Here is a 55,925-nt window from a genome sequence, read left to right as displayed (position 1 = left end):
CGATCTCCAGCAGGGCCATGCCGACGACGGTGGCGAGGATGACGATGTCGGTCCGGTTGAAGTAGCTGGGGCCGCTGCCGTCCTGCTTCTGGTCGACGAAGTAGGGGACGTCGGCACGGGCCGGCGGGTCGGCCAGCACGGCGCGCGAGGTCACCTGGAAGCCGTACCCGTTGAACTCCTTGACCTTCTGCCAGTCGATCGAGGCCCCGGCCGGGAGCTTGACCAGCCAGCGGGTGGTCTCGCCGGGGTCCTCGGTCGAGGCGTCGGAGCCGCCCGACGGCTTGGGGAGGCGGTCGAGCACGGTGCCGGGGCGGGCGGTGAGCTCGGTGGCCCGCAGTTCGCCGGGGTACTCGTAGACGCCGGTGATGGTGAAGGGGCTGTTCTCCAGGCCGCGGACGGCGGTCCTGTCGCCGATCCTGAGCCCGGAGCGCTTGAGGAAGTCCCGGGTGACGGCGGCCTCGGTGTCGGCGGTGGGGGCCCGGCCCTGGAGGAGGTCGATCCGGCCCCGCCAGACCGGGTCGGTCAGGTCGGCCTCGCTGACCCGGGTGCTGATCAGGCCCTCGGAGCTGCTCGCGGCGGTGAACGGGCCGGTGAGCTCGGGCACCAGGGTGGCGCCGGCCGGGAGCAGTTGGCGGGCCAGCTCGTCGGGCGCGGTGTCGAGGGAGCGCTGCTGCGCGGGGGTGTACGTGGGGGCTTCGCCGGCCTTGGCGTCGTCCTTGGGGCTCTGGATGGTGAGCCCCTTCTCGGGGTCGGGCGCCTGCTTGACGGAGGAGCCGCGTTCGACGATGTGCACTTCGCCGACCGCCTGGCCCATGACCCGCGTCGCGTGTTCGGCGGGGGTGAGCTCGGCGCTGCGGAAGACCACGTCGGCACCGGTGACGCCGAGGACGGGCAGGGCGACCATGGCGATGACGAGGGCGCTGCGGCCCTTGGCGCGCAGGGCGTCACGGCGGGCGATGCGCAGGGCCACCCGCCAGGCGCTGAGCTTCACTCGTCCACCTTCAGGCTGTTGGTGGCGGCGCTGACGAGCAGGCTGGCGGCGTCCTGGCTGACGGACTCGTCGACCATCCGGCCGTCGCGCAGGAAGACGACCCGGTCGGCCCAGGCGGCGTGCCGGGCCTCGTGGGTGACCATCATGGCGGCGGCGCCGGCGTCGCAGCGGGCGCGCAGGACGGCGAGGACGGCCTCGCCGGTGGTGGAGTCGAGGGCGCCGGTGGGTTCGTCGGCGAGGACCAGGCGGCGGTCGCCGATCAGGGCGCGGGCGATGGCGACGCGCTGTTGCTGACCGCCGGACATGTCGTCGGGGAAGCGGTCGGCGAGTTCGGGGATGCCGAGCTCCTCCAGGGCGGCGAGGGCCTCGCGGCGGGCGGCGCGGGTGGACAGCCCGTCGAGTTCGCGCGGCAGCGAGATGTTCTCGGCGGCGGTGAGCGCCGGTATCAGGTTGTAGTCCTGGAAGACGTAGCCGACGGAGCGGCGGCGGACCCGGGCGAGCTTCTTGCGGTCGAGCTCGCCCAGGGCGACGCCCTCGACCAGGACCCGGCCGCCGCTCGGGGTGTCCAGGCCGCCGGCCAGGGTGAGCAGGGTCGACTTGCCGGAGCCCGAGGGGCCCATGACGGCGACGAACTCGCCGGGGTGGACCTTGAGGTCGACGCCGCGCAGGGCCTGGACCTCGGCGGCGCCGTGGCCGTGGACGCGGGTGACGTTCTCCAGGTGGAGCACCGGCGTCTGCCGGGCCTCTTGGGTGTGGGACATGGATTCCCCCCTCGTACTGGGTGTGCGCTCGGCGTCGGGGCCGAGCATGGTGGTTCGGTTGCCGCGGGGGCTCAGGCGCGCAGGCGGCGCCCGCGCCTGGCGGGCGCGGCGCCGTCGCGGGCGGCCTCGGCGGTGCGGGTCTGCAGGAGTTCGGCCTGCTGGGCGAGCCGGGTCTCGCAGTGGTCGAGCCAGCGGATCTCGGCTTCGGTCTGGAAGATGAGCTGGTCGAGGACGAGCAGCCAGGCCAGGTCGTTGCTGGCGGAGGGCGTGGCGCCGGGGCGCTTCTCCCCCGCGAGGGCGCGGCCCTTGAGCCGGGTGTAGTCCTGGAGCGCCTTGATGCTGTGCCGGCGCTGGCCCTGGACGACGGCGGAGACGTCGACCCCGGGGACGGTCACCGCCATGGCGAGCTTGATCGCCAGTTCGTCGCGCGGGGGGTTGGTCCGGGGCACCGGGGTGTCGAACCAGGTCCGCAGCTCTTCCCGGCCGGCGTCGGTGGCGGCGTAGAACTGGTGGCCCTCACCGTCCTCCCCCGCGGGCTCGACCAGCCCGTCGCGCTCCAGTCGCGACAGCGTGGTGTAGACCTGCCCGACGTTGAGCGGCCAGGTGGCGCCGGTGCGCGCCTCGAACTCGGTGCGCAGCTGGTAGCCGTAGCGAGGGCCCTGGTCGAGCAGGGCGAGCAGACCGTGACGGATGGACATACCGAGTATGTATACCCGGTATGCCCTACCGTCTCAAGCCGCGCCCACCCGGTCGGGGGAGCGGGTACCGTCGTGCGGTGTGAGCCACTTGCGCATCGCCACCTTCAACCTCCTGCACGGCCAGCCGCTCGCCCCGGACGGCACCCCGCGGCCCTACCCGTCCGACGCCGGCGAGCCGTTGGCCGACGCGGTGGCCGCGCTGGACGCCGACGTGCTGGCGCTCCAGGAGGTCGACCGGTACCAGGCGCGCTCCGGCGGCACCGACCAGGCGGCGGTGGCCGCCGCGGCCATGGGCGCCAAGGACTGGCGCTTCGCCGCCGCCCTGCACGGCCGCCCGGCGCCGGTCGCGGGCTGGGTGCCGGAGCCGTCCGGGCCGGGAGGCCTGCGGGTGTACGGGCCCGGCGAGATGGGCGACGGCGCCCCGCCCTCGTACGGGACGGCACTGCTGACGCGGCTCCCGGTGCGGCACTGGCGCGCCCGGCGCTTCGCCCCGGCGCCGTTCGGGCTGCCGCTGCGGGTGGCCGGGCGGCGCGGACTGACCCAGGTGCCGGACGAGCCGCGGGCGGCGCTGGCGGCCGTCCTGGAGGGCGACCGCGGGCCGTTCACCGTGGTGGCGGCGCACCTGTCCTTCGTCCCCGGCTGGAACATGGCGCAACTGGCCGGCATCCGGCGCTGGATCGCCGACCTGCCGCAGCCGTACCTGGTCCTGGGCGACTTCAACCTGGTCGGGGCCGTGCCCCGCACGGTGCTCGGCGGGGCGACGGCGCTGGAGCGCACCGCGCCGCGGGTGCGGGTGCGCGAGCTGCGGGCGGCCCGGCGGGCCCGGCCGGCCCTGACCGAGGCGCGCCGGCGCCGGGTGCGCGAGCCGCGCCCCCGCCTGCAGGGCTGGTACGACCTGGCGCGCACGCCGACCTACCCCTCGCACCGGCCCGCGGTGCAGTTCGACCACGTGCTGGGGATCGGTGTGCCGCGCACGGCGGTCGGGCCGGCGGCGGCGCCGCGCGCGACGGTGTCGGACCACCGCCCGCTGCTGGTCGAGGTGTCGTTGTAAGGGCGGCCCCGGACGCCTACTGGCGCGCCAGGACCCCGGCCTGCTGCGGGAGGTGGACGGTGGTGGCGGCCCGGGGCTCCCCCGGCCCGAGCGCGTGCGGGGGGTCGAACTGGAGCAGCAGCATGGCCGCGTCGTCGCCGAGCTGGCGCCCGACGTGGCGCACCACGTCCTCGTGCAGCCGCTGCAGGACGTCGGCCGGGCGGCCGGCCGCGCAGTGCGGGAAGCGTTCGGCGAGCGGGTAGAAGACGCCCGCGCGGTCACGGGCCTCGATCACCCCGTCGGTGAACAGCAGCACCCGGTCGTCGCCCTGGAGCAGCAGCCGGTGCACCGGCGGGCGGACGTCGACCGGGTCGAGGACGCCCAGCGGCGGTACGGTCTCGGCGAGTTCGAGCGGCCGGACCTCCCCGCCGCGCAGCAGCAGCGGGGCGGGATGACCGCAGTTGACGATCTCCGCGGCGCCGTCGGGCCCGACGCCGATCAGCACCAGGGTGACGAACTCCTCCTCCACGCCCGGGTGGTCGTTCTCGTGCAGGGCGCGGTCGAGGCTGACGGCCAGCCAGCCGGCCACCCGGTCCAGGGCGGCCTCCTGGTGGGCGGCCTCGCGGAAGGCCCCGAGCACGGCGGCGGCCGTCTCCACCGCGCCGAGGCCCTTGCCGCGCACGTCCCCGACCACCGCCCGCACCCCGTGCCGGGTGTTGACCACCTCGTAGAGGTCGCCGCCGATCCGGGCGTGCGCGGCGGCGGCCTCGTAGTGGACGGCCGCCCGGACGGTGCCGACCCGCTCGGGGACGGGCCGCAGCAGCACCCGGCGGGCGATCGAGGCGACCAGCTGGGCGTCGGCCAGCGCCCGTTCCTGGCGCAGCCTCAGGGTGGCGCTGACCCAGCCGATCGCGGCGACGAGCAGGATCGCGAAGACGCTGGCGGCGTGCACGGACTCGCCGAGCGTGTCGCCGCGGAAGGCCATCAGGAAGGCCGCCGCCTCGGTGCCCAGACCGATGGCGAGCGGGTACCAGGTTCGGCGGCTGACCACGGCGGCCAGCGCGGGTACGGCGGTGAGGGCCGGTTCGACCGTCACCTCGGTGCCGCTGAGGTAGTCGAGGGCGACGATCAGCACCATGCCGAGGAACGGCAGCGCCAGCGCCGTCCTCGGCCAGGTGCCGGTCGCGCGCGGAGCGGGCCCCGGTGTCGGCCCGGTGAACCGCTCTCTGATCCATCCGGTCGCGCTCAACTTCGGTCTCTCCAGCAGAAGACGCCGATGCCCGAGGGCACCTGCGGTGATGACTGAGGGTCAGGGAATGCGGGCCTCGCTGGCGGCCGGAGTACGGGGGTTGACCGGTTACCGACCCCACAATAGGCGCGAAACGTGCATGACGCACAGGTTTCGGGCACTGGCATGACGACTTGGATGCTCTGCGTGACTCAATAGTCACTGTTCCCGATCAGGAGCCGTTCCAACTCTTTTCGGTCGGGAAGTCCTGCCGGACGGACGATCCGGCCACTGCGGACGTACAGGAACGACGCCGTGACCTGCTCGGGATCGACGCCCGCGTGCTCGGCCCAGGCCAGCCGGTAGACCGCGAGCTGCAACGGGTCGGCGGTCTCCTCCCGATGGGTTTTCCAGTCCACCACTTCGTAGCGTGACGCACCACCGGATTCCGACAACGCGTCATCCTCCCGGTAGACCGCGTCGATCCGTCCCCGCACCACCCGACCCGCCAGCACCAGCTGGAACGGCACCTCCACCCGGTGGGGCTTGCGCCGGGCGTACGGGGTGCGCAGGAACGCCTCCTTGAGCCGCTCCAGGTCCTGCTCGTCCTCGATGCCGTCGTCGTCGGCGCCGGGCAGCGCGCCGGGCTCGACCAGCAGCAGCGGCTCGATCCGGGACTGCACCCAGGCGTGGAAGCGGGTGCCGCGCCGGGCCGCCGGCTGCGGGGGGCGCGGCATCGGGCGGGCCAGCTCGTGCGCGAAGCCGTCCGGGTCCGCGGCCAGCCGCAGCAGCTGGGTGGCGGACAGCGCGGCGGGCAGCGGCACGTCCCGCGCGGTGCGCCGGGACCGCTCCAACTCGCCCAGCAGCGCCGTCAGATCGCGGTCCCAGGAGGCGACCTGACGCTGGTCCTCGGGGGCCGTCTCCTCGGCTTCGGGGGCGGGCGCCCCCGCCACCCGGGCGCGCACCACCCCGGCGACCCGGCGGCGGGCGTGCTGGGCGGCCGGGTCCAGCGGCAGCGGCCAGGGCCGCTCGACGGGGGCGGCCAGCGCCGGGTTCTCGGCGCCCTTCTCCGGCTGCTCGGCCCAGTGCTCGACCTCGCCCGCGCCGGGCCGCTCGCAGTGCTCGCGCAGCCGCTCCAGGAAGTCGGACGGGCCGCGGACGGTCTTCTGGCTCGGCCCCCACCAGTGCCCGGAGGCCAGCAGCAGCGACCTGGGCCGGGTGAACGCCACGTAGCCCAGGCGCAGTTCCTCGACGCCGGAGTGGTCGGCCAGCTCCTTCTTGAACGCCGCCATCGACTTCCCGTTCCACCCGCCGCGGACGTCGGGCAGAGTTTCGGCGTCGCCGCGCAGGGCGTGCGGGAGCACCCGCTTGGTGCTCGTCCAGCGTTCGCGCGGGCTCGACGAGGGGAACGCGCCCCGCACCAGACCGGGGACGGCCACCACGTCCCACTCCAGGCCCTTGGACTTGTGCGCGGTGAGCACCTTCACGGTGTCCTCGCCGCCGGGCAGGCTGCTGTCCAGGCCGCGGTCGTACTCCTGGGCGGCGCGCAGGAAGCCGAGGAAGGCGGCCAGGCCCGGGTCGCCGTCGAGGTCGGCGAAGGAGGCGGCGACGTCCAGGAAGGCGTACAGGGTCTCCCGCCGCCGGGCGGCCAGGGCCTGCGGGGAGGCGGCGAGTTCGACCTCCAGCCCGGTGACGGACAGCACCCGGTGCAGCACGTCCATCAGCGGGTCGGCGAGCGAGCGCCGCAGTTCGCGCAGCTCGACGGCGAGCCGGGCGAAACGCACCCGGGCCTCGGCGGAGAACGGCAGCTCGTCCGGCTTCCCCTCCTCACCGGCCGAGGGGTCCAGGAAGGTCTCCACCGCGTCGGCCAGCGAGACCACCTCGGTCGGATCGGCCTCGGCGACCGCCGCGGCCAGCGCCTCGACGCCCTCCGGCCGGTCGGTGCGCACCAGGTCGGCGGCCCGGCGGCCGAGCAGCGCGAGGTCGCGCGGGCCGATCCGCCAGCGCGGGCCGATCAGCAGGCGCACCAGCGCCGCGTTGGCGGTCGGGTCCTGCAGCACCTCGCAGACCGCCACCAGGTCGGCCACCTCGGGCAGCTGCAGCAGCCCGCCCAGGCCCACCACCTCGACCGGCACCTCCCGGGCGACCAGCGCGGCGTGGATGTCCGGGAAGGCCGCGCCGCCGCGGCACAGCACGGCGATCCGGCCGGGCGCGGTGCCGGTGCGCACCAGGTGCGCGATCGAGTCGGCCAGCCAGTCGACCTCCTCGGCGTGGGTGGGCAGCAGCGCCGCCCGCACGAAGCCGTCCCGCTCGGCGCCGGGGGCCGGGCGCAGCGCCTCCACGCCCTCGTGCATCTCCCGCAGCGGGGCGGCGAGTTCGTTGGCGAAGGCGAGCAGCCGGCCGCCGCTGCGGCGGTTCTCGCTGAGCGCGTAGCGGGCGGCGGGGCGGCCGTCGGCCTTCGGGAAGTGCCGGGGGAACTCGTCGAGGTTGGCCACGGAGGCGCCGCGCCAGCCGTAGATCGCCTGACAGGGGTCGCCGACGGCGGTCACCGGGTGGCCGCTGCCGGTGCGGGCGCCGTCGGAGGGGGCGCCGAACAGGCCCGCGAGCATCAGCCGCTGGGCGACCGAGGTGTCCTGGTACTCGTCCAGCAGCACCACCTTGAACTGGTCGCGCAGCAGCTCGCCGACCTCCGGGCGCTGCTGGGCCAGGCGGGCGGCGGCGGCGATCTGGTCGCCGAAGTCCATCAGCCCGGCGGAGCGCTTGCGGCGCCGGTAGTCCTCGACGAGGCGCAGCAGCTCCAGCCGGGCCCGGGCGGTGACCGGGACGGCCCGCAGGTCGTCGTTGGTCAACTTGACGGTGGCGAGGGTGTCCAGCAGCCGCTCGTCGAACTCGCGCAGGGTCTGCGGCTCGACCAGGTGCTCGGCGAGTTCGCCGTCCAGCGCGGCCAGGTCGGCGACCAGGTTGGAGAAGGTGCCGGTGAGGGCGGGGAACGGGCCGCGGGCGGTGCGCAGCACCTTGGCGGCGAGCTGGAAGCGGGTGGCGTCGGCGAGCAGCCGGACGTCCGGCTCGATGCCGATCCGCAGGCCGTGCTCCTTGAGCAGGCGCCCGGCGAAGGCGTGGTAGGTGGAGATCTCCGGGTCGCCGAGCGGCTCGGCGGCGGCCCGGTCGGCCGCCCTCCCCCAGTCCTCGTCCGGGGGCGCCCCCTGCCCGCCGAGACGCAGCGAGGCCCGCACGCGCTCGGAGAGCTCGCCGGCGGCCTTGTTGGTGAAGGTGAGGCCGAGCACCTCCTCGGGCCGTACGGCACCGGAGCCGACCAGCCAGACCACGCGGGCGGCCATCACCGTGGTCTTGCCGGAGCCGGCGCCGGCCACGATCACGGCCGGTTCCAGGGGGGCGCCGATGGCCGCCATCTGCTCCCGGTTGAACGGGATCCCCAGCAGCTCCTTGAGCTGGTCGGGATGGCTGAGCACGGCGGTCACCCCGCAACCGTAACCGGAGCGACGGACAAACCCCGCCCGGCCGTTCCCCGCCCGCCCCCTACTCGACGAGTTGGGTGCCGTCGCGCTGGGCGGAGCAGCTGCGGCGGAAGGCGCAGCGGTCGCAGCCCGCGCCGGTCCGCGGGACGAAGCGCTCGGCGAGGACCTTCCCGGCCGCCTCGGCGAGCAGGTTCTCGATCCAGGGCTCGCCCTCCGGCGGCTCCTGCCGCTGCACCTTGGGGGCGTCCGAGGCGGCCTTGGCGGCGGGCTCGCGCAGGTGGACCAGTTCGGCGCCGCCGGTGTCCGGCGGGTGCCCGGTGAAGCCGGGCAGCTCGTTCAGGGCGCCGGCCCGGACGGCGAGCTGGTAGACGGCGAGCTGCTTGTGCTCGGGCAGCGACTTGTCGGTGGGCATCTGCTTGCCGGTCTTGAAGTCGACCACGTAGGCGCGCCCGGCCGCGTCCTTCTCCACCCGGTCCATCGAGCCGCGGATGCGCACCGCGACGCCGCCGACGTCGAGGGTGACGTCGAAGCCGTGCTCGGTGGCGACGAGGTCCCGGCCGCGCTCCAGGACGTGCCAGTTGAGGAAGCGCTCCAGGGCGGCGCGGGCCTCGGTCTTCTCCTGCTGGGACTTCCAGGGCGCGTCGAAGGCCAGCGCGTCCCAGACGGTGTCCAGCCGCTCCATGAGCACGGCGAGGTCGGCGGGGGTGCGGCCGGAGCCGACCTCGTCGGCGAGGGCGTGCACCACGTTGCCGAAGCCCTGGGCGGCCGAGCCCGCGCCGCGCGCCTTGACCTCCTTGTCCAGGAACCACTGCAGGGAGCAGCTCTCCAGCTGTTCCAGCCCGCTGCCGGACAGCCGGACCGGCACGTCGGCGCTGCGCAGCGGTTCGGGGGCGGTGGTGGGGTCGTCCAGGCCCCACCACCGCTCGGGCTGGGCGGCGGGAACCAGCGGCAGCCCGTCCTCGTCGGTGGCGGCGGCCAGGGTGGCGAGCCGTTCGGCGGCGGCGCGGCGCAGTTCGGGCGAGCGGGCGGGGTCGACGGTGACGGCGCGCAGTTCGGCGACCAGTGCGGCGACGGACAGCGGGCGGCGCGGGCGGTGGGTGACGTCCTCGACGGTGACCGGCGGGGTGCGGCGGACCACCTTGCCGGTCCGCGGGTCGACGTCCTCGCGGTAGAGCTCGCGCAGGAAGCGGGACGGTTCGTCGCCGTCGTCGGCGGGAGCCTTGACGGCGGTGACGATCAGCCGCTCCTTGGCGCGGGTCGCGGCGACGTAGAAGAGCCGGCGCTCCTCGCCGAGCAGGGCGCCCGGGGAGAGCGGTTCGGCGAGGCCGTCGCGGCCGATCCGGTCGGCCTCCAGCAGGGAGCCGCGACGGCGCAGGTCGGGCCAGAGGCCGTCCTGGACGCCAGCCACCACGACCAGGCGCCACTCCAGGCCCTTGGAGCGGTGGGCCGTCATCAGGCGCACCGCCTCGGGGCGCACCGCCCGGACGGTGAGGGTGTCGGCGGCGATGTCCTGGGCTTCGAGTTCGGCGAGCAGGTCCAGGGCGCTGCGGTGGCCGGTGACCTGCTCCTCGGCCCGGGCGGCGGTCTCGAACAGGGCGCACAGCGCGTCCAGGTCGCGGTCGGCGTTGCGGCCGGCCGCGCCGCCGCGCAGGGCGGCCCGTTCCAGCCGCTCGCGCCAGCGCCGGCTGCCGTCCCACAGCTCCCAGAGCGCCTCCTCGGCGGTGCAGCCGCCGGCCAGCTGTTCGCGGACCTTGCGCAGCAGGGTGCCGAGGTCGCGGGCGCGGCGGGCGTGCGCGGGGTCGAGGGCGACGAGGCGCTCGGGTTCGGCGAGGGCCTCGCGGATCAGTTCGGCGGCCGGGCGCGGGACGGCGGCGGCGCGGGGGCCTGTCTTCAAACTCCCGTCGTCCGCCCCGCAGGCGGGAGTTTGAAGACGGGCCCCGGCGGCGGCGCGCAGCGCGGCGCGTTCCTCCTCGCGCAGGGCGCGGCCGAGCCGGCGCAGGTCGGAGCCGTCGAGGCCGCCGAGCGGGCCGGTGAGCAGGGCGTGCGCCACGTCGGTGGTGAGCGGGTCGGGGGCGTCCGGGTCGCCCTGCTTGTCCCGGGCGGCCTGCTCGGCGCAGGCCCGCAGGGCGAGCAGCAGCTGGGCGACGGCCGGCTCCTCGCGCAGCGGCAGGTCGTCGCCGTCGATCTCCAGCGGGACGCCGGCCGCGCCGAGCGCCCGCCGCACGCCGGGGATGGAGCGGGCGCCGGCCCGGACGAGCACGGCCATCTCGCCCCAGGGCACGCCGTCCTCCAGGTGGGCGCGGCGCAGCAGGTCGGCGATCGAGTCCAGCTCGGCGCCGGGGGTCGGGTAGGTGTAGACCTCGACCCTGCCGCCCTCGCGGGAGGGCAGCAGGGCGCGGTGCTGGGCGAGCTTGTCGGCGGGCAGCCGGCCCATCGGCATCCGGCGGGCGACTTCCCGGGAGGCGGCGAGCAGCACGGCGCCGGAGCGGCGGGACACCCGCAGCACCTTGACCTCGGCGGGGCTGCCGTCGGCCCGCCGGAAGGCCTGCGGGAAGTCGAGGATGCCGTTGATGTCGGCGCCGCGGAAGGCGTAGATCGACTGGTCCGGGTCGCCGACCGCGACGAGGTCGCGCCCGCCGCCGGCCAGCTGGCGCAGCAGCCGGACCTGGGAGGGGTCGGTGTCCTGGTACTCGTCGACGAAGACGACCTCGTAGCGCCGCCGCAGCTGCTCGCCGACCTCGGGGCGCTCGGCGAGCAGCACGGCGCGGTGGACGAGTTCGGCGTAGTCGAGGACGCCGCGCAGGTCGAGGACGTCGAGGTAGTCGGCCAGGAAGTGCGCGGCGGCGGCCCAGTCGGGGCGCTGGACGCCCTGCGCGAAGCGTTCCAGTTCGGCTTCGCCGAGGCCGAGTTCGCGGCTGCGGGCGAGGACGGCGCGGACCTCGTCGGCGAAGCCGCGGGTGGTCAGGCAGGCCCGCAGGTCCAGCGGCCACTCGATGCGGGTGCTGCCGTGCTTGGCGTCCTCGGCGCCGCCGGCCAGCAGCTCGCGGACCATGACGTCCTGCTCGGGGCCGGAGAGCAGCCGCAGCGGCTCGGCGTAGTCCGCCGGGTCCTGGTGGGCGCGCAGCAGGGCGTAGCAGAAGGAGTGGAAGGTGGTGGCCTGCGGGGCGGCGGCCGAGCCGCCGAGCCGGCCGGACATCCGGTCGCGCAGCTCGGTGGCGGCCTTGCGGCTGAAGGTGAGGACGAGGATCCGCTCGGGGTCGGTGCCGTCCTCGATCCGCCGGGCGACCGCCTCGACCAGGGTGGTGGTCTTGCCCGTGCCCGGTCCGGCCAGCACCAGCAGCGGCCCGCCGGTGTGCTCGACCACGGCGCGCTGGTAGGCGTCCAGCACGGGTGGGTCGGGCTGGACGAGCGGGCTGCGCACGAGCCGGTAGGGGGAGCTCACGAACTGGTCCTGGGGGTCGAACGGTGGGGCACGGCGGAGGCGGACCCGTCGGGCCCGCCCGTACCGAGCCTACGATCCTGCCCCGTCATTCCCGTCCGCGCGGCGGTTTCGGCACAATGCGACCCGGGCCGGGCCTACGCCTGCGCGCCGTCCCAGCGGGCCCGCTTCAGGTCGACCCGGGGCGGGTCGGCGAGTTCGCGCAGCGGGGTGCCCTCGTCGCCGTAGTGGGCGAGGGCGCGCTGCTCGTGCCCGGGCAGCAGGCGGCCGTCCGCGCGGATCACCCGCCACCAGGGCACCGAGCCGCCGTACAGTGCCATCACCCGGCCGACCTGCCGGGGGCCGCCCTGGCCGAGGTACTCGGCGACGTCGCCGTAGGTCATCACCCTGCCGGGTGGAATCCGCTCGGTCAGGTCGAGCACCAGTTCGGCGAACGGCGGCAGGGCGTCCGGAAGACCGTCGTGTGTTGCGTCCGTCACCTGCGGCATTCTTCCTTACAGGGGCGCGTCCGTGGCCCGGTGCGTACGATCCGCCGCGCCCGATCCGCCCCCTGTCCCGCACGGGACGCCGGGGCATGCCACCATCTTCCGGGGCGGTGAGTGGTGATACGAGGACAAGACCAGATGACCGGGACGGCTGACGTGGGCGTGGACAAGGACTCCGACGAGTCCGCCTCCGCCGTGCCGTCGACGCCCGGGAACGAGAGCGAAGGCCGGCCCGAACCGGGCCCGACGCCGGAAGTCTCCCTGATCAAGGACCGAACGATCAAGACCCCCGCGCCCGCGAAGGCCCCCGAACAGCCCGGCCCTCCCGCGGCCGAGACCACCTCGGCCCCGGAGCCGGCGCTCCCGACGACCCCTGCCGTCCCGTCCGAGGACCACGAGCCGCCGGACCACGAGCCGGCGGACCACGAGCCGCCGGACCACGAGCCGCTGGACGAGGCCCCGCACCTGGACGTCGACGAGCCGCTGCTCGCCGCCCGCGCGCACCGCCCGTCCGACCTGATCCGCTTCCTGGCCGGCGTCCTCGGGATAGTCGCCGTCTTCGTGCTGGCCGGCATCGCCACCGGGACCACCAGCGGCATCGAACAGGACATCGCCTCCAACGCGCCGCACTTCTCCGCGGTGTTCTCCACCATCACCGGCCTGCTCTCCAGCGTCGCGGTGCTCGCCGTGCCGCTGGCCTTCGCCGTCGAACGGCTGATCAAACGCGACGGCCTGCGGGTCGCCGACGGCGTGCTCGCCTCGGTGCTGGCGTACGGCGTCTCGCTCGGCATCGACTGGTGGGTGGCCGAGGGCGCCTCCGAGCACACCCGGGACGCGCTGACCAGGCTGCCCCTGGACAGCAACGGCACCCTCACCGACCCGGTGCACGGCTACCTCGCCCCGGTGATCGCCTACATGACCGCCGTCGGCATGTCGAGCAGACCCCGCTGGCGGGTCGCCCTGTGGGTGGTGGTGGTCTTCAGCGGGGTCACCGAGCTGCTCGGCGGCTACACCACCCCGCTGTCGCTGATGCTCACCGTGCTGATCGGCTGGTCCGTCGCCTACGGCACGCTGTACGCGATCGGCTCCCCCAACATCCGGCCCACCGGCCAGCACCTGATGATCGGCCTGCGCAAGGTCGGCTTCACCCCGGCCGGCGCCGTGCGCGCCCCCGACGCCCCCGGCGGCACCCGCCGCTACCACGTCACCCAGCAGGGCGGGCCCCCGCTGGACGTGCACATCATCGACCGCGAGCAGCAGGCCTCCGGCTTCTTCTACCGGGCCTGGCGACGGCTGCGGCTGCGCTCGGTCGCGGTGCGCCGCAGCCCCCAGTCGCTGCGCCAGGCGCTGGAGCAGGAGGCCCTGATCGCGTACGCGGCGGCCGCCTCGGGCGCCCGCGCGCCGCAGCTGGTCGCCACCTCCGAGCTCGGCCCGGACGCCGCGATCCTGGTGTACGAGAACGTCGAGGGCCGCACCCTGGACGAGCTGGCCGACGAGGAGGTCACCGACCCGGTGATGGCCTCGGTCTGGCAGTCGGTGGCCGCCCTGCACGAGCGCCGGATCGCCCACCGCCGGCTGACCGGCGAGTCGCTGCTGGTGGTGGACGAGCGCACCGGCTGCCTGGTCAACCTCTCCGGCGGCGACATCGCCGCCACCGACCTGACGCTGCGCATCGACGTCGCCCAGCTGCTCACCACCTTCGCGCTGCGGATCGGCCCGGAGCGCGCCGTCGCCACCGCCAACGCGGTGCTCGGCGCCGAGCGGGTCGCCCAGGCGCTGCCGCTGCTCCAGCCGGTCGGGATGAGCCGCTCCACCCGGGTCGACCTCGCCAAGCTCACCAAGGAGCGCAAGACCGCCGCCCGGGCCAGGGCGCTGGAGCAGGTCGCCGCCGGCGAGCGCACCCAGCAGCAGGCCGAGGAGGACATCGCGGTGGCCGGCGAGGACCTGCTGAGCCGCATCCGCGGCCAGATCCTCCAGATCGCCCCCGAGGCCCCGATGGCCCCGGTCAAGCTGGAACGGCTGAAGCCGAAGAGCCTGATCATGGTGATCGCGCTGACCTTCGCCGCGTACCTGGCCCTGACCACCATCAAGCCGGCCCAGCTGAAGCTCTCCCAGATGAACTGGGCCTGGGCCGCGGCCGCCCTGCTCGCCGCCGCCTTCAGCTACGTCGCCGCCGCGATGAGCCTGACCGGCTTCGTCCCCGAGCGGCTGCCGTTCCGGCGCACCGTCGCCGCCCAGCTGGCTGGCTCCTTCGTCAAGCTGGTCGCCCCCGCCGCGATCGGCGGCATCGCGCTCAACACCCGGTACCTGCAGCGGGCCGGCATCCGCTCCGGCCAGGCGGTGGCCTCGGTCGGCGCCTCCCAACTGGCGGGCCTGGCCGGGCACCTGCTGCTGCTGTTCAGCTTCGGCCTGATCACCGGCAGCCAGACCAACGGCGACCTCTCCGCCTCCCGCGCGGTGATCATCGGCGTGCTGAGCGCCGCCGTGCTCGCCCTGGTGGTGGCCGCCGTCGCGCCGCTGCGCCGGTTCGTGCTGGGCCGGCTGCGCTCGCTGTTCTTCGGCGTGGTGCCGCGGATGCTCGACCTGATGCAGACGCCCAGCAAGCTCGTCACCGGCTTCGGCGGCATCCTGCTGCTGACCCTCTCCTTCACCGCCTGCCTGGACTTCTCGGTGCAGGCCTTCGGCGGCGACGTCAGCTTCTCGGCCGTCGCGGTGGTCTTCCTGACCGCCAACGCGGCCGGCTCGGCGATCCCCACCCCCGGCGGCATCGGCCCGGTCGAGGTCGCCCTGATCGGCGCCCTGACCGTCGCCGACGTCTCCCCCACGATCGCCACCCCGGCGGTCTTCCTCTACCGGGCGCTCACCTTCTGGCTGCCGGTGCTGCCGGGCTGGATCGCCTACAACGTGCTCCAGCGCAAGAAGGCGCTCTGAGCCGCCCCGGGCGCCGCCGACCTCCCCGCGCGCACCGGAGCACGGAAAAGGGCCCGCCGGACGGCGGGCCCTTCCACGGTGGGGGCGTCGGTCAGTAGACCGGCTTGTGCGGCTCGATCTGGTTCACCCAGCCGAGCACGCCGCCGCCCAGGTGCACGGCGTTGCCGAAGCCGGCGGCCTTCACCACGGCCAGCACCTCGGCCGAGCGCACGCCCGACTTGCAGTGCAGCACGATCTTCCGGTCCTGCGGCAGCTTCTCCAGCGCGTCGCCCATCAGGAACTCGTTCTTCGGGATCAGCACCGCGCCGGGGATGTTGACGATCTCGTACTCGCCGGGCTCGCGGACGTCGATGAGGTAGATGTCCTCCTTGTCGTCCTGCCACTGCTTGAGCTGCTGCGAGGTGATGGTCGAACCGGCGGCGGCGGCCTGCGCCTCCTCCGACACGACGCCGCAGAAGGCCTCGTAGTCGATCAGCTCGGTGACCGTCGGGTTCTCGCCGCAGACGGCGCAGTTCGGGTCCTTGCGGACCTTCACCTGGCGGTAGTTCATCTCCAGGGCGTCGTAGATCACCAGCCGGCCGACCAGCGGGTCGCCGATGCCGGCGAGCAGCTTGATCGCCTCGTTGACCTGGATCGAGCCGATGGACGCGCACAGCACGCCCAGCACGCCGCCCTCGGCGCAGGAGGGGACCATGCCCGCCGGCGGGGCCTCCGGGTAGAGGCAGCGGTAGCAGGGGCCGTGCTCGGCCCAGAACACGCTGGCCTGGCCGTCGAAGCGGTAGATCGAGCCCCACACGTACGGCTTGCCGAGCAGCACCGCGGCGTCGTTCACCAGGTAGCGGGTGGCGAAGTTGTCGGTGCCGTCCACGATCAGGTCGTAGCCGGAGAAGATCTCCATGACGTTGGAGTTGTCGAGGCGCTCCTCGTGCAGCACCACGTCGACGTACGGGTTGATCTCCTTGACCGAGTCGCGGGCCGACTCCGCCTTGGACCGGCCGACGTCCGACTGGCCGTGGATCACCTGGCGCTGCAGGTTCGACTCGTCGACCACGTCGAACTCGACGATGCCCAGCGTGCCGACACCGGCGGCGGCCAGGTACAGCAGGGCCGGCGAGCCGAGGCCGCCGGCGCCGACGCACAGCACCTTGGCGTTCTTCAGCCGCTTCTGCCCCGCCATGCCCACGTCCGGGATGATCAGGTGGCGGGAGTACCGGCGGACCTCGTCAACGGTGAGCTCGGCGGCCGGCTCGACCAGGGGTGGCAACGACACGGGGACTCCGATGGGTCTTGTTCGGGTGGCCAGGGCCAACCGCGCTGCGGGTTGCTGCTCCGCCACTCGGGTGGCTGTCTAGGCCAACAGTGTCACGCCCCGTCGCTATTCCGAGACAGCCCGTCCGATGGGCGAGACGGGCGGCACCGGATCGTGGAACCGGCGGCGGGGCCCCGGAAAGGCGCCCCGAGCCCGTGGTTGACGGGCCCGGGGCACCGCTCGGCACGCTCACACCCGGCAGGCCGTCTCCAGCCACACGTCGCCCAGCGACTCCTCCAGCGGCACCTGCGTCCGCCATCCGAGACGGTCCCGGGCGGTGCGCACGTCCGCCTGCCGCCACGGCACCGGCTCGCCCGGCACCGCCCGGCCCTCCGGGCGGTGCCCCTCCGGCCGGTGACCCGGCAGGTGGTGGCCGGGCAGGTGGTCGCCGCCCGCCCCGGCGGCCTGCGCGGGCAGCAGGACCTGCCGGTTCTCCTCGACGATCTGCCCCTCGAAGCCCGAGGCCCGCACCAGCAGCTGGGCCGCGTCCCGGGCCCGCACGGCGTGCCCGCTGCCGATGTTGATCACCCCGGTGGCGGCCGACACCGCGGCCGCCCGGATGGCCCGCGCGACGTCCCGCACGTCCACGAAATCCCGGTATCCGGACAGGTCCGGCATCCGCACCTGGTGCTCGTCCCGCTCCAGTGCCCGCCGCAGGCCCTCGGCCAGCCGCCCGAACAGCGAGGCGGTCGGCGCCCCCGGGCCCACCACGTCGAACACCCGCAGCACCGCCGCGTCCAGGCCGGAGGCCAGCACCAGCTCCGTCCCGGCCAGCTTGGACACCCCGTACGGGCCGACCGGCCGCGGCTCGGCCTGCTCGGACACCGGCACCCCGCCGGGCACCGGCCCGTACTCGGCGGCCGAGCCGACGTGCACCAGCCGGGCCGGCTCCCGGCTGCGCCGGATGGCCTCGCAGACGGTCGCGACGGCCAACGTGTTCGACCGGATCAGGGTGCGCGAGCTGCCGTAGGTGGCGCCCGCGCAGTTGATCACCACCTGCGGCGCGACCGCGTCCAGGAACCGGGCCAGCGCGCCCGGGCTCCCCGTGGTCAGGTCGAAGCGGATGTCGGCCGAGTCGCGCCGGCCGAGCACCGTCACCTGCAACTCCTGGTCCATCAGCAGACGATCGGTGACCCGGCGGCCGATGAAGCCGTCGGCGCCCAGCAGCAGCACCCTCATCGGGGGTGTCCTTCCACGAAGCCAGTTCGGGACGACCTGGCGGACTGAGTTCAACGAACGGGACGAGAGCGGGGATCACGCGGCGGATCCCCGCGGTGGAGCGACGGAGCGGGTGGACGGTGTCGGCGGACGGCACTCAGCGGTGCGAGCCGGCCCGGCCGAGCACCGCCCCGGCGTACGCCAGCAGCGCCGCCGCGACGGTGCCGCCGCCGAGCAGCCAGGCCTCCGGGGCGGAGCGCCCCAGGGCGAGCGGCCCGAGCACCGCGGCGGCCCCGGCCGACGCCCCCGCCGCGGCGGCGGCCGTCCGGCCGCACCGCGCCAGCAGCACCGGCAGCACCAGCAGCAGGCCCAGCACGCCCTGCGCCGCCCACTGGGCGGGGCCGGCCCGCTCGACCGCCAGGTGCAGCGGCCCGCCGCCGTGGCCCGGCCCGGGGCGCGGCGCGACGACGGCCAGCACGGCCAGCGCGGCGAAGCTCAGCACCCCGAGCACCGCCAGGTGCAGGGCCAGCGCGACCGGGAGCACCGGCCGCATCCGGGCCCGGAACCCGGCCAGGGTGCCCGCCGTGCCCAGGTGGCCGCGGCCGACCTGCCGGTACCAGCGGGCCGTCCGCTCGGCCGCCCCGGCCGAGACCGCCGCCGCCAGTACCAGCGCGACGGCCTGCGGACGGTCCCCGCCCGGCACGGCCGAGGGGAGCAGCAGCAGCGCGGCCAGGCCCAGCCCGTGGCCCAGCGCCGCCGGGCGCAGCCGGGTGCCCGGGAGCGGCCGGGGCGCCGGTGCCCCGGCCGGCCCCGGCCCCAGGGCGTCCGGCGGGCGGACGGGTCCGGCGCACGGCGGGCCGGGATCGGCCGGGGACGGCGCGGTCAGCGCGGGCAGCAGCACCAGCGGGACGGCGGCGGACAGCAGCACCGGCCAGCGCGGCCCGAGCGCGGCCACCCCCGCGCAGGGCAGCGCGGCCAGCGCGGCGGCGGTCAGCGCGGCGGCGGTCAGCGCGGCCCGGGCGGCGGCTCCGCCCGACCGCCGCTCCACCGGCCGGGGCGCCGGCGGGCGGCGGGGCACCCGGGCGTACAGCTCCTCGGCCAGCGAGAAGAGGTCGGCGTGCCGGCAGCGGGCGGCGGTGTCCGGGCCGAGCCCGGCCTCCTCCAGCCCGGCGGCGATCTCCAGCGGGTCGACGGCGCGCTCGCACAGCCCGCGGTGCTCCGCCATCACCTCGCGCACCGGGTCCGCGCTGCCGCCGAGCAGGGTCCCGCCCGGCATCAGCGGGCCTCCGCGAGTTCGGCCCGCCGCCCGGCCGGCTCCCGCACCCCGTCCGGGTTCGCGTTCCCCTCCTCCGGGGTGCCGCCCCCGCGCGGGCCGTCGGCCAGCCAGCACTCGGCGGGACGGGCGAACGGGCGCGGCGCGGGCCCGCCTTCCCCGCCGCCCCCGCCGCCGGGGAAGGCCGGGTACTGCGAGACCAGTTCCAGGTAGATCTCCCGGAACGCGCCGATCACCGGCTCCACGGCGAAGCGTTCCTGCGCCCGCAGCCGCCCGGCCAGCCCGAGCCGGCCCCGCCGCTCCTCGTCGCGCAGCAGCGCCAGGCAGGCGCCGGCCAGGGCGCGCGGATCGCGGGCGGGCACCAGCAGCCCGGTCGGCCCGACCACCTCGCGGGCCACCCCGACATCGGTGGAGACCACCGCCCGGCCGCTGAGCATCGCGTCCGCGAGCAGCCGGGGGCTGCGCTGGGAGAGCCCCGAGAAGACCGTCACCGTGCCCGCCTCCCAGGCCCCGGCGAGGGAGCCGGGCCGCCCGGCGAAGTCCACCGCCGGGGCCACTCCCAGCCGTTCGGCCACCGCCGCGCAGTGCGCCCGGTAGCCGGGCGCCGCCTCCTCGCCGTACACCGCCAGCCGGGCGCCGGGCAGTTCGGCGCGGACCCGGGCGAGGGCGTGCAGCGCGAGTTCGAGGTCCCGGCCCGGCTCCAGCGCGCCCGCCCACACCAGGGTCGGCGCCGCGGGCTCCGGCCCGGCGGCCGGGCGGTCCACCGCCGGCGTGCCCTCGTACACCACCCGGGTGCGCGCCGGGTCGGCCCCGCAGCGGCGCTGCCACTGCTGGTCGTGGGCACTGCCGGGGGTGAGTATCGCGGCCTGCCGGTAGGTCTCCCCGGTGAGCGCCCGGAAGAAGGACAGCAGCAGGGCGCGGACCGGCCACCGGTACGGCGCCTCGCGGTGGCCGAGGTACTGCTCGCGCAGGTGCAGGCCGTGCTCGGTGACCACGAACGGCACCCCGTGCAGGTGCCGGGCCACCAGGGCGGGCAGCGCGGCCGGACCGCCGCCGACCACGTGGCACAGGTCGGCCGCGCCGAGGCCGCCGGGGCCGGTGCCGTACCAGGGCGCGGACAGCGGGCGCAGGCACTGCTCCAGCAGGTCCGCCGCGACCAGCACGTCGCACACCAGCGGCTGCCCGGCCGAGGTGTCCGCGCCGGGCAGCCGCCAGATCAGCTCCAGCAGCCGGCGGGCGTGCGCGGAGGCCAGGAAGGCGGGCAGCCCGCCGTCCTCCCGGGCGAGCGCCGCCAGCCGGTACAGCCCGGGCCCGAAGCCGGCTCTCTCCGCGGGCAGCACCAGGGCCCGCACCAGTTGTTCGTACGCCCCGGCGTACCGGCGTCTGCGCACCGCGCCCGGCGCCCGGCCGCCCGGCCGGCGCCCCCACAGCGCCAGCTCGTGCGGGCCGTGCAGGACGGCCGGCAGCCGCTCCGCGGTGTCCGGGGCCCGCCGGGCCGGCCCCGGCCGCGGGCCGGTCAGCAGGTACAGCTCGAACCCGTGCTCCGGCAGGCCCTCGGCCAGCCGCTCGCACCAGCCCCCGGCACCACGCCGGGAATGCGGACGGACACCCTCGGTGAGCAGGGCAACGCGCACGGGAGACCTCCAGGGCAGAGCTGATTCGCTGAGCGGGATCACGGACGGATCGACGGATTTCCGGGCGGCCCGGGCGGTCGCCCGGGGCGCCCCCGCACGACGGCGGGAACGGTCGGGGAAGGGAGGTCCGGTCGGCCCGGGTCGGCGCCGCGGTGCCTCCGTGCGGCCCGCCGGCGGCCCGGTCGCGGCCGCGCCGCGTTCCGTTCCCCCGGGCTCCCGCCCGCTTCGGCGGTCGGGCCCGGCCCGCCGGAACCCCTCGGCCGCGTCCGCCCTCCGGTTGCTCCGGCGGCCGCGGCTCCCCCACACCTGTTCGGTCCGACAGCAGAAAGGTAGGACCGGCCCCGGCCGATCCATCGGTCACATGCCTGCCTGCCACCTGATCGAGTGAACCGCCGTGACCTCGACCCGATCCGGGCCGTTACCGGGCGGTATGCGCGGCCGCCCGCGCGGCCCCGCCCGGGCGCGCGATCGGCCCGCCGCGGCTCGCGCCCCACCCGCGCCGTGCGCTCGGCCGGTGACGTCCGCTCGGCCGGTGGTGTGCGCTCAGCCGGTGGTGTGCGCGATCAGCTCCCGTACCGCCCGGGCGACCTCGTCGGGGTGCTCCATCATCGCCACGTGCCCGGATTCCGGCAGCACCAGCAGCCGGGCGTCCGCGAAGGCCGCGCAGGCGCGGCGGGCCGAGCGGTAGGAGACCAGCTTGTCGCGCAGCCCGTACACCAGCAGCACCGGCGCCCCGACCCGCTCGGCCTGCCGCCACAGCGCCTGGTCGCCGCGTTCGGTGTACGCCGAGACGATGCCGCGGGCCGAGCCGACCAGCGCCTGCATCGCGTGCGGCACCTCCAGCCGGCGCCGGTACTCGGCGACCGCCTGGGCCCGGGTCTCCGGGCTCAGGCTCTCCGGAGCGCCGTAGACCAGCCGCAGCAGGTCCTCGGTGGCCGCCTCCGCGTCGCGCCCGCCCGCGGACAGCCGGCGCAGCACCGCGGGCACGCCGGGCACCGCGAGCAGACCGGTCGGCCAGGCGGAGCGCTGCGGGGGCAGCTCGGGCAGCGCCGGGGAGACCAGGGTGAGGCTGCGCACCAGGTCCGGGCGCACGGCCGCCAGCCGGACGGCGACCGCGCCGCCCAGCGAGTTGCCGAACAGGTGGACCGGGCCGCGGCCGGAGGCCTCCAGGTAGCCGATCACCGCGCGGACGTGGCCGGAGACGGTGAGGTTGCCGTCGGTGGGCGGGTGGGAGCGGCCGAAGCCGGGCAGGTCCACGGCCTCGCCGTCGACGTGCCCGGAGAGCCGGCCCATCAGGGCCTCCCAGTTGGCGGCCGAGCCGCCGAGGCCGTGCACGAAGAGCCCGGGCTCGCGCCCGTCGGCGACGCCGTCGGCGGCGGGGCGGTGCACCGCGAGCACCGGGAACCTCGACCGTACGTACCTGCTGCTCAGCGCTGCTCATGGTGGACGATGGTAGTGAGCCCCGCCCCGGAAGCGCCGGGGTGGTCGGGCCGTGGGCCGCCTCCGTCCCACCACTGCCGAGGCCGAGGTCAGCGCCGTATTGTGGGCTCCTGACAACCAGGCCGATCGTCTTTTCTCGCCTTCGCCGAACGCGGGCGCGGTTACCGAAAAGTAGAATCGGCCATCCTGCAGCAGCGAACAGACCCCGAAGTGAGGAGCGCCGTGACGGCCATCCAGGAGGCGCAGGAGCGCCCGCGCGGTGCCCGCCTGCCGCGAAGCGCCCGCCGTGAACAACTGCTCGGTGCCGCCCAGGAGGTGTTCGTCGCGCAGGGCTACCACGCGGCCGCCATGGACGACATCGCCGACCGCGCCGGGGTGAGCAAGCCGGTGCTCTACCAGCACTTCCCCGGGAAGCTGGAGCTCTACCTGGCGCTGCTGGACAAGCACTGCGACGCCCTGGTCGAGTCGACCCGCGAGGCGCTGTCGGCGACCAACGACAACAAGCAGCGGGTGGCCAACACCATGGAGGCGTACTTCAACTACGTCTCCAGCGAGTCCGGCGCCTTCCGGCTGGTCTTCGAGTCGGACCTGACCAACGAGCCGGCCGTGCGCGAGCGCGTCGAGCGGGCCTCCGAGGCGAGCGCGACGCTGGTCAGCAAGGTGATCCAGGAGGACACCGACCTGCCCGAGGCGGAGTCCAAGCTGCTCGCCGCCGGGGTCTGCGGCCTGGCCCAGATCACCGCCCGGTACTGGCTCTCGCAGGGCCTGGAGATCCCCCGCGACGAGGCGGTGCGGCTGGTCGCCAGCCTGTCCTGGCGCGGCCTGAAGGGCTTCCCGATGCACCCGGGCGAGCAGTCCGGCGAGGGTGCCGCCCACCAGGGCTGATCCACCGACCTTCGTCGGGCCGGGGATCCGGTGCTCTATGGTGAAGCCGTACGGCACGGTCGCCGCGAACGCTTGTCCCAGGCGGTCCGGTGCCCGTGCGTGGAGGCTGCAACCCCGGAGGGACGGAAGCCGTGGAGGTCAAGATCGGCGTGCAGAACGCGCCTCGCGAGATCGTGATCGAGAGCTCGCAGACTGCCGATGAGGTCCAGAGCGCGGTCGCGAAGGCACTGGAGGGCTCGGAGAAGATCTTCGCGCTGTCCGACGAGCACGGCCGTCGCATCATCGTCCCGGCCGAGCGCCTGGCGTACGTGGAGATCGGCGAGTCGGCCTCCCGCAAGGTCGGCTTCGGCACCGCCTGAGGCGTCGCCGCACAGGATCGTCCGGTGCCCCGTTCCCGCGAGGGAGCGGGGCACCGTCGCGTGTACGACCGGGTGGGGCGGGGTACGGCGAGGGTGCGGCGCCGGTGCCGCACGCCCGTTCCCCCGGGAGGCAGCCTTGCTGGTCGAGTCGATCGCCTTCGCCCTCGTCGGCCTGGTCACGGGCGGCGCCGCCCTGCTGGCCCTGCCCGCGTACTTCCGCGCCGCCCGGGCCCTGACACTGGGCACCGCGCTGGCGGCGGCGCTGGTCGGCGGGGTGGTCGCGCACTTCGGCGTGGACGGGCGCCAGCCCGCGGTGTCCGTCGCGGCCGCGGCGGTGGCCGCGGGCGTGCTCACCTCGCTGCTGGCCCGGCCGGACCTCGCCGCCGGGCGCGCCCCGGCGCACCGGCACCACCCGCACCGGCCCGGCGCCCACCGCGCGTCGCGGCGGCACCGGGCGGCCTGAGGAACCCGCCGGCGGCCCGAGGCCCCCTGACGCCCGAGGACTCCTAGGACGCCAGGCCGAGGGCGGCCATCCGCTTGGTGTGCGCCTCGGTGATCCGGTTGAACATCTTGCCGACCTCGACCAGGTCGAAGCCCTGCACCTGCACGCCGCCGACCAGCAGGTTGGACAGCGCGTCGCGCTCGGCGACGACCCGCTGGGCCTGGCTGAGCGCCTCGCCCATCAGCCGCCGGCCCCACAGGGCGAGCCGGCCGCCGGCCCGCGGGTCGGCCTCGATGGCCTGGCGGACCTTGTCCACGGCGAACTGGGCGTGGCCGGTGTCGGACATCACGCTCAGCACCAGGTCACGGGTGTCGTCGTCCAGCCGGACGGCCACCTCGCGGTAGAAGTCGGTCGCGATGGCGTCGCCGACGTAGGCCTTGACCAGGCCCTCCAGCCAGTCCGAGGGCGCCGTCATCCGGTGGAACAGCTCCAGCGGCTCGACGAAGGGCCGCATCGCTTCCTGCGGGTCGGCGCCGACCTCGGCGAGCCGGTCGTGCAGCCGCTGGTAGTGCTGGAACTCGGCGGAGGCCATCCGGGCGAGCGCCGCCTTGTCGGCGAGGTCGGGCGCCAGCTTGGCGTCCTCGGCGAGCCGCTCGAAGGCGCTGAGCTCGCCGTACGCGAGCGCGCCGAGCAGGTCCAGCACCGCCGCCCGGTAGCCGGGGTCGGCCGAGCACGCGGCCCAGTCCCCGATCGAGCCGGCCGCCGCGTCCTGCGTCTCACCATGGGTCTCCATGACCCGCAACTTTAGTCCCGCCCCGCCGCCCCGTGCCCGGGCACGCCCGGTGACCGGCCGGACCGGCCGCTCCGGTGGCAGTTGCCGGGGGCAATGTCAGACGCGTCACGTGTTCGAGTCGTCGCCTGACTGTATGGTGGTACGGAGCCCGTCGTGTTCGCATGGTGTCACCGCCGTCTCGGTACCCCGCGCGAACCCTCCGTAGTGGCACCGTCCAGCCGGACGTGTCCGCACCGGAGGCACGGGTACTCACGTACGCGGATGCCCGGTCGGAGAGCCGATCGGCTCCGACCATGGCTTGGACTTCAAGCCTTGGCACCGCATCAGTGGCCGAGCGAGGGCCGCCGAGACCACGCCCCGAGGCGGAGGTCCCGCGCAGGTCCCTCACGGGAATCCTCCCCGACGCCGCCGGCGACGCGCCCCGCACCAGGGCAGCGCGCACCGGCCGGCCGCAGGGACCGGCGCGGTTGTGCGTCCGCGCAGCTGTATCAGGGCCGCCCAGGCCCGTAGGCAGCCGCGCGGCTGCCCGCCCGCCGCTCGCTCTCGGCCCTTTCGAAAACGGAAGAGGCAGCACCCTGTCCACCACCGCTGAACCCATCAAGACGACGTTCCGGGAACTGGGGATCCTCCCGGAGACCGCCGAGGCACTCGAGTCCGTCGGCATCGTCCACCCCTTCCCCATCCAGGAGATGACCCTGCCGGTCGCGCTGACCGGCCACGACGTCATCGGCCAGGCCAAGACCGGCACCGGCAAGACCCTCGGCTTCGGCCTCCCGCTGATCGAGCGGGCCATCGTGCGCGCCGACGTGGACGCCGGCCGGGCCACCGAGGACCAGCTCTCCGACTTCCCGCAGGCGCTGATCGTCGTCCCGACCCGCGAGCTGTGCACCCAGGTCACCAACGACCTGCAGACCGCCGGCAAGGTGCGCAACGTGCGCGTCCTCGCCGTCTACGGCGGCCGGGCGTACGAGCCGCAGGTGGAGGCGCTCACCAAGGGCGTCGACATCGTGGTCGGCACCCCGGGCCGCCTGCTGGACCTGGCCGGGCAGAAGAAGCTCAACCTGTCCAAGGTCCGCGCGCTGGTCCTGGACGAGGCCGACGAGATGCTCGACCTCGGCTTCCTGCCGGACGTCGAGAAGATCATCACCATGCTGCCGGCCAAGCGGCAGACCCTGCTGTTCTCGGCCACCATGCCGGGCCAGGTCATCAACCTCGCCCGCCGGTACATGAGCCAGCCGACCCACATCCGGGCCGCCGCGCCGGACGACACCGGCGCGACCGTCGCCAACATCGAGCAGCACATCTTCCGTGCGCACTCGCTGGACAAGGTCGAGATGGTCTCGCGCATCCTGCAGGCCGACGGCCGCGGGCTGGCGATGATCTTCTGCCGCACCAAGCGCACCGCCGCCGACGTCTCCGACCAGCTGACCCAGCGCGGCTTCGCGGCCGGCGCGGTCCACGGCGACCTCGGCCAGGGCGCCCGCGAGCAGGCCCTGCGGGCCTTCCGCAACGGCAAGGTCGACGTGCTGGTCTGCACCGACGTCGCGGCCCGCGGCATCGACGTCGAGGGCGTCACCCACGTCGTCAACTACCAGTGCCCCGAGGACGAGAAGACCTACCTGCACCGGATCGGCCGCACCGGCCGGGCCGGCGCCTCCGGCACCGCCGTCACCCTGGTCGACTGGGACGACATCCCGCGCTGGCAGCTGATCAACAAGGCGCTGGACCTGCCGTTCAACGACCCGGAGGAGACCTACTCCACCTCCGCGCACCTGTACGAGCTGCTGAAGATCGCGCCGGGCACCAAGGGTGTCCTGCCGCGATCGGAGCGGACCCGCGCCGGGCTCAACGCGGAGGAGGTCGAGGACCTCGGCGAGACCGGTGGACGCGGCGCCCGCTCGGGCCGCGGCGGTCGCGGTGAGCGCGGTGACCGCAGTGAGCGCGGTGACCGTGGTGGACGCGGCGGCCAGGGCGGCTCCGGCCGTCCGGGCGCCGGCCCCGCCACGGCCGAGACCGAGGAGCAGCAGCCGCGCCGCACCCGCGAGCGCCGCCGCACCCGCCGGGGCACGGCGGTCGGCGCCGAGGGCGAGGCCGCTGCCGTCGTGACCGGTGCCGCCGTGGCGGCCCCGGCCGTCGAGGGCGCCGAGGGCGAGGCCGCTCCGCGCCGTCGCCGTCGCCGCTCGCGCGGCGGTGCCGCCTCGGCCGAGGCCGCGGTGGCGGTCGAGTCGACCCCGGTCGCCGAGGCCGTCGTGGCCGTCGTCGCCGAGGCCGCCGCAGTGGTCGAGGCCGCCGCCGAGGCGGTCGCCGAGGCCCCGGCCCCGGCGAAGAAGGCCACCCGCACCCGGACCCGCAAGCCGAAGGCGGAGACCACCGAGACGGCTCCGGCCGCCGAGGCCGTCGTCGCCGAGGCCACCGCGGTCGTCGAGGCCCCCGCTCCGGTGAAGAAGGCGACCCGGGCCCGCAAGCCGAAGGCGGAGGCCGTCGAGACGGCTCCGGCCGCCGAGGCCGACGCCACCGAGGCCCCGGCCCCGGCCAAGAAGGCCACCCGGGCCCGCAAGCCGAAGGCCGTCGCCGAGACCGCCCCGGAGGCTCCGGCCGCCGAGGCCGACGCCACCGAGGTCCCGGCCCCGCGCAAGCGCACCCGCGCCCGCAAGGTCGCCGCCCCGGTGGAGGCCACCCCGGAGAGCTGACACTCCGTGTGTCCCCCCGAGGGGGCGGGCCAGGCCACCCGGCCGGGCCCGCCCCCTCGGGCGTTCCACGCCGCGGTCCCGTCCCGCCGATCGTTCCCGGGGCCCCGCCCCGCCTCCGCCTCAGGTCACTAGGCTCGGGGCGCCGGGGAGTCCCCGGCGGACCGGCGGGTCGCCGGCAGGACAGCAGGGAGAGCAGCCCATGAGCACGCCGCCGTTTCTGACGCTGCCCCGGTGCGCGCGGGCCGAGCGGGTGGTGACCGGGCGCGGGGAGTTCGCGGCGCTGCGGGCGGAGCCGGCCGGGCCGGTGCGCGGCTCGGCACTGCTGGTGCCGGGGTTCACCGGCAGCAAGGAGGACTTCATCGCGCTGCTGGAGCCGCTGGCGGCGGCCGGGTACCGGGTGACGGCCGTGGACCAGCGCGGGCAGTACGAGACCGGCGGCCCGGACGACCCGGCGGCGTACGGCGTCGGGGCGCTCGGCGCGGACGTACGGGCGCTGACCGGGGCGCTGACCGCCGACGGCACCCCCTTGCACCTGCTGGGGCACTCCTTCGGCGGCCAGGTGGTGCGCGAGGCGGTGCTCGCCGCGGCCGCCGAGGGCCCGCTGCCCTGGCGGTCGCTGACCCTGGTGTCCACCGGCCCGGGCGCGATCGATCCGGCCGAGGCGGCCCGCACCGAGCTGCTGCTGGACGCCCTGCGGGGCATGGACCTGGAGCAGATCTGGCAGGTCATGCGGCAGCTGGAGGCGGAGAGCGGGCAGCCGCGGCCGAACCTGGAGCCGGCCGTCGCGGAGTTCCTGCACCGGCGCTGGCTGGCCAACGTGCCGCGGGCACTGTCCGTCACCGGCGGCCATCTGGTGACCGCGCCGGACCGGGTGGCGGAGCTGGCCGCCGCCACCGCCGGGCTGCCGCTGCTGGTGCTGTCCGGCGTGCGGGACCACGCCTGGCCGGTCCCGGAGCAGACCGCGATGGCCGAGCGGCTGGGTGCCCGCCGGGTGGTGGTCGCGGACGCCGGCCACTCCCCCAACGCCGAGCGGCCGGCCGCCACGGCCGAGGCGCTGGCGGCTTTCTGGGGCTGACGCGGCCGGCGCCGACGCCCGCCGGACCGGTCCGGTTCCCCCGGTTCACCGAAAGTGGTCTGTACCACTTCTGCAACTTCGACCGGCTTCAACACAGGACAAAATTCGTTAGTTACGGTAATCTTTGATTCTGTCCGGGAATCATCGCCGGCCTCCGCTCGGCGCCAATCTCCCGAAACCTGGACTTTACGGACGGGCAACGGCCCGGTAGTACCGCCACGTCACCGTGGTTCACGAGGCACTGGACGCACCAGGCAAGCAAGGGGGCCCTTGCCGCAGCAGACCGCCGCACCCGCGACTACGACCCGCCCGGTCCGGTCTCACCGCCGGATCCGCAGGACCCCGAAAGGGCTGATACCGACTCAGCCGCGACCGCCCCGCCCCGCGGGGTCAGGAAAGGAGACGCCCATGACGAAGACCATGCGCTTCGAGATCGTCCGGCTCGACGACACCAACGGCTCCGCCGCCGACCGCCTGATCGCCGACGCCGCCACCGTGCGCGAGGTCGTCGACGCCGCCGCCCGCACCGGCGAGCGCCTGCTCATCCGCCCGTGCCCGACCGTCTGACCCGGCGCGGCGCCTCCGACCCGGAGCCCACACCCGCCGCCGACGACCCGGGAGCGTCCGATCCGGACGTTCCGATACCCGACTGACGCCCCGTCACCGCATTCGCCGATGACGGGGCGTCAGTGCGTTCGGGGTCGGAGCCGGAACGTTTGCCGCCGCCCGGGACGGGACATCCCCCAACGGGAACCGCCCGCGCCGCGCCCACCCGGTGCCGGTCCGGGCGTCCGCCACCGACAGGTGCCGCCGAGCCCTCCGTACGGGTGATCGTCCTTGACGCGGCGGTCCGGAGGGAGGAGCGTTGACGGCTATGAGGGGCGAGCCAAGCTGCCCGAGGTGCGCCGGTCGGGTCCGCGCCCCCGGTCTGTTCTCAGACACCTGGCAGTGCGACCGGCACGGAGCCGTGCACCCGATGCAGCCCGTGCTGCCCCCGAGTGTGGAGGCCCTCGGCGTCGCCGTCGCCCGCTCCCAGGTCCCGGTCTGGCTGCCCTGGCCGCTCCCGGTCGGCTGGCTCTACACCGGCATCGCCCACGTCGGTGACGACGTTTCGGGAGCCCGGGCCACCGCCGTCGCCTGCTCCGGACCGGCCCCGCTCGGCGGCTTCGGCGAGCTGGTGCTGATCGCCGAGGAGCTGGGCGTCGGCCTCGGTGCCCGCTACGCGGGCCTGCCCGGGCCGGACCCGGGCGACTCCGTCGGCCTCTACAAGCCCGCCGACGCCAAGCTGATGGCCGCCGGGCGGCCCACTCCGATGTTCCACGTCCCGGACGCCCCGGCCGACCGCGCGGTGTTCGCCGGCGAGGCCCGCGGACTCTGGCTCTGGGCGGTCGCCTGGCCCGAGCAGTCCGCGCTGGTGATGTACGACGAGCTGGTGCTGACCGACCTTCGCGAGGCGGGCGCCGAACTGGACCTGCTGCCCTGCGGGGCTCTCTCCCCCCGGCTGCTCGGCTGACCGCTGGCCTATCCTGGGCGGCACCCACGAGCCCCCAGGAGCCCGACCCGTGCGCATCGACCTGCACGCCCACAGCAACGCCTCCGACGGCACCGACAGCCCGGCCGAGCTGGTCGCCGCGGCCGTCGCCGCGGACCTCGACGTGGTGGCGCTGACCGACCACGACACCGTGGCCGGCCACGCCGAGGCCGCCGGGGCGGTGCGCGCACTGCCCGCCGGCAGCCGGCTGACCGTCGTCCCGGGCGCCGAGCTGTCCTGTGCCGTGGACGGCATCAGCATGCACCTGCTGGCGTACCTGTTCGACCCCGAGGAGCCGGAGTTCGCGCGCGAGCGGGACCTGGTGCGCACCGACCGGTTCCGGCGCGGGCGGGCGATCGTGGAGCGCTGCCGGGAGCTCGGCGCGGACATCAGCTGGGAGCAGGTGCGGCGGATCGCCGGGGCCGGCTCGGTCGGGCGGCCGCACATCGCCAGCGCGCTGGTCGAGGCGGGCGTGGTGGCCACCGTCTCGGACGCCTTCACCGCCGACTGGCTGGCCAACGGCGGGCGGGCGGACGTGCGCAAGCACGAGACCGACCCGGTCGCGGCGGTCCGGCTGGTCCGGGCGGCCGGCGGGGTGCCGGTGTTCGCCCACCCGGGCGCGGTCAAGCGCGGCCGGACGGTCTCCGACCAGGTGATCGCCGACCTCGCGGCGGCCGGGCTGGCCGGGCTGGAGGTCGACCACACCGACCACGACGAGGACACCAGGATCCGGCTGCGCGGCCTGGCCGGCGAGCTCGGCCTGCTGGTCACCGGCTCCAGCGACTACCACGGCACCCGCAAGACCGTCCGGCTCGGCGAACACACCACCGACCCCGAGGTGTACGGGGCGCTGCTGGCGCAGGCCACCGGCGCCAAGCCGATCGAGCGCTGAGCGGGGGCGGACGCGGACGCGGGGGCAGGGGACCCGTAATCCCTTGCCCCGGGGTTCGACGCCGCCGCACCCCGTCCGATCGCGCGGCGGTCAGTCCAGCCGGACGCCGCGGCGGTTCGGGTCGCGCAGGTCGGCGCCCTGGTCGAGCCAGCGCTCCTGCAGCGCGGCCGCGCCGTGCACCCGCTTCCAGCCCGCCTCGTTGGGCGTCATCGGCAGCAGCGGCAGGAAGCGGACCGGATCGGCCGGATCGGCCAGTTCCAGGTCCTCGACCAGGCCGCCCGGTTCGGCCGCGAGCACCGAGGTGAAGGGCGCGCCGTCCCAGAGCGGGGAGCCGAGGTCCAGCGAGCCGCCCGGCGCCACCACCAGGCCCTCGACCTGCGGGGTGGCGGCGAAGGTGGCCAGGGTGCGCAGCACGCTGTCGCGCCCGCCCCGGACGGTCAGCACCAGTTCGGCGCGCGGGCCGCGCACCTGGTCGGCGACCGGCGCGGTCGGGTCGGCCATCGGCGCGGCGGACATGCCGAGCGTGGCGTACCGCACGAGGTCCTCGGCGTCCGGGCCGAAGCGCAGCACCTCGATCCGGTCGGCACCGAGGAAGGTGACCGCGGCGCGGCCGCCCGGCTCGCCGAAGGTGGAGATCAGCCGGGCCTCGACGGCGGCCAGCACCGCCTCCCGGGAGAGCTCCGGGGAGGTGCCGCCGTGGGGGTCGCCGAAGAGCGGGAAGTCGTGCGCCATGCCGGTGAGCGTAACCCCCGGGGGTTCGCGGGCCGCGTGCGGGCGGGTGTGCGGGCGCTCGCGGCGGGGCCGCACAAGGATCCCGTAAAGCCTTCGGAAACCTCCGGGAAACCGCACGGCTTCGACGCCCGGTCAGATGTTAGGGTGAGCGACTGGCCACCGGGATCGTTTCGTCCCGGGGCGGCGGCGCGAAGGAGGTGGTTGCGGTGGATACCGGCCGACCATGCAGTACCGGCAGCTCTACCCGGCCCCGACTCCCCCGTACCCCGCGCCCCGCAGGCCCAACCGGCTGAATCAGCCGCGGTAGCCCCGGGCACAGGCCCCACGGCGGACGGACCGGCCGGGAGAGCACTTTCATCCCCCGTTCCACCGGTGTTCTCCGCCGTCGTACCGCGGCCGAACGTTTTTCCTTCCGCGCCGCCGCGCGACGGTTCCTGCCTCTGGGAGCCTGCCATGTCGATGATCAACAGCCTGCGCGCCGCCGTCCGCACCAACCGCCGCCGCGGTGCGTCCGGCGTCTACGACGTCCTGCCCGAGGACGCCGGTTCGGCGGTCGTGGACTGCGCGGTCTACCAGCACGGCAAGCGCAGGGGCGAGACGTGCAGCCCCCGCGAGGCCGCCCGCCGGGTCAAGGCCGCCCACCAACTCCCCGAGGGCGAGGGCTCGTTCAGCTGGATCGGGCTGCACGAGCCGACCGAGGCCGAGTTCGAGGGGATCGCCCAGCGCTTCGGCCTGCACCCGCTCGCGGTCGAGGACGCGGTGCACGCGCACCAGCGCCCCAAGGTCGAGCGCTACGACAGCGTGCTGTTCGCCGTCTTCAAGACCATCCGCTACGTGGAGCACGACCAGCTCACGCCCACCAGCGAGGTGGTGGAGACCGGCGAGCTGATGGTCTTCGCCGGCCGGGACTTCGTCATCACCGTCCGGCACGGCGGCCACGGCTCGCTGCAGGAGCTGCGCCACCGGCTGGAGGCCGACGCGGACGAGAGCGGGCTGCTCTCCAAGGGCCCGGCGGCGGTGCTGCACGCGATCGCCGACCACGTGGTGGACAACTACCTGCTGGTCGCCGAGCGGCTCCAGAACGACGTGGACGAGATCGAGTACGGCGTCTTCTCGGCCAAGGGCGGGCGCAGCGCCGATGTCGGCCGGGTCTACCAACTCAAGCGCGAGGTACTGGAGTTCAAGCGTGCCGTGGTTCCGCTGCTGCGCCCGATGCAGCAGCTGTCCGAGCCGCTCCAGCGGCTGGTCGACCCGGACATCCAGAAGTACTTCCGGGACGTCGCCGACCACCTGGCCCGGGTCGCCGAGCAGGTGCACGGCTTCGACGAGCTGCTGAACTCGCTGCTGCAGGCGAACCTGGCGCAGGTCTCGGTGGCGCAGAACGAGGACATGCGCAAGATCACCGCCTGGGCGGCGATCTTCGCGGTGCCCACCATGATCACCGGCGTGTACGGCATGAACTTCGATTACATGCCCGAGCTGCACCACGAGTACGGCTACCCGATGGTGCTCGGCGCGATCGTGCTGATCTGCGTCGGGATGTACCGGGGCTTCCGCCGCAACGGCTGGCTCTGACCGCCGCGGCCGGCTCCGGTCCGACGGTCAGCGCCGCCCGCCGCGGGCGACCAGGACCAGGCCGAGCAGGATCAGCACCACCGCCGGGTAGGCGGCCGCCGGGGGCCACTGGCCCAGCCAGAGAGCGGCGATCAGCGCCGCGCCCGGGGTCTCCAGCAGGATCGCGGTGGAGGTGATCGACGGCCCGAGGTTGCGCACCACGCGGTTGCTCAGCGAGTGGCCGAGCAGTTGGGCGGCGACCATCAGCAGCACGATCTGCCACCACACCCCGGCCGGCCATCCGGCCAGCGGCGTGCCGGCCACCAGGCAGATCCCCAGCAGCACGGCCGCCGTGGTGGCGTAGCAGACCAGGGTGTAGGCGGTGGTGCTGACGGTCCTGCGGACCTCGGCGCCCAGCAGCATGTACCCGGCCGCGGCCAGGCCCGCGCCGAGCGCGAGGGCGTCGCCGAGCAGCGCGCGCGGGGAGAGCGAGAGGTCCACGCCGGTCAGCACCAGCACGCCGGCGAAGGCGACGATCGTGCCGGTCCAGACCGCTCGCGGCGCCCGGACGCCCATCAGCCGCATCAGCACGATGGTCCACAGCGGGGTGGTGGTGACCAGGGCGGTGGCCGAGGCCACCGAGGTCATCCGCAGGCTGGGCATCCAGAGCGCGAAGTGCACGCCGAGCAGCACTCCCGCGGCCACCGCGAGCAGCAGTGCCCGCCGGCCGATCCCGCGCAGTTCGGCGCGGTGGCGCAGCAGCGCGTACGGGCCGAGGACGCCGACCGACATGACGTTGCGCCAGAAGGCGATCGCCAGCGCGGGCGCGGCGGTGGCGCTGATCAGCGGACCGGACAGCGAGATGCCGCCGATCGAGACGGCGAGCAGCAGCAGGTCGAGGGTGGGGAGCGGGTGCGCCGGCCCCGGGCCGGCGGTCGCGGTCGCGGGGGCGGTCGGGGCGGCGGAGGGGGCGGTCGCGGGCCGGGCGGCGGACACGGCGCTCCTTGCTGGTCGCGGGGGTGGGGCGGTCATACGGTAAGGCCCGTGGCGGCGCAATGGAACTGTCGCCCGGAGGCTGAGACGTCCGACCGGCTCCGGACCGCTCCGCCGGAGGGCCCCCGGTGGCCGTACGCTGTCCGCCATGGACCGTACGCCCGCCGCCGCGACCGCCGACGACTTCCTCGACCAGGCCCTGCTGGAGGAGGCCGCGAAGAAGTCCGGCCTGCTCTGGGTGCGCGCGGACGGGCAGGAGCACGCCCGGCCGCTGTGGCACGCCTGGCACGACGGCGCCGTCGTGGTGGTCGGCGGGGGCGGCGAGCAGCCGCTGCACGGCCTGGAACCCGGCGCCGGGGCCGTGGTCACCGTCCGCAGCAAGGACAAGGGCGGCCGACTGACCGGCTGGAACGCCCGGGTGGTCGAACCGGCCCCGAACAGCGAGGCCTGGCTGGGCGCCGTCGAGGAGCTCAAGGGCAAGCGGCTGAACGCGCCCGACACCGACGCCATCACCACCCGCTGGGCCCGCGAGTGCCGGGTGCTGCGGCTGGAGCCGACCGGCCCGCTCACCGAGCACCCCGGGGCGATGCCGGACGGCTCGCACGCCGCGCAGCCGGTGCCCACCCCGGCCACCACCCGCCGCCCGATCCCGGCCGGCCTGCCCAAACTGCTGTTCAAGCGCCGTTAAAGGTTCACGCCCGGGACTCGTCCGACGGCTACCGTGCCTCCCGGCCGGGCCCGGAACACGCGGGTAGCCTTGGCCGCGGACGCGCCCCCGGCGCGTCCGGTACGGCATCGAGCGAGTCGAGGGAGTCCATGGCAGGGCCAGGCACCCGGGTCTTCATCTCCCATCTGTCCGCCATCGCGGTCTTCGACCCGAACGGCGACCAGGTCGGGCGGGTCCGGGACGTGGTCGTGTCGCTGCGGCTCGGCGGCCGCCCGCCGCGCGTGCTCGGCCTGGTGGTCGAGGTGGTCGGCCGGCGCCGGATCTTCCTGCCGATGACCCGGGTGACCAGCCTGGAGTCCGGCCAGGTGCTCACCACCGGCGTGATCAACATGCGCCGCTTCGAGCAGCGCCCGTCCGAGACCCTGGTGCTCGCCGAACTGCTGGACCGCACCGTCACCTGGTCCAAGACCGGTGAGCAGGTCACCGTGCTGGACGTCGGCATGGTGCAGAGCCGGCTGCGCGAGTGGGAGATCAGCAAGGTCTTCGTCCAGCTCGGCCGGGCCGGCCGACTGCGCAAGGGCAAGGGCGAACGGCTCACCCTGGACTGGCAGGACGTCACCGGCTTCTCGCTGACCGAACAGGACCAGGGCGCGGCCAACCTGCTCGCCACCTTCGAGCAGCTGCGCCCCGCCGACCTCGCCAGCGTGCTGCACCACCTGTCCGCCAAGCGCCGGGCCGAGGTCGCCGCCGCCCTCGACGACGAGCGGCTGGCCGACGTCCTGGAGGAGCTGCCCGAGGACGACCAGGTCGAGATCATCGGCAAGCTCCAGGAGGAGCGCGCCGCCGACGTCCTGGAGGCGATGGACCCGGACGACGCCGCCGACCTGCTCTCCGAGCTGCCCGGCGACGAGGCCGAGCGGCTGCTCCAGCTGATGGAGCCGGACGAGGCCGCGCCGGTGCGCCGCCTGCTGACCTACGAGGAGGACACCGCCGGCGGTCTGATGACCACCGAGCCGGTCGTGCTGGAGCCGGACGCGACCGTCGCCGAGGCGCTGGCCCGGGTCCGGGTCAGCGACCACAAGCCCGCGCTGGCCGCGCAGGTCTTCGTCTGCCGCCCGCCGAACGAGACCCCGACCGGCCGCTACCTGGGCACCGTGCACTTCCAGCGGCTGCTGCGCGAACCCCCGTACGTCCTGGTCGGCTCGCTGGTGGACGACGACCTGGACCCGCTGCCGCCGGACACCCCGCTGTCGCTGATCACCAGCTACCTGGCGACCTACAACCTGGTCGCCGCACCGGTCGTGGACGACGCGGACCACCTGCTCGGCGCGGTGACCGTCGACGACGTGCTCGACCACCTGCTGCCGGACGACTGGCGCGACGCCGCGCTGCACGCCCACGACGAGGACCGCGACGACGAGAGCGAAGGGGTGACCGGTGGACGGTGACCGCAGCGGACGGCCGGACGACTCCGCGCGCCGACGCCTCCAGGGAGAACTGCGCCAGCTGCGTCAGCTGCGCGAGCTGCGCACCCGCGAGGGCGGCCGGGACCGGCGCTCGGACACCGCGCCGATCACCGGCACCGGCCGCGCCCGGCTCGACCAGCCGCGCACCGCGCGGCCCGGCCTGCTCTCGCTGCCCTCCTACGACCCGGAGGCCTTCGGCGTCCTGTCCGAGCGGATCGCCCGCTTCCTCGGCACCGGTCGGTTCATCGTCTGGATGACGGTGGTGGTCGTCGTCTGGATAGCGTGGAACACCCTGCTGCCGGCGAACGTGCGCTTCGACGAGTACCCGTTCATCTTCCTGACCCTGGCGCTGTCCCTGCAGGCCTCGTACGCGGCCCCGCTGATCCTGCTGGCGCAGAACCGCCAGGACAACCGGGACCGGGTCAACATGGAGCAGGACCGCGCCCGCAGCGACCGCAACATCGCCGACACCGAGTACCTGACCCGCGAGGTCGCGGCCCTGCGGCACGGGCTCGGCGAGGTGGCCACGCGGGACTTCATCCGGTCCGAACTCCAGTCCCTGCTCAAGGAGATCGACGAGCGCCGGGAGTCCTCCGACGCCCTGTGACCCTCGGCACGCTACCGGCGAGTCAAGGGAATCCGTCGGCGCCGTACCATCAAGGCATGGCCAACGAGACAGAGGTCGCGGCCGGCGTCACGGAGGAGTCCGTACGCCAGGCGCTGGCGACCGTCAACGACCCGGAGATCAACCGCCCGATCACCGAGATCGGCATGGTGAAATCGGTCGGGATCGCCGAGGGCGGCGCGGTGCGCGTCGCGGTCTACCTGACGGTCTCCGGCTGCCCGATGCGCGACACCATCGTCACCCGGGTGCGCGAGGCGGTCGGGAAGGTCCCCGGCGTGACCGGCGTCGAGGTCGAGCTCGACGTGATGAGCGACGAGCAGCGCAAGGAACTGTCCCAGCTGCTGCGCGGCGGCGCCCCCGAGCGGGAGATCCCGTTCGCCAAGCCGGGCACGCTGACCAGGGTCTACGCCGTCGCCTCCGGCAAGGGCGGCGTCGGCAAGTCCTCGGTGACCGTCAACCTGGCGGCCGCGATGGCCGCCGACGGTCTGAAGGTCGCCGTGGTGGACGCCGACATCTACGGCCACAGCGTGCCGCGCATGCTGGGCGTCGAGGGCCGGCCGACCCAGGTCCAGGACATGATCATGCCGCCGCAGGCGAACGGCGTGAAGGTCATCTCGATCGGCATGTTCACCCCGGGCAACGCGCCGGTGGTCTGGCGCGGCCCGATGCTGCACCGCGCGCTCCAGCAGTTCCTCGCCGACGTGTACTGGGGCGACCTGGACGTGCTGCTGCTGGACCTGCCGCCCGGCACCGGCGACATCGCGATCTCGGTGGCCCAGCTGGTCCCCAACGCGGAGATCCTGATCGTCACCACCCCGCAGATGGCCGCCGCCGAGGTGGCCGAGCGGGCCGGCACCATCGCGGTGCAGACCCACCAGAAGATCGTCGGCGTGATCGAGAACATGTCCGGCATGCCGTGCCCGCACTGCGACGAGATGATCGACGTCTTCGGGACCGGCGGCGGCCGGACCGTCGCGGACGCGCTCACCCGCACCGTCGGCGCGACCGTCCCGGTGCTCGGCTCGATCCCGATCGACGTGCGGCTGCGCGAGGGCGGCGACGACGGCCGCCCGGTCGTGCTCGCCGCGCCCGACTCCCCGGCCGGCGCCGCCCTGCGCGCCGTGGCCGGCAAGCTCGGCGGCCGCCAGCGCGGGCTGTCCGGCATGTCGCTGGGCCTGACGCCCAGGAACAAGTTCTGAGACCGTGACCGACGAAGGGCCGGGTGGCCGGACCACCCGGCCCTTCGTCGTACCGTCGCGCCCCCCGGGGCGCTACGGCCGGGTGTAGGCGGCCAGCTCCGGAACGGTGGAGAAGCCGATGCCGTAGGCGCTGACGCCGCGGCCGTAGGCGCCGAGCAGAACGCCGGGGGCCTCGCCGGCCAGCACCCAGCCGTACTCGGACTCGCGGTAGCGGAAGGGCTGCGGCAGCCCGTTGACGGGCAGGCTGAGGGTGGACCAGCCGGGGCCCGCCAGGTCGTCGGCGAGGTCCCAGGCGAGGCTGCTCTGCTGGTCCAGCCAGTCCTGGCGCAGCGCCCGGTCCAGCTGCCCGGGCCAGGTCCCGGCGAGCAGGCCGGAGCCGGCCAGCCAGGCCGCGGAGGAGGCGGAGGTCGCCTCCAGGGTGCCGGTGTTGTCGGCACTGCGGCGGCTGTCCCGGCGGGCCACCGTGACCACGACGGCGAACTTCCGCACGTCTCGCGGCTCGTACCGCTGGGCCGGCTCCTCGCCGTGGCCGAGCGAGCCGTAGTCGACGCTGCCCGCGGTGCGGGGGCCGGCGCCGGCCTGCACCAGGAAGCGCCGGCCGGTCCAGCCCTCGTCCAGCCCGTACCAGGGGAAGTCTGCGGACAGGTAGGGCACCAGCGGGTCCACCGGGCCGGCCTGTCCGCCGACCACCGGGCCGCCGGCCGTGGCCGTCGCCCCTCCCGCCTGACTCGTCGCGTCCATCCCCGGGCCTCCTCAAACACACGTTTGCCTGCCGTGGCGCGCTCCCATGGTGGCGCACCGCGGCGCTCCCCGGGGCCGTTCCTGGTACGCGACGGGGCGCGTTGTGACGGACGGCTCAGCGGGAACAATCAGCACAATAGCGGCGCACGCGCCACCGCCCCGCTCAGCCGGTGGCCGGGCGGGGCGGTGGCGCGGAGCCGGAGGCGCCGTACGCGGTGCGGATCGACCGGCGTACGCGGCGTGATCAGGTGGCGTCGGGGTCGAACGGGGGGCGCTCGCCGGGCGCCAGCGGGGCGCCGGTGGAGGCGGCGGCCGGCTCGGACTTCTCGAAGCTGACGCTGCCGCTGCGGCCGTTGACCGGCGCCGCGGGCTTGTCGTCCAGGACCGAGCGGATGTCCAGCGAGTCCTTCATCTCCTTGAGGCCCAGCGGGTCGTCCTGGCCGCCCATGAGCTGCTTGCGGACGAAGGTCTTCGGGTTCAGGTCCTCGAACTCGAAGTCCTGGAACTCGGGGCCGAGCTCGCTGCGGATGTCCTCCTTCGCGTTGTCGGCGAAGGAACGGATCTTCCGGATGAAGCCCATGGTGTCCTGGATCAATTTCGGCAGTTTGTCCGGGCCGAAGATGATGATCGCCATCACGGCAAGCGTCAGGAGCTCCAGCCCACCCACGTCGCTGAACACCTTTGCTCCCTAGCTCGTCGGACGACGGTTCCTACAGGGTAATGGCCACCGGCGAGTCCCTGGTCCACGCTGGGATGAAGCCGTGGTAAAGACCTGCCGGTGGCCGAGGCCGTCCGGACCGGAACACCGGTGTCCGTCGAGGGCCGCTCTAGCGGGTCTGCTGGCGCAGTGCGGCGGGGCCCCCGGGGTAGCGCTCCGGGTAGCCCGGCGGGGTCGCCTCGCGGGTCGCGGCGACCGGGCGGCCCGGGAAGTCCACCGGGACCTGCGCGTTCATCGGGACGAGTCCGCCGCCCCGGCCGGTGCCGGCACCGGGCGGGCTGACGGTGGTGCCGTGGCGCTCCTCGCCCTGGGTGCTGAGCCCGCCGACGCCGCCGAGCGTCACCGCGGCGACGGAGAAGGCGCCCGCGGCCGCGAACACCAGCCGGCGTCCGCGCGCGGGAGGGCGCACGACGGCCGCGGAGGGCTGCGGACGGGCCGGGGCGGCGGTGGGCTCGGGACGGGCCGCGCGCCGGCCCATGAGCGGCCGCAGCACCGCGCCGCGCCCGAAGGCGCGCGGGTCCACCCCGGGCAGCGGGGCGCCGGCGCCGAGCGCGCCCGCGCCGAAGGAGGCCCCGGCACCGCGGCCGAAGGAGCCGCCGTCGAGCCGGCTGCCGCCGAGCGTGCCGGTGGCCGCGACCCCGCCACCGGGCAGGTCGTCGTCGTCATCGCGGCGGCCGCGTCCGGTCGGCCGGTCGCGGTCCGCCGGGGCGTCCTCGGGGAGGTTTCCGACGGCCATCAGGCGGGCCATCAGCGCGGAGGACGGGCCGGGGGTGCCGGTGCGGGTCAGCATGTGCTTGACGGCGCGGCCCTCGTCGGCCTCGGCGAGGCACTGGGGGCAGGTCGCCAGGTGGGCCTGGACGCGGTCGCGCGAGTCGTGGCCGAGTTCGCCGTCCAGGAAGGCGGAGAGGCGCTCGCCCAGGTGGTGCTCCTCGGCGGCGGGCGCGGTGGGGCGGACGGGAAGCGCGTGCAGCGCCGTGTCCGCGGGCAGTGCCACCGCGGGCAGCACGGGCTCACCGGGTTCGTCGGCTCCGCGACGGCCCGGCAGGGCCCAGCCCCGTCGGGTCAGGGACCGGTCGGACGCATCCGAACGATCCGAACCGGACCGGCTGGTTCCGCTCACGATCGCCTCCGTCCGCGCCCACCGGGCGCGACCGCGGCCTCGACCACACCGACGCCGACCGGCACCGGCTCCTCCGAGCCGCCGCGGCGCTCACGGCCGGGGGCCGAGCCGGGGGCGCGGTGCTTGAGCGCGGCGCGCAGGTGCGAGCGGCCGCGGTGGATGCGGCTGCGGACGGTGCCGAGCTTGACGCCCAGCGTGGCGGCGATCTCCTCGTAGGACAGGCCCTCGATGTCGCAGAGCACCACGGCGGCCCGGAACTCCGGCGCGAGGGTGTCCAGCGCCTGCTGGACGTCGGCGTCGAAGTGGGTGTCGCTGAAGTGCTGGGCCGGGCTGGGCTCGCGGGAGGCGAGCCGCTCGGCCGCGTCCTCGCCGAGCGCGTCGAAGCGGATGCGCTGGCGGCGGCGGACCATGTCCAGGAAGAGGTTGGTGGTGATCCGGTGCAGCCAGCCCTCGAACGTGCCGGGGGTGTAGGTCGACAGCGAACGGAACACCCGGACGAAGACCTCCTGGGTGAGGTCCTCGGCGTCGTGCTGGTTGCCCGTCAGACGGTAGGCGAGCCGGTAGACGCGGGCGCTGTGCGCCTCGACGATCTCCTCCCAGGTGGGCGGAGTCCAGGTCTGCGCGTCGGGACCTTCGGTGAAGGTCGCGAGGGCGGGGGCCTCGGTGGCACCGTCGGTCGGCGTGGCGGCCGCGGGCTGGTCCAGGTCGGAGTGCGCAGGCTGGTTCATCACGGGCTTCGGCGTACGGGCCGACGCGGTGCCGCGGGAGTGCCGCCGCACAGGGACGTCGCCCTCGGCCACACCTCCTCGGTCGGCTCTTCTGCCCAGCAGGGCCACCACCATATCCACCTCACCCGTCAAGCCCGGATAAAAGTGCCCGGGAGGCCTTCCGCACCCGGTCCGTCCTGACAACGGCCCGCCGCCGTACGCGGTTCCCGGTCGGCCAGTAATCTGTGCCAGGAAATATCGACATCCCTCGGCACCGGGCTGCCGCCCGGCGCTCCGAAAGAGGCAGCCATCAGCGAATTCGGGCCCGCACGTGCGGCCCTCGCCGACACCTTCGTGAGCGAGGACGCGGTGCTGACCTACGCCCGGGCCCAGTCCGCGCGGACCGGGATAAAGGCGATCGGGCCGAGCGGCGGGGCGTGCCTGCGGCTGCTGGCCGCCGCGCTGGACGCCAAGGCGGTCGCCGAGATCGGCACCGGCACCGGGGTATCAGGGGTCTACCTGCTGCGCGGGATGCGGCCGGACGGCGTGCTCACCACGGTGGACTCCGAACCGGTGCGCCAGCAGCTGGCCCGCGAGGCGTACCAGGCGGCCGGGTTCGCGGCCAACCGCTCCCGGTTCATACCGGGCCGGGCCCTGGAGGTGCTGCCCCGGCTCGCCGACGGCCAGTACGACCTGGTGTTCTGCGACGGCGACCCGGTCGAGTCCTGCGAGTACCTGCTGGAGGCGCTGCGGCTGCTGCGGCCGGGCGGGATGGTCTGCTTCGAGGGGGTCTTCCAGGAGGGCAGGCTGGCCGAACCGGAGCTCCAGGACCCGCAGACCGGCGCCGTCCGGGACCTGGTCCGGGACGTGCGGGAGAGCGAGGCCCTGCTGCCGGCCCTGCTGCCGGTGTCGGACGGGCTGCTCTGCGCCATCAAGCGCTGAGCCCGGCGCCATCGAGCGCCGAGCCCGGCGCCCCGCGGGGACCGGGCCCGGAAAACGTGCGGACCCGGGCCGACATGACGTCGTACCCGGGCCCGGCAGCACATCTCCAGGAGATGGCGAGCACCTGCTGCGGTCAGCCGCAGGCCTTCTTCAGGGCCTCGCCGAGGGCGTCGGCCTCGTCAGGCGTGAGCTCCACCACAAGGCGTCCGCCGCCTTCGAGCGGAACGCGCATGATGATGCCCCGCCCCTCTTTGGTGACTTCGAGCGGGCCGTCACCCGTCCGCGGCTTCATGGCCGCCATGCTCGTTCCCCTTCCTGCAACCGCTCAGCTACGCACCGGCAGTCCGTCCACCGCCGGTATCGAACGCATTGATCGGAAGCCATTATCCCGCATGCCACGGGCTGATGACCAACATCACTCTCGGTGCAACCACGGCCGGACCGCCCCCAACCGCCGCAAACCGCGTCATAAGCCCCGGCGTGGCGGCGGCACGGACAGCACCGGAAGGTGCGATACCTCACACTCCCCAGGCCCCCGTGTGCTCCGGCATCCTGACACACACGACCGACACCGCCTCGACCCCGGGAGCCCTCACCCATGTCCGATTCCGTGCTGTACGAGCTGGACGGCGGCCTGGCCGTCCTCACCATCAACCGCCCGGAGGCGATGAACGCGCTCGACGTCGCCACCAAGATCGCGCTGCGCGACGCCGTGACCGCCGCGGCCGCGGACCCGGCGGTGCGGGCCGTCCTGCTGACCGGGGCGGGCGAGCGGGCCTTCTGCGTCGGCCAGGACCTGAACGAGCACCTGACCCTGCTGAAGCGGGCCGAGGAGACCGGCGAGGGCGCGCTGCGGACCGTCGCCGAGCACTACAACCCGCTGGTGCGGGCGCTGGCCGGGATGCGCAAGCCGACCGTCGCCGCGGTCGGCGGGGTGGCGGCCGGAGCCGGCGCCTCGCTCGCCTTCGCCTGCGACTTCCGCTTCCTGTCCGACCGGGCCGGCTTCAACACCGCCTTCGCCGGGATCGGGCTGACCGCCGACTCGGGCGCCTCCTGGACGCTGCCCCGGCTGGTCGGGCACGCCAGGGCCACCGAGCTGCTGATGCTTCCCCGGACGGTCAAGGCCGCCGAGGCGATGGAGCTGGGCCTGGCCACCAAGGTGGTGCCGGCCGAGGAACTCGCCGCCACCGCCCGGGCCTTCGCCCGCGAGCTGGCCGAGGGCCCGACCGTCGCCTACGGCGCCATCAAGGAGTCGCTGGCGTACGGCGCCTCCCACTCGCTGGACGAACTCCTCGACAAGGAGGACGAGTTGCAGACGCTGGCGGGCGAGAGCGAGGACCACCGGATCGCGGTGCGCGCCTTCATCGCCAAGGAGAAGCCGAAGTACCTGGGCCGCTGAGGCGCGCGGGGGCCGACCACCCGGCCCCGCGCCGGCGGTCAGCCCTTGGCGCCGGTGCGGACGTGGCAGTCCGCCAGGTGGTCGTCGACCAGCCCGCAGGCCTGCATCAGGGCGTAGGCGGTGGTCGGGCCGACGAAGCGGAAGCCCTCCTTCTTCAGCGCCTTCGCCAGCGCCGTCGACTCCGGCGTGACGGCCGGCACCTCGCTCAGCGTGCGGGGGGCCGGCCGGTCCGGCTCGGCGGCGAACCGCCAGATCAGCGCGTCCAGGCCGCCCTCCAGATCGCGGGCGACCCGCGCGTTGGCGATCGCCGCCTCGATCTTGGCCCGGTTGCGGATGATGCCGGCGTCGGCGAGCAGGCGCTCCTTGTCCGCCTCGCCGAACTCGGCGACCTCGGCGATCTCGAAGCCCGCGAACGCGGCCCGGAAGCCCTCGCGGCGGCGCAGGATGGTCAGCCAGGACAGGCCGGACTGGAAGGCCTCCAGGCAGACCCGCTCGAACAGCGCGTCGTCGCCGTGCACCGGACGGCCCCACTCGGTGTCGTGGTAGACCCGGTAGTCGTCGGTGGAATCGCCCCAGGCGCAGCGGCGCAGCCCGTCCGCACCGAGCACCGCGCCCTCGACCTCACCACTCATGCGCACCCGTTCACTTGTCGGCCCCCGGCTTCGCGTCCTCGGGGGTCTGCTCCCCGGCCGGCTGCTTGGCGAGCACCACGGCCGGCTCGACCACCTGGGCGAACTCCTCCAGGCCGGGCAGCGGCTCGGCCGCCGGGTCGGGGGCGGTGGTCGCCTCGACCGCGCCGCGCAGGTGGGCGGCGGCCTCCAGCTCGGCGATCCGCGCGTCGCGGTAGGCGAGTTCGGCGCCGAGGCGGTCCAGGACGTCGTCCACCTCGTCCATCCGGTAGCCGCGCAGCGCCATCGGCAGGCGCAGCTCGTCCACGTCCGCCTTGCCCAGCGGGCGGTCCTGCGGCAGTCGCGCGGAGATGCGGTCCGGTACCGCCTCCGGCATCGACCCACCCCCACCCAGCGCCACCAGGGCGGCACCACCGACCACCACGGCCATGGCGACCACGATCACCCAGAACACGAGCTGTCCTCCCGAACTCCCGGCCGGTCCGCTATGTGGTGGCAGGTAACCACACTGATCATGACAGCATGGTCCCTTAGTGAGGCCGGGGGCCATCATCGCACCCGCAGGAGCTGTGGAGGAGACATCGGTGGCACTGCGCCTGGGACCGCGGGAATTCGGTGACGACGAGCTGGTGATCATGGCGATCGTCAACCGGACGCCGGACTCGTTCTTCGACAAGGGCGCGACCTTCGCCGACCAGGCCGCCTTCGCCGCCGCGGACCGGGCGATGGCCGAGGGCGCGGCGATCCTGGACATCGGCGGGGTGAAGGCCGGGCCGGGAGACGAGGTCACGGTCGAGGAGGAACTGCGGCGCACCGTGCCCTTCGTGGCCGAGCTGCGCAAGCGCCACCCCGAGGCGGTCATCAGCGTGGACACCTGGCGGCACGAGGTCGGCGAGGCGGTCTGCGAGGTGGGCGCGGACCTGCTGAACGACGCCTGGGGCGGGGTGGACCCGGAGCTCGCCGAGGTGGCCGCCCGGTACGACGCCGGGCTGGTCTGCACCCACGCCGGCGGCGCCGAACCCCGCACCCGGCCGCACCGGGTCGGGTACGAGGACGTGATGGCGGACATCCTGCGGGTGACCGTGGGACTGGCCGAGCGCGCGGTGGAGCTCGGCGTGCGGCGGGACGCGGTGGTCATCGACCCGGGGCACGACTTCGGCAAGAACACCCGGCACTCGCTGGAGGCCACCCGGCGGCTGCCGGAGATGACCGCGACCGGCTTCCCGGTGCTGGTCTCGCTCTCCAACAAGGACTTCGTCGGCGAGACCCTGGACAAGCCGGTGAACGAGCGGCTGCTCGGCACCCTGGCCACCACCGCGGTCTCGGCCTGGCTGGGCGCGCGGATCTACCGGGTGCACCAGGTCGCGGAGACCCGCCAGGTGCTGGACATGGTCGCCTCGATCCGGGGCACCCGCGCCCCGGCGGTCGCCCGCCGGGGGCTGGCCTAGACCCCGGCCGGGCCGGGGCCTGCCCGCTGGTCCGGCCGACGGGGCGGCCGGGCGGCGGGGCTAGATCTCGCCGGCGGGCCGGCGGGCGTCGGCGAGGATCTTCATGACCTCGTCGATCTCGTCGGTGATGTGGAACAGCTCCAGGTCGTGCGGGGCCGCCTTGCCCTGCGCGACCAGGGTGTTCTTCAGCCACTCGTAGAGGCCGCCCCAGTAGGCGCTGCCGTAGAGGATCACCGGGAAGCGGGTGACCTTCTTCGTCTGCACCAGGGTGAGCGCCTCGAACAGTTCGTCCAGCGTGCCGAGGCCGCCGGGCAGGACCACGAAGCCCTGGGCGTACTTCACGAACATCGTCTTGCGGACGAAGAAGTAGCGGAAGTTCAGACCGAGGTCGACGAACTCGTTGAGGCCCTGCTCGAAGGGCAGCTCGATGCCGAGCCCGACGCTGAGGCCGCCGGCCCCGGAGGCGCCGCGGTTGGCGGCCTCCATCGCGCCCGGGCCGCCGCCGGTGATCACCGCGTAGCCGGCCTCGACGAGGGCCCGTCCGATCTCCACGCCCGCCTGGTACTCGGGCGAGTCGACCGGGGTCCGGGCGGAGCCGAAGACGCTGATCGCGGGCGGGAGTTCGGCGAGGGCGCCGAAGCCCTCGACGAACTCGGAGGTGATCCGCAGGACCCGCCACGGGTCGGTGTGCAGCCAGTCGGTGGGGCCGGTGGTGTCCAGCAGGCGCTGGTCCGTGGTGCTCGTGCCGACCTGGTCCCGGCGCACCAGCACCGGGCCCTTCTGCTTCTCGGGCCAGGCCTTCTTCTTCCGCGGCACCCCGACCTGCTCGGGACCGTGACCGTAGTGCTTCTCGTCTCCTGTGCCTGTCATGACGAAACCCTACGCCGATCTTCCCCCGTTTTCAGGCAACGGGGGAAGGTCGGTTGAGCAACCGGAAGGTGGCGTTCGGCCGCTGATCGTACGAGCTGAGCCGCGCGCGGCTCAGCTGGTCAGCCAGGCGCGCAGCCGCTCCTCGACCTCGGCGATGGCGCTCAGCGAGCAGTGCTCCTCGCGCTTGTGCGCCAGGTTCGGGTCCCCGGGGCCGTAGTTGACGGCCGGGACGCCGAGCGCGCTGAAGCGGGCGACGTCGGTCCAGCCGAACTTGGCCCGGGCCTGGCCGCCGGTGGCCGCCAGGAAGGCCTGGGCGGCCGGCTGGGCGAGTCCGGGCAGGGCGCCAGCGGCGAAGTCGGTGACGGTGAGCTCGAAGCCGTCGAAGACCTCGCGCACGTGCTTCTCCGCGTCGGCCTCGCTGCGGTCCGGCGCGTAGCGGAAGTTGACCGTGACGACGCACTCGTCCGGGATCACGTTGCCGGCCACGCCGCCGTCGATCCGGACCGCGTTCAGGCCCTCGCGGTACTCCAGGCCGTCGATCTCCACCCGGCGCGGCCGGTAGTCCGCGAGCCGGGTGAGCACCTCGGCGGCGTGGTGGATGGCGTTGTCGCCGAGCCAGCTGCGGGCCGCGTGGGCGCGCACGCCGGTGAGCCGCACCTGCGCCCGCAGGGTGCCCTGGCAGCCGCCCTCGACCATGCCGCCGCTGGGCTCCATCAGCACCGCGAAGTCGCCGGCCAGCCACTGCGGGTGGTCCTCGGCGAGGTGGCCCAGGCCGTTGCGGTGGGCCTCCACCTCCTCGCAGTCGTAGAAGACGAAGGTGAGGTCGCGGTTGGGCTCGGCGAGCGTGGCGGCCAGGCGCAGCTGGACGGCCACGCCGGACTTCATGTCCGAGGTGCCGCAGCCGTAGAGCAGGTCGCCCTCGACGTACGAGGGGAGGTTGTCGGCGATCGGCACGGTGTCCAGGTGGCCGGCCAGGACGACGCGCTCGGCCCGGCCCAGGTTCGTCCGGGCGACCACGTTGTTGCCGTGGCGGTCCACGGTGAGGTGCGGGTAGCCGCGCAGCGCGGCCTCCACGGCGTCGGCGAGCGCCTGCTCGTCGCCGCTCACCGAGGGGAAGTCGACGAGGCGGGCGGTCAGCGCGCCGCCGTCGAGAGTGAGGTCCAGGGGCGTCGGGTTCGGGCTGCTCATGGGCGCCAGCCTAGTCCGCGGCCCGGTGCGGGCCGGTGCGGCCGCCCGGTGACACGGAGCGGCCCCCGCCGTCCCCGGGGGCGGCGCCCTGACGGCGAGTGGGCGGCGAGTGGGCGGGCAACGGCAACCGGGAGGCGCCGCACATCCGTCCGAGTGGGTACGGTGTCGGATCAAGGAGCAGGCGCGAGAGGGGCGACGGTGGCCAGGAGAAGGAGCAGCGAGGAGCTGGGCGACGAAGGGGAGCCCACTCGCCGCCGCGGGCCGCTGCGCGCCCTGCTGATGGTGATCGTCGGGCTGCTCGGCCTGGCCCTGGTCGCCGGTCTGGCCGTGGTCGGGATCTGGTGGTTCGGCTTCAAGCCGGGCGCGTCCGAGGAGTGCACGGTGAAGACCGCGGCGGGCAGCGGCACGCTGGAGCTGCCGCAGGCCGCCAACGCCGCGACGATCGCCGCGGTGGCGCGCTCGCGCGGGCTGCCGGACCGGGCCACCACGATCTCGTTGGCGACCGCCATGCAGGAGTCCAAGCTGCGCAACCTGGCGGGCGGCGACCGGGACTCGATCGGCCTCTTCCAGCAGCGGCCGTCGATGGGCTGGGGCACCCCGGCGCAGATCTCGGACCCGGTGTACGCGACCAACAAGTTCCTGGACGGCCTGGTCAAGGTCCCCGGCTACACCCGGATGCCGCTGACCGACGCCGCGCAGACGGTGCAGAAGAGCGGCTACCCGCAGGCCTACGCCAAGCACGAGACCAAGGCGACCCTGCTCACCTCGGCGCTGGCCGGCCGGGAGCCCGCCTCGTTCTCCTGCGTGGTGCACGACTACGCCAAGCCGGATCCGGCGGACTCCGCCTCCGCCTCCCCGGGCGCGACCCCGGGCGCCACCGCGACCCCGGCCGCGGCGCCGGACCGGGCCCAGGTGCTGTCCGACCGGGTGCGCCGGGAGTTCGGCCGCACGGTGACGCCGGCGACCGGCTACACCTCGACCATCAAGGGCGCCGAGAACGCCGTCTCGCTGACCCCCGACCCGGCCACCGCCGCGCTGACCTCCTCCTCGGACGCGGGGGCGGACGGCGGAGCGGTCGCCGAGCGGGCGAGCGGCTGGGAGGTCGCCCACTGGGCGGTCGCCCAGGCCCAGCAGCTGGGCATCGCGACGGTCGCCTACGACGGGAAGATCTGGCGCAAGTCCAAGTCCGAGGACGGCTGGCAGAGCCAGACCTCGGGCACCTCGACCAAGCTCGTCCAGGTCACTCTGGCCCCGGCCGACAAGGGCTGACGCACTGGTGTTCGGGTTGCCGCCGGTCGGGTGATTCCGGTCAACCCCGGTGGACCGACTCCCCGTTCCGGCGAACCGGGATGGAGAACCGTCACTGCCCTTGGCCGGGGCCGGTTCGGCGACGTCCGACCGGGCCCGGCGGGCACCCCTGTCGTGGTCGTACGATCCGATGATCGGCCAGGAAGCTTCCTTGCACCGGCCGAAACCTTCTGGCTTCTCAAGCGGTAACAACGTCGTCCGCCCGATCGGCCACACCCGGCCCCCGGGGCGGACGGGACGGACCCAGACCCCTTCGAGGAGCCCCATGTCTCACCCCCTCACGCGCCGGATCGCCCAGGCCGCGCTCGTCGTGGCCGCCGGAGCGACCCCGCTGCTCGCCGCCGGCTCCGCGTCCGCCCTGGGCGGAGACGCCCTGCTGCCCAAGAGCGACCTCGCGGCACCGCTGGGCCAGCTGACCAACACCGACACCGGCTCCACCCTCCAGCACACCACCCACCAGCTCGGCCAGGCCGCCGGCACCACCGGTGCGGCCACCGTCGCCGCGGGCGTACCGGCCTCCGCCGACGCCGCCGGCAACATCGTCGCCCAGCAGCTGCCCGAGGCCAACGAGAAGGCCGGCTCGCTGACCGCCCCGGTCGACCAGACCGCCGCGACGGCCGGCCAGCTCTCCTCGGTCACCCCGAAGGTCACCTCGGCCCTGGCCGGCAAGCTCGGCGAGGCCGTCACCGGCAGGAGCACGGCCACCCGCAGCGCCACCGCCGGCACCGGCCCGCTCGACGGGCTCACCTCGGGCCCGGTCACCCAGACCCTGCCGGCCGCCGGGACCCTCACCGGCGCCGTCCCCGGCGGCACCGCCGTCGCCGACGCCCTGCCCGTCGGCGCGGTGCAGCGCGCGCTGCCGCTCGGCTCCGTCGAGCAGGCCCTGCCGGCCGACCTGCCCGCCACCGACGTGCTCGGCCTGGCCGAGCACGGGTCGGCCAACCGCCTCGGCGGTGCCGACCTCGGCTCGAACAGCCCGCTGTCCGGCCTGACCGGCGCGCTCGGCCCGCTCGGCGGCCTGCTGGGCAGCCTCAACGGCGGCGGCCTCAACGGCCTGCCGCTGTAACCCCCGCCTCCGCGGAGAACCCCGAAGGGGGCCGGTGTCCGTGACACCGGCCCCCTTCGCCGTACGGTCGTCCGGGTGCGGTCAGCGCGCCGCGCCCAGCCGCTCCACGGCCGCGGCGACCCGCTCGTCGGTCGCCGTGAACGCGACCCGCACGAAGCGGTCGCCGGCCGGCCCGTAGAAGTCGCCGGGCGCCACCAGGATGCCCAGCCCGGCCAGTTCGGCCACCGTCTCCCAGCACGGGCGGTCCTGGGTCGCCCACAGGTAGAGGCTCGCCTCGGAGTGCTCGATCCGGAAGCCATACGCCTCCAGCGCCGCCCGCAGGGCCGAGCGCCGGGCCGCGTACCGCTCGCGCTGCTCGGCCACGTGCGCGTCGTCCGCGAGCGCGGCGACCGTCGCCGCCTGGACCGGCGCCGGCACGATCATGCCGCCGTGCTTGCGCACCTCCAGCAGCTCCTTGACCACCACCGGGTCGCCCGCCACGAAGGAGGCGCGGTAGCCGGCCAGGTTGGAGCGCTTGGAGAGCGAGTGCACGGCCAGCAGGCCCTCGTGGCCGTCGCCGCAGACGTCCGGGTGCAGGACCGAGACCGGGTCGGCCTCCCAGCCCAGCTCCAGGTAGCACTCGTCGCTGACCAGCAGGGCCCGGTGCTCCCGGGCCCACTCGACGGCGCGGCGCAGCTCGTCCGCGCCCAGCACCCGGCCGGTCGGGTTGGACGGCGAGTTCACCCAGAGCAGGCGCACCCGGGAGCCGTCCAGCTCGTCCACCGAGTCGTACTCGACCGGCTCGGCGCCGCACAGCCGGGCGCCCACCTCGTAGGTCGGGTAGGCCAGGCGCGGGTAGGCGACCTGGTCGCCGGGGCCGAGGCCGAGCTGGGTCGGCAGCCAGGCCACCAGCTCCTTGGAGCCGACGGTCGGCAGCACGGCCTGCGGGCCGATCCGCGCGCCGAGCCGGCGGTGCAGCCAGCCGGCGATCGCCTCGCGCAGCTCCGACGGCCCCCAGACGGTCGGGTAGCCGGGGGTGTCGGTGTGCGCGGCCAGCGCCTTCTGGACGACCTCGGGGACCGGGTCCACCGGGGTGCCGACGGAGAAGTCGCAGAGCCCGCCCGGGTGGGCCAGGGCGGTCGCCTTGTACGGTTCCAGCTTGTCCCAGGGAAAGACCGGGAGCTTGTCCGAAACGCGACGCGCCGCCCCCGGGTGGCCCGGGAACGGCGCGCGCGTGCTGTTGGTGCTCACAGCTGTTCTGCCACCGATCGTCAGTGGTCGGCGTTCTGCGGCGGCAGAGCGGCGATGAACGGGTGGTCACGCTCGATCAGGCCGAGCTTCGAGGCGCCACCGGGCGAACCCAGGTCGTCGAAGAACTCGACGTTCGCCTTGTAGTAGTCCTTCCACTCCTCCGGAGTGTCGTCCTCGTAGAAGATCGCCTCGACCGGGCAGACCGGCTCGCACGCGCCACAGTCGACACACTCATCCGGGTGGATGTAGAGCGATCGCTCGCCCTCGTAGATGCAGTCAACCGGGCACTCTTCGATGCACGCCTTGTCCTTCACGTCGACACAAGGCTGCGCGATGACGTAGGTCACGCTGTCGTTCCTCCTCGGAAGGGCCTGGTGGCCCGTTCTGTTCTGCTGCCGTGCGCGGTGAGCGCGGCGTCGTCGATGCCCGCCCCTAGTATCGCGGGTCGGAGACCGCAAATGCACAGGAGGTGGCCAGATGGCGACGGTCAACCCGGTCGGCGACCGTCCGGAGGTCCGGATAGATCGCTCTGACGTGGGACGACGCGTGTCGGTCCGACGCCTCGCGGAGTTCGTGGACGACCGGCCGGTGTTCCGGGATTCGATCGGCGTGCTCACATCGTGGGACGATCATGGGCTGACGATCGCCCCGCGTTCCGGCGATCCGGTGCACTTGCCGGAGAAGCTGCTGGTCGCGGGCAAGGTCGTGCCGCCGTTTCCGGTTCGGCGGGCCCCGTTGCCGGTCACCGCGCCGGTCGAACTGCAGCGGATCGCGGGCCGCGGCTGGCCGGCCGTCGAGCACGAGCCGCTCGGCGAGTGGACGCTGCGCGCCGCCGCCGGGTTCACCCGGCGGGCCAACTCCGTCCAGGCGCTCGGGGACCCGGGGCTGCCGCTGCCTCAGGCGCTGGCGGCCGTCCGCGCCTGGTACGCGGCGCGCGGGCTGCCCGCGTACGTCGAGGTGATCTCCCCCGGCTCGCCGACCGCGCTGGTCGCCGAACTCGACCGGCTCGGCGCCGGGTACGCGCCCACCCTGGTCCGCACCGCCCCGCTGGCCGGGCTCGCCCGGGTCGGCACCGGGCACGAGCGGGTCCGGCTGGCGCGGACCGCGGACGACCGGTGGCTGTCGGTGTACCGGCGGGTGAGCGGCGACCCGGCCGTCGAGGAGGCCGCCCGGCAGGTGCTGCACGGCGGGCCCTCCGTCTGGTTCGCCACCGTGCCGGGCGCCCCCGGGCAACCCCCGCTGGCGATCGGACGCTGCGTCGTCGAAGGGGACTGGGCCTGCTTCGGAGCGATCGAGGTCCAGCCGTACGCCCGGCGGGCCGGGCTGGCGACGGCGGTCATGGCGGTGCTCGCCTCGCGCGCGGCCGAGGAGGGGGCGAGGGGCGGGTACCTCCAGGTCGAGGCGGAGAACGCGGGGGCGATCGCGCTCTATGACGGACTCGGCTTCACGACCAGTCACACTTACCACTACGCCCTTCTTCCCCAGGGGTAGCCGCCGGGCCGTACCGTCCGACCGATCACCCGCCTGTCCGCCCGACCGTCCGTCCGCCGCCTTGTCCGTCCGCCGTACGAAAGCCGTCGCCGTCACCGTGACCGAGCAGAGCAGAGACCGCTTCCGGACCGCCGCCCGCGCCGAGCAGCCCGACCCGGTGCTGCTGTGCCTGCTCGCCGCCGCCGAGCACGGCATGGTGCCCGACCCCGGCGACCCCGGCGAGCCGCCCGGCGTGGACGCACTGCTCGCCGCCTGCGAGGCCGCGCTGGAGCGGCACGCGGCGGCCGTCCGGCAGGCCGTCGCCGAGCGGGCGCCCACCGGGCCGGAGGAGACGGCCGCCCTGCTCGCCGCGGTGCTCGGCGGACGGGAGCGCTTCCACGGACGGCAGTCGGACTACCGGCGCCTGGAGTCCTCGCTGCTGCCCGAGGTGCTGCGGCGGCGGCGCGGACTGCCGATCACGCTCTCGCTGGTGTGGACGGCGGTCGGGCGGCGCGCCGGGCTGACCGTCCACGGCATCGCGCTGCCCGGCCACTTCATCGTCGCGGTGGGCGGCCCGGCGGGCGGCGATGACTACGTCCTGGCCGACCCGTTCCACGGCGGGCGGCTGCTCGACCCGGAGGACGTCGAACGGCTGGTCGCCGCCGCCGGGCAGGAGTTCACCCCCGCCCTGCTCACCCCGGCCCAGCCGCTGGAGATCGTGCTGCGGGTGCTCGGCAACATCCGGGTCTGGGCCGCCGACCGCCCCGAGCACGCCCGCACCCAGCTGTGGGCCACCGAACTCTCCCTGCTGCTGCCCCGGCACCCGGCCCAGCTGCGCCTGGAACGGGCCGAACTCCTCGTCCGCACCGGGGACTTCCTCGGCGGATCGGCGGAGATGGACGCCTACGCGCAGATCCTGGACACCTTCGACCCGGACACCGCCGCCAAGGTCCGCCAGGAGGCCCGGGCGGCCCGGCACCGGCTCAACTGACCCGCCCGCCTACAGCCAGCCCTTCTCGCGGGCGATCCGCACCGCCTCGGTACGGTTGCGGGCCCCGGTCTTCTGGATCGCCATCGACAGGTAGTTGCGCACCGTCCCCTCGGACAGGTGCAGCCGCCGGGCGATGTCCGCGTTCACCGCGCCGTCGGCGGCCGCGCCCAGCACGTCCCGCTCGCGCGGGGTCAGCGGGTCGGCGCCCTCCGCCAGCGCGGCGGCGGCCAGCACCGGATCGATCACCCGCTCGCCGCGCAGCACCCGGCGGATCGCCTCCGCCAGCTCGGCGGCCGGCGCGTCCTTCACCAGGAAGGCGTCCGCGCCCGACTCCATCGCCCGGCGCAGGTAGCCGGGCCGGCCGAAGGTCGTCGCGATGACCACCTTCGTCCCGGGCGCCCGGCCGCGCAGCTCGGCGGCCGCCTCGATGCCCGTCATCCCCGGCATCTCGATGTCCAGCACGGCGACCTGCACGTCGTTCGCGAGCACCGCCGCCACCACCTCGTCCCCGCGGCCGACCTGCGCGACGACATCGATGTCCCCCTCCAGCCCGAGCAGCGCGGCCAGCGCCTCCCGGACCATCCCCTGGTCCTCGGCGAGCAGCACGCGGATCGAGGCCCCGTTGTCAGTGTCGTTCATGGCCACGACCTTAGGGCGTGCCCGGCGACGGCGACGGGCTTGTGTCTCCGGTAAGGGGAGGGTCCAGAGTGAGGTCCATGGACGGCAGCGACACGCTCTACTCGATCGGCGAGCTCGCCCGGCGCACCGGACTCACCGTCAAGGCCATCCGGTTCTACGCCGACACCGGCCTGGTGCCGCCCACCGACCGCACCGCGGCCGGCTACCGGCGGTACGACGTCCACGCGCTCGCCCGGCTGGACCTCGTCCGCACCCTGCGCGAACTCGGTCTCGACCTGCCCGCGATCCGCCGGGTGCTGGAGCGGGAGGCCCCGCTGCGGGAGGTCGCCGCCGCGCACGCCGAGGCGCTGGAGGTGCAGATCCGCACCCTCCGGCTGCGCCGGGCGGTGCTGCTCGCCGTCGCCCAACGCGGTTCCACACCCGAGGAGATGAGACTCATGCACAAGCTCGCCGCACTCTCCGACGCCGAACGCCGGCGCCTGATCCACGACTTCGTCGACGAGGTCTTCGGCGGCCTGGACGCCAACCCGGAGTTCGTCGCCATGATGCGCTCGGCCATGCCCGAACTGCCCGACGAGCCAAGGGCGGAGCAGGTCGAGGCCTGGGTGGAACTGGGCGAACTCGTCCAGGACCCGGACTTCCGCGCGGCGGTGCGCCGGATGGCCGAGCACCAGGCCGCCGAGCGCGCCGACGGGGACCGCACCGGCCTGCACGTCGAGCTCACCGGGACGGTGACCTCCCTGGTCCGGGCCGCACTGGCGGCCGGCGTCGCCCCCGCCTCCCCCGAGGCCGACCCCGTCGTCGCCGCCCTCGCCGCCGCCTACGCCGAGGCCTTCGACCGCCCGGACGACACCGCGCTGCGGCGGTGGCTGCTCGACCGCCTCGGAACGGCCGACGACCCCAGGGCCGAGCGCTACTGGCAGCTGATGGCGACCGTCAACGGCTGGCCGGTGCCGGAGAACCTGCGGGACGTATTCGAGTGGTTCACCGGGGCCCTGCGGGCCAGACTGTCGGAATGATCACTCTGGAACCGCTGCGCCCCGACCACGCCGAGGACCTGCTCGACTTCGAACGCGCCAACCGCGCCCACTTCGCCCGCAGCATCCCGGACCGCGGTGACGACTACTTCACCGGGTTCGCGGACCGCCACGCCGCCCTCCTCGCCGAACAGGCCGCGGGCACCTGCCGGTTCCACGTCGTCCGCGACGCGGCCGGCGAGCTGGTCGGCCGCGTCAACCTCGTCGACCTCGCCGACGGCGGCGCCGAGATCGGCTACCGGGTCGCCGAGTCCGCCGCCGGCCGCGGCGTCGCCACCGCCGCCGTCGCCGAGGCGTGCCGGCTCGCCGCCACCGCGTACGGACTGCGCTTCCTCACCGCCGTCACCACCCGCGACAACCCCGCCTCGCAGGCCGTCCTCGCCCGGAACGGCTTCGCGTTCCGGCACGAGTTCCTCCTCGGCGACCGCCCCGCCCTCGCCTACCGCCGCGACCTGACCGACCTCGGCTGAGGCACGCCGACGGGCGGACCCGGCAGTCCGGCGGGCAGGGCGACCGGCCGAAGGGCCCGTGCCGCGCCGGGGAGTACGGGAGCCGGGTGGAGCGGGGGGGCGGGCGGGCCCGGCGCCCCCCACCGCCGCCCCCCCCCGGGGGGCCCCACCCCGTCGGGGGGGGGGGTGGGGTGGGGTATAAAAAAAAACCAACCCC

The 55,925-nt window shown here is 74.9% G+C and carries 51 protein-coding genes (1 of these 51 cut by a window edge); 24 read left to right on the top strand and 27 right to left on the bottom strand.

Features of this window, described 5'->3' with window-relative positions; genetic code table 11:
* The 3 genes from ACFVHV_RS09190 to ACFVHV_RS09180 form a co-directional block, all read right to left on the bottom strand.
* A protein-coding gene (locus ACFVHV_RS09190) for an ABC transporter permease (RefSeq protein WP_380350188.1) crosses the window boundary here: on the bottom strand, positions 1-991 show its 5' portion. The gene continues 1,868 nt to the left of window position 1, outside the view; 991 of the gene's 2,859 nt are visible here — the first part of the coding sequence; the start codon lies at positions 989-991; its stop codon lies off the left edge, out of view.
* Complete coding sequence (locus ACFVHV_RS09185) at positions 988-1,752, bottom strand: ABC transporter ATP-binding protein (protein ID WP_359903474.1); 765 nt, start codon at positions 1,750-1,752, stop codon at positions 988-990. The genes ACFVHV_RS09190 and ACFVHV_RS09185 overlap by 4 nt, the downstream gene beginning before the upstream one ends.
* A gap of 71 nt (positions 1,753-1,823) precedes the next feature.
* Complete coding sequence (locus ACFVHV_RS09180) at positions 1,824-2,450, bottom strand: PadR family transcriptional regulator (protein WP_359903477.1); 627 nt, start codon at positions 2,448-2,450, stop codon at positions 1,824-1,826.
* A 79-nt stretch (positions 2,451-2,529) separates the two neighbouring features.
* On the opposite strand from ACFVHV_RS09180, the gene ACFVHV_RS09175 reads away from it, so the two are divergent.
* On the top strand, positions 2,530-3,501 hold the full coding sequence (locus tag ACFVHV_RS09175; RefSeq protein ID WP_380350184.1) for an endonuclease/exonuclease/phosphatase family protein: 972 nt from the start codon (positions 2,530-2,532) through the stop codon (positions 3,499-3,501).
* 16 nt (positions 3,502-3,517) lie between these two features.
* Here ACFVHV_RS09175 and ACFVHV_RS09170 read toward each other — a convergent pair whose 3' ends face one another.
* The 4 genes from ACFVHV_RS09170 to ACFVHV_RS09155 all read right to left on the bottom strand — a co-directional run bounded on the left by ACFVHV_RS09170 (position 3,518) and on the right by ACFVHV_RS09155 (position 12,111).
* Positions 3,518-4,729, bottom strand: a complete 1,212-nt coding sequence (locus tag ACFVHV_RS09170) for a PP2C family protein-serine/threonine phosphatase (protein WP_380350181.1) — start codon at positions 4,727-4,729, stop codon at positions 3,518-3,520.
* Between the two features lie 191 nt (positions 4,730-4,920).
* Positions 4,921-8,187, bottom strand: coding sequence for an ATP-dependent DNA helicase (locus tag ACFVHV_RS09165; RefSeq protein WP_359903486.1), 3,267 nt, complete (start codon positions 8,185-8,187; stop codon positions 4,921-4,923).
* Positions 8,188-8,245: 58 nt separating this feature from the next.
* Positions 8,246-11,626 carry an ATP-dependent helicase gene (locus ACFVHV_RS09160; RefSeq protein WP_380350178.1) on the bottom strand — a complete coding sequence of 1,127 codons (3,381 nt, stop codon included), beginning with the start codon at positions 11,624-11,626 and terminating at the stop codon, positions 8,246-8,248.
* Positions 11,627-11,760: 134 nt separating this feature from the next.
* A complete protein-coding gene (locus ACFVHV_RS09155; RefSeq protein WP_380350175.1) occupies positions 11,761-12,111 on the bottom strand; it encodes an MGMT family protein in 351 nt (116 codons plus the stop codon).
* 135 nt (positions 12,112-12,246) lie between these two features.
* Here ACFVHV_RS09155 and ACFVHV_RS09150 point away from each other — a divergent pair, with 135 nt between their 5' ends.
* Entirely contained in the window at positions 12,247-15,039 is a 2,793-nt protein-coding gene (locus ACFVHV_RS09150; protein WP_380350172.1) for a flippase-like domain-containing protein, read from the top strand.
* A gap of 91 nt (positions 15,040-15,130) precedes the next feature.
* On the opposite strand, the gene moeZ is transcribed toward ACFVHV_RS09150, so the two are convergent.
* The 5 genes from moeZ to ACFVHV_RS09125 form a co-directional block, all read right to left on the bottom strand.
* The gene (moeZ, locus tag ACFVHV_RS09145) at positions 15,131-16,309 is read right to left on the bottom strand and encodes an adenylyltransferase/sulfurtransferase MoeZ (RefSeq protein ID WP_359903497.1); all 1,179 of its coding nucleotides are present in this window, start codon (positions 16,307-16,309) and stop codon (positions 15,131-15,133) included.
* Positions 16,310-16,537: 228 nt separating this feature from the next.
* Entirely contained in the window at positions 16,538-17,527 is a 990-nt protein-coding gene (locus ACFVHV_RS09140) for an NAD-dependent epimerase/dehydratase family protein (RefSeq protein ID WP_380350169.1), read from the bottom strand.
* 136 nt (positions 17,528-17,663) lie between these two features.
* Positions 17,664-18,782, bottom strand: a complete 1,119-nt coding sequence (locus tag ACFVHV_RS09135; protein WP_380350166.1) for a hypothetical protein — start codon at positions 18,780-18,782, stop codon at positions 17,664-17,666.
* Positions 18,782-20,413, bottom strand: a complete 1,632-nt coding sequence (locus tag ACFVHV_RS09130) for a DUF3492 domain-containing protein (RefSeq protein WP_380350163.1) — start codon at positions 20,411-20,413, stop codon at positions 18,782-18,784. Before ACFVHV_RS09130 ends, ACFVHV_RS09135 begins: the two co-directional genes overlap by 1 nt.
* A gap of 543 nt (positions 20,414-20,956) precedes the next feature.
* Positions 20,957-21,811: an alpha/beta fold hydrolase gene (locus ACFVHV_RS09125; protein ID WP_380350160.1), complete on the bottom strand. Its 855-nt coding sequence runs from the start codon at positions 21,809-21,811 to the stop codon at positions 20,957-20,959.
* A 264-nt stretch (positions 21,812-22,075) separates the two neighbouring features.
* Between ACFVHV_RS09125 and ACFVHV_RS09120 the strand changes: the two genes are divergently transcribed.
* From ACFVHV_RS09120 to ACFVHV_RS09110, 3 genes are all read left to right on the top strand, one after another.
* The gene (locus ACFVHV_RS09120; protein WP_359903508.1) at positions 22,076-22,738 is read left to right on the top strand and encodes a TetR/AcrR family transcriptional regulator; all 663 of its coding nucleotides are present in this window, start codon (positions 22,076-22,078) and stop codon (positions 22,736-22,738) included.
* A 131-nt stretch (positions 22,739-22,869) separates the two neighbouring features.
* Positions 22,870-23,097, top strand: coding sequence for a DUF3107 domain-containing protein (locus tag ACFVHV_RS09115; RefSeq protein WP_359903510.1), 228 nt, complete (start codon positions 22,870-22,872; stop codon positions 23,095-23,097).
* A gap of 136 nt (positions 23,098-23,233) precedes the next feature.
* Positions 23,234-23,560 carry a hypothetical protein gene (locus ACFVHV_RS09110; RefSeq protein ID WP_359903512.1) on the top strand — a complete coding sequence of 109 codons (327 nt, stop codon included), beginning with the start codon at positions 23,234-23,236 and terminating at the stop codon, positions 23,558-23,560.
* A gap of 43 nt (positions 23,561-23,603) precedes the next feature.
* Here the strand turns inward: ACFVHV_RS09110 and ACFVHV_RS09105 are convergent, their stop codons facing one another.
* Positions 23,604-24,332 (bottom strand): ferritin-like fold-containing protein, encoded by a 729-nt coding sequence (locus ACFVHV_RS09105; protein ID WP_049660234.1) that lies wholly within the window; start codon positions 24,330-24,332, stop codon positions 23,604-23,606.
* Positions 24,333-25,021: 689 nt separating this feature from the next.
* On the opposite strand from ACFVHV_RS09105, the gene ACFVHV_RS09100 reads away from it, so the two are divergent.
* The 5 genes from ACFVHV_RS09100 (at position 25,022) to ACFVHV_RS09080 (ending at position 30,520) form a co-directional block, all read left to right on the top strand.
* Positions 25,022-27,022 (top strand): DEAD/DEAH box helicase, encoded by a 2,001-nt coding sequence (locus ACFVHV_RS09100; protein WP_380350155.1) that lies wholly within the window; start codon positions 25,022-25,024, stop codon positions 27,020-27,022.
* A gap of 199 nt (positions 27,023-27,221) precedes the next feature.
* A complete protein-coding gene (locus ACFVHV_RS09095) occupies positions 27,222-28,097 on the top strand; it encodes an alpha/beta fold hydrolase (protein WP_359903518.1) in 876 nt (291 codons plus the stop codon).
* 408 nt (positions 28,098-28,505) lie between these two features.
* On the top strand, positions 28,506-28,664 hold the full coding sequence (locus tag ACFVHV_RS09090; RefSeq protein ID WP_359903649.1) for a hypothetical protein: 159 nt from the start codon (positions 28,506-28,508) through the stop codon (positions 28,662-28,664).
* Between the two features lie 307 nt (positions 28,665-28,971).
* Positions 28,972-29,610, top strand: a complete 639-nt coding sequence (locus tag ACFVHV_RS09085) for a DUF6758 family protein (protein WP_359903520.1) — start codon at positions 28,972-28,974, stop codon at positions 29,608-29,610.
* Between the two features lie 49 nt (positions 29,611-29,659).
* Complete coding sequence (locus tag ACFVHV_RS09080; protein WP_380350151.1) at positions 29,660-30,520, top strand: PHP domain-containing protein; 861 nt, start codon at positions 29,660-29,662, stop codon at positions 30,518-30,520.
* Positions 30,521-30,610: 90 nt separating this feature from the next.
* Here ACFVHV_RS09080 and ACFVHV_RS09075 read toward each other — a convergent pair whose 3' ends face one another.
* Entirely contained in the window at positions 30,611-31,252 is a 642-nt protein-coding gene (locus ACFVHV_RS09075) for a suppressor of fused domain protein (protein WP_380350148.1), read from the bottom strand.
* Positions 31,253-31,705: 453 nt separating this feature from the next.
* On the opposite strand from ACFVHV_RS09075, the gene corA reads away from it, so the two are divergent.
* Entirely contained in the window at positions 31,706-32,827 is a 1,122-nt protein-coding gene (gene corA / locus ACFVHV_RS09070; RefSeq protein ID WP_359903528.1) for a magnesium/cobalt transporter CorA, read from the top strand.
* Between the two features lie 27 nt (positions 32,828-32,854).
* Here corA and ACFVHV_RS09065 read toward each other — a convergent pair whose 3' ends face one another.
* Positions 32,855-33,802: a DMT family transporter gene (locus ACFVHV_RS09065; protein WP_380350144.1), complete on the bottom strand. Its 948-nt coding sequence runs from the start codon at positions 33,800-33,802 to the stop codon at positions 32,855-32,857.
* A gap of 145 nt (positions 33,803-33,947) precedes the next feature.
* Here ACFVHV_RS09065 and ACFVHV_RS09060 point away from each other — a divergent pair, with 145 nt between their 5' ends.
* From ACFVHV_RS09060 to ACFVHV_RS09045, 4 genes are all read left to right on the top strand, one after another.
* A complete protein-coding gene (locus tag ACFVHV_RS09060; RefSeq protein ID WP_359903531.1) occupies positions 33,948-34,487 on the top strand; it encodes a hypothetical protein in 540 nt (179 codons plus the stop codon).
* A 128-nt stretch (positions 34,488-34,615) separates the two neighbouring features.
* Positions 34,616-35,914, top strand: coding sequence for a magnesium transporter MgtE N-terminal domain-containing protein (locus tag ACFVHV_RS09055; RefSeq protein ID WP_359903533.1), 1,299 nt, complete (start codon positions 34,616-34,618; stop codon positions 35,912-35,914).
* Positions 35,915-35,990: 76 nt separating this feature from the next.
* Positions 35,991-36,539 (top strand): DUF1003 domain-containing protein, encoded by a 549-nt coding sequence (locus ACFVHV_RS09050; RefSeq protein WP_380350196.1) that lies wholly within the window; start codon positions 35,991-35,993, stop codon positions 36,537-36,539.
* 56 nt (positions 36,540-36,595) lie between these two features.
* On the top strand, positions 36,596-37,756 hold the full coding sequence (locus ACFVHV_RS09045) for an Mrp/NBP35 family ATP-binding protein (protein ID WP_359903536.1): 1,161 nt from the start codon (positions 36,596-36,598) through the stop codon (positions 37,754-37,756).
* 72 nt (positions 37,757-37,828) lie between these two features.
* On the opposite strand, the gene ACFVHV_RS09040 is transcribed toward ACFVHV_RS09045, so the two are convergent.
* The 4 genes from ACFVHV_RS09040 to sigE all read right to left on the bottom strand — a co-directional run bounded on the left by ACFVHV_RS09040 (position 37,829) and on the right by sigE (position 41,063).
* A complete protein-coding gene (locus tag ACFVHV_RS09040; RefSeq protein WP_359903538.1) occupies positions 37,829-38,497 on the bottom strand; it encodes a hypothetical protein in 669 nt (222 codons plus the stop codon).
* 244 nt (positions 38,498-38,741) lie between these two features.
* Positions 38,742-39,176, bottom strand: coding sequence for a sec-independent translocase (locus ACFVHV_RS09035; protein ID WP_359903540.1), 435 nt, complete (start codon positions 39,174-39,176; stop codon positions 38,742-38,744).
* Positions 39,177-39,324: 148 nt separating this feature from the next.
* Positions 39,325-40,209 carry a zf-HC2 domain-containing protein gene (locus ACFVHV_RS09030; RefSeq protein ID WP_359903543.1) on the bottom strand — a complete coding sequence of 295 codons (885 nt, stop codon included), beginning with the start codon at positions 40,207-40,209 and terminating at the stop codon, positions 39,325-39,327.
* Positions 40,210-40,331: 122 nt separating this feature from the next.
* A complete protein-coding gene (sigE, locus tag ACFVHV_RS09025; RefSeq protein ID WP_380350193.1) occupies positions 40,332-41,063 on the bottom strand; it encodes an RNA polymerase sigma factor SigE in 732 nt (243 codons plus the stop codon).
* Positions 41,064-41,321: 258 nt separating this feature from the next.
* On the opposite strand from sigE, the gene ACFVHV_RS09020 reads away from it, so the two are divergent.
* Positions 41,322-41,984: a class I SAM-dependent methyltransferase gene (locus ACFVHV_RS09020; RefSeq protein ID WP_359903646.1), complete on the top strand. Its 663-nt coding sequence runs from the start codon at positions 41,322-41,324 to the stop codon at positions 41,982-41,984.
* Between the two features lie 133 nt (positions 41,985-42,117).
* Here the strand turns inward: ACFVHV_RS09020 and ACFVHV_RS09015 are convergent, their stop codons facing one another.
* The gene (locus ACFVHV_RS09015; RefSeq protein WP_014137929.1) at positions 42,118-42,285 is read right to left on the bottom strand and encodes a DUF3117 domain-containing protein; all 168 of its coding nucleotides are present in this window, start codon (positions 42,283-42,285) and stop codon (positions 42,118-42,120) included.
* 297 nt (positions 42,286-42,582) lie between these two features.
* Here ACFVHV_RS09015 and ACFVHV_RS09010 point away from each other — a divergent pair, with 297 nt between their 5' ends.
* Positions 42,583-43,383 carry an enoyl-CoA hydratase-related protein gene (locus tag ACFVHV_RS09010; protein WP_359903545.1) on the top strand — a complete coding sequence of 267 codons (801 nt, stop codon included), beginning with the start codon at positions 42,583-42,585 and terminating at the stop codon, positions 43,381-43,383.
* Positions 43,384-43,421: 38 nt separating this feature from the next.
* Here the strand turns inward: ACFVHV_RS09010 and ACFVHV_RS09005 are convergent, their stop codons facing one another.
* Both ACFVHV_RS09005 and ACFVHV_RS09000 read right to left on the bottom strand, forming a co-directional pair.
* Positions 43,422-44,015 (bottom strand): DNA-3-methyladenine glycosylase I, encoded by a 594-nt coding sequence (locus ACFVHV_RS09005; protein ID WP_359903548.1) that lies wholly within the window; start codon positions 44,013-44,015, stop codon positions 43,422-43,424.
* A gap of 10 nt (positions 44,016-44,025) precedes the next feature.
* Complete coding sequence (locus tag ACFVHV_RS09000) at positions 44,026-44,466, bottom strand: DivIVA domain-containing protein (protein WP_380350137.1); 441 nt, start codon at positions 44,464-44,466, stop codon at positions 44,026-44,028.
* A gap of 181 nt (positions 44,467-44,647) precedes the next feature.
* Between ACFVHV_RS09000 and folP the strand changes: the two genes are divergently transcribed.
* Positions 44,648-45,460, top strand: a complete 813-nt coding sequence (gene folP, locus ACFVHV_RS08995; RefSeq protein WP_359903648.1) for a dihydropteroate synthase — start codon at positions 44,648-44,650, stop codon at positions 45,458-45,460.
* Between the two features lie 60 nt (positions 45,461-45,520).
* On the opposite strand, the gene ACFVHV_RS08990 is transcribed toward folP, so the two are convergent.
* Positions 45,521-46,330 (bottom strand): TIGR00730 family Rossman fold protein, encoded by an 810-nt coding sequence (locus ACFVHV_RS08990; RefSeq protein WP_380350134.1) that lies wholly within the window; start codon positions 46,328-46,330, stop codon positions 45,521-45,523.
* 111 nt (positions 46,331-46,441) lie between these two features.
* Positions 46,442-47,518 (bottom strand): succinyl-diaminopimelate desuccinylase, encoded by a 1,077-nt coding sequence (gene dapE / locus ACFVHV_RS08985; protein WP_359903555.1) that lies wholly within the window; start codon positions 47,516-47,518, stop codon positions 46,442-46,444.
* A 198-nt stretch (positions 47,519-47,716) separates the two neighbouring features.
* Here dapE and ACFVHV_RS08980 point away from each other — a divergent pair, with 198 nt between their 5' ends.
* Positions 47,717-48,787 (top strand): hypothetical protein, encoded by a 1,071-nt coding sequence (locus ACFVHV_RS08980; RefSeq protein ID WP_380350131.1) that lies wholly within the window; start codon positions 47,717-47,719, stop codon positions 48,785-48,787.
* A gap of 304 nt (positions 48,788-49,091) precedes the next feature.
* The gene (locus tag ACFVHV_RS08975) at positions 49,092-49,892 is read left to right on the top strand and encodes a hypothetical protein (RefSeq protein ID WP_380350128.1); all 801 of its coding nucleotides are present in this window, start codon (positions 49,092-49,094) and stop codon (positions 49,890-49,892) included.
* An 81-nt stretch (positions 49,893-49,973) separates the two neighbouring features.
* Here the strand turns inward: ACFVHV_RS08975 and dapC are convergent, their stop codons facing one another.
* A complete protein-coding gene (gene dapC / locus ACFVHV_RS08970) occupies positions 49,974-51,122 on the bottom strand; it encodes a succinyldiaminopimelate transaminase (RefSeq protein ID WP_359903563.1) in 1,149 nt (382 codons plus the stop codon).
* A 20-nt stretch (positions 51,123-51,142) separates the two neighbouring features.
* Positions 51,143-51,469 carry a ferredoxin gene (gene fdxA, locus ACFVHV_RS08965; RefSeq protein ID WP_030061559.1) on the bottom strand — a complete coding sequence of 109 codons (327 nt, stop codon included), beginning with the start codon at positions 51,467-51,469 and terminating at the stop codon, positions 51,143-51,145.
* 199 nt (positions 51,470-51,668) lie between these two features.
* Between fdxA and ACFVHV_RS08960 the strand changes: the two genes are divergently transcribed.
* Both ACFVHV_RS08960 and ACFVHV_RS08955 read left to right on the top strand, forming a co-directional pair.
* The gene (locus ACFVHV_RS08960) at positions 51,669-52,613 is read left to right on the top strand and encodes a GNAT family N-acetyltransferase (RefSeq protein ID WP_380350125.1); all 945 of its coding nucleotides are present in this window, start codon (positions 51,669-51,671) and stop codon (positions 52,611-52,613) included.
* Between the two features lie 97 nt (positions 52,614-52,710).
* Positions 52,711-53,583, top strand: a complete 873-nt coding sequence (locus tag ACFVHV_RS08955; protein ID WP_359903568.1) for a transglutaminase-like domain-containing protein — start codon at positions 52,711-52,713, stop codon at positions 53,581-53,583.
* A 9-nt stretch (positions 53,584-53,592) separates the two neighbouring features.
* Here the strand turns inward: ACFVHV_RS08955 and ACFVHV_RS08950 are convergent, their stop codons facing one another.
* Positions 53,593-54,222 (bottom strand): response regulator, encoded by a 630-nt coding sequence (locus ACFVHV_RS08950; protein WP_380350122.1) that lies wholly within the window; start codon positions 54,220-54,222, stop codon positions 53,593-53,595.
* 77 nt (positions 54,223-54,299) lie between these two features.
* Here ACFVHV_RS08950 and ACFVHV_RS08945 point away from each other — a divergent pair, with 77 nt between their 5' ends.
* Positions 54,300-55,241 carry a MerR family transcriptional regulator gene (locus ACFVHV_RS08945; protein WP_359903611.1) on the top strand — a complete coding sequence of 314 codons (942 nt, stop codon included), beginning with the start codon at positions 54,300-54,302 and terminating at the stop codon, positions 55,239-55,241.
* Positions 55,238-55,729, top strand: a complete 492-nt coding sequence (locus ACFVHV_RS08940) for a GNAT family N-acetyltransferase (protein WP_359903614.1) — start codon at positions 55,238-55,240, stop codon at positions 55,727-55,729. The genes ACFVHV_RS08945 and ACFVHV_RS08940 overlap by 4 nt, the downstream gene beginning before the upstream one ends.
* The last annotated feature ends 196 nt before the right edge of the window (positions 55,730-55,925 follow it).

Source organism: Kitasatospora sp. NPDC127116, from assembly GCF_042677365.1.
Lineage (GTDB): Bacteria > Actinomycetota > Actinomycetes > Streptomycetales > Streptomycetaceae > Kitasatospora > Kitasatospora lactacystinica.
This window is presented reverse-complemented; position numbering and strand designations above follow the sequence as displayed.

Coding starts and splice junctions, on each gene's coding strand:
- ACFVHV_RS09185 (WP_359903474.1), bottom strand. CDS start 1,752: ATGTCCCACACCCAAGAGGCCCGGCAGACGCCGGTGCTCCACCTGGAG.
- ACFVHV_RS09180 (WP_359903477.1), bottom strand. CDS start 2,450: ATGTCCATCCGTCACGGTCTGCTCGCCCTGCTCGACCAGGGCCCTCGC.
- ACFVHV_RS09155 (WP_380350175.1), bottom strand. CDS start 12,111: ATGCCGCAGGTGACGGACGCAACACACGACGGTCTTCCGGACGCCCTG.
- ACFVHV_RS09150 (WP_380350172.1), top strand. CDS start 12,247: ATGACCGGGACGGCTGACGTGGGCGTGGACAAGGACTCCGACGAGTCC.
- ACFVHV_RS09140 (WP_380350169.1), bottom strand. CDS start 17,527: ATGAGGGTGCTGCTGCTGGGCGCCGACGGCTTCATCGGCCGCCGGGTC.
- ACFVHV_RS09135 (WP_380350166.1), bottom strand. CDS start 18,782: ATGCCGGGCGGGACCCTGCTCGGCGGCAGCGCGGACCCGGTGCGCGAG.
- ACFVHV_RS09105 (WP_049660234.1), bottom strand. CDS start 24,332: ATGGAGACCCATGGTGAGACGCAGGACGCGGCGGCCGGCTCGATCGGG.
- ACFVHV_RS09100 (WP_380350155.1), top strand. CDS start 25,022: ATGACCCTGCCGGTCGCGCTGACCGGCCACGACGTCATCGGCCAGGCC.
- ACFVHV_RS09095 (WP_359903518.1), top strand. CDS start 27,222: ATGAGCACGCCGCCGTTTCTGACGCTGCCCCGGTGCGCGCGGGCCGAG.
- ACFVHV_RS09090 (WP_359903649.1), top strand. CDS start 28,506: ATGACGAAGACCATGCGCTTCGAGATCGTCCGGCTCGACGACACCAAC.
- ACFVHV_RS09085 (WP_359903520.1), top strand. CDS start 28,972: ATGAGGGGCGAGCCAAGCTGCCCGAGGTGCGCCGGTCGGGTCCGCGCC.
- ACFVHV_RS09075 (WP_380350148.1), bottom strand. CDS start 31,252: ATGGCGCACGACTTCCCGCTCTTCGGCGACCCCCACGGCGGCACCTCC.
- corA (WP_359903528.1), top strand. CDS start 31,706: ATGTCGATGATCAACAGCCTGCGCGCCGCCGTCCGCACCAACCGCCGC.
- ACFVHV_RS09060 (WP_359903531.1), top strand. CDS start 33,948: ATGGACCGTACGCCCGCCGCCGCGACCGCCGACGACTTCCTCGACCAG.
- ACFVHV_RS09055 (WP_359903533.1), top strand. CDS start 34,616: ATGGCAGGGCCAGGCACCCGGGTCTTCATCTCCCATCTGTCCGCCATC.
- ACFVHV_RS09045 (WP_359903536.1), top strand. CDS start 36,596: ATGGCCAACGAGACAGAGGTCGCGGCCGGCGTCACGGAGGAGTCCGTA.
- ACFVHV_RS09040 (WP_359903538.1), bottom strand. CDS start 38,497: ATGGACGCGACGAGTCAGGCGGGAGGGGCGACGGCCACGGCCGGCGGC.
- sigE (WP_380350193.1), bottom strand. CDS start 41,063: ATGAACCAGCCTGCGCACTCCGACCTGGACCAGCCCGCGGCCGCCACG.
- ACFVHV_RS09015 (WP_014137929.1), bottom strand. CDS start 42,285: ATGGCGGCCATGAAGCCGCGGACGGGTGACGGCCCGCTCGAAGTCACC.
- ACFVHV_RS09010 (WP_359903545.1), top strand. CDS start 42,583: ATGTCCGATTCCGTGCTGTACGAGCTGGACGGCGGCCTGGCCGTCCTC.
- ACFVHV_RS09005 (WP_359903548.1), bottom strand. CDS start 44,015: ATGAGTGGTGAGGTCGAGGGCGCGGTGCTCGGTGCGGACGGGCTGCGC.
- folP (WP_359903648.1), top strand. CDS start 44,648: ATGGCGATCGTCAACCGGACGCCGGACTCGTTCTTCGACAAGGGCGCG.
- ACFVHV_RS08990 (WP_380350134.1), bottom strand. CDS start 46,330: ATGACAGGCACAGGAGACGAGAAGCACTACGGTCACGGTCCCGAGCAG.
- dapE (WP_359903555.1), bottom strand. CDS start 47,518: ATGAGCAGCCCGAACCCGACGCCCCTGGACCTCACTCTCGACGGCGGC.
- ACFVHV_RS08975 (WP_380350128.1), top strand. CDS start 49,092: ATGTCTCACCCCCTCACGCGCCGGATCGCCCAGGCCGCGCTCGTCGTG.
- ACFVHV_RS08950 (WP_380350122.1), bottom strand. CDS start 54,222: ATGAACGACACTGACAACGGGGCCTCGATCCGCGTGCTGCTCGCCGAG.
- ACFVHV_RS08945 (WP_359903611.1), top strand. CDS start 54,300: ATGGACGGCAGCGACACGCTCTACTCGATCGGCGAGCTCGCCCGGCGC.
- ACFVHV_RS08940 (WP_359903614.1), top strand. CDS start 55,238: ATGATCACTCTGGAACCGCTGCGCCCCGACCACGCCGAGGACCTGCTC.